52 protein-coding genes (2 of these 52 running past the window's edge) are annotated in these 57,671 nt (G+C 67.0%); 31 read left to right on the top strand and 21 right to left on the bottom strand.

Annotated elements, in window-relative coordinates; all coding sequences use genetic code 11:
* The 4 genes from tssM to J2W68_RS06630 form a co-directional block, all read right to left on the bottom strand.
* Window positions 1–721: the start of a type VI secretion system membrane subunit TssM gene (tssM, locus tag J2W68_RS06645; RefSeq protein WP_310233912.1), read on the bottom strand. 3,011 nt of this gene lie to the left of the window's left edge; 721 of the gene's 3,732 nt are visible here — the first part of the coding sequence; its start codon is at window positions 719–721; its stop codon lies beyond the left edge, outside the window.
* Window positions 722–740: 19 nt separating this feature from the next.
* The gene (locus tag J2W68_RS06640) at window positions 741–2,174 is read right to left on the bottom strand and encodes a hypothetical protein (RefSeq protein ID WP_310233822.1); all 1,434 of its coding nucleotides are present in this window, start codon (window positions 2,172–2,174) and stop codon (window positions 741–743) included.
* A gap of 21 nt (window positions 2,175–2,195) precedes the next feature.
* Window positions 2,196–2,489, bottom strand: coding sequence for a PAAR domain-containing protein (locus J2W68_RS06635; protein WP_310233820.1), 294 nt, complete (start codon window positions 2,487–2,489; stop codon window positions 2,196–2,198).
* Window positions 2,490–2,565: 76 nt separating this feature from the next.
* A complete protein-coding gene (locus J2W68_RS06630; RefSeq protein ID WP_310233818.1) occupies window positions 2,566–3,426 on the bottom strand; it encodes a M15 family metallopeptidase in 861 nt (286 codons plus the stop codon).
* 402 nt (window positions 3,427–3,828) lie between these two features.
* On the opposite strand from J2W68_RS06630, the gene J2W68_RS06625 reads away from it, so the two are divergent.
* Both J2W68_RS06625 and J2W68_RS06620 read left to right on the top strand, forming a co-directional pair.
* On the top strand, window positions 3,829–4,377 hold the full coding sequence (locus tag J2W68_RS06625) for a hypothetical protein (RefSeq protein WP_310233817.1): 549 nt from the start codon (window positions 3,829–3,831) through the stop codon (window positions 4,375–4,377).
* Window positions 4,378–4,907: 530 nt separating this feature from the next.
* Window positions 4,908–6,143: an MFS transporter gene (locus J2W68_RS06620; RefSeq protein ID WP_310233815.1), complete on the top strand. Its 1,236-nt coding sequence runs from the start codon at window positions 4,908–4,910 to the stop codon at window positions 6,141–6,143.
* Here the strand turns inward: J2W68_RS06620 and J2W68_RS06615 are convergent.
* The 5 genes from J2W68_RS06615 to lexA all read right to left on the bottom strand — a co-directional run bounded on the left by J2W68_RS06615 (window position 6,073) and on the right by lexA (window position 13,002).
* Window positions 6,073–7,026, bottom strand: coding sequence for a class I SAM-dependent methyltransferase (locus J2W68_RS06615; protein ID WP_310233813.1), 954 nt, complete (start codon window positions 7,024–7,026; stop codon window positions 6,073–6,075). The two genes, J2W68_RS06620 and J2W68_RS06615, sit on opposite strands and share 71 nt — an antisense overlap.
* Window positions 7,027–7,105: 79 nt before the next feature.
* Window positions 7,106–10,354 carry an error-prone DNA polymerase gene (locus J2W68_RS06610; RefSeq protein WP_310233812.1) on the bottom strand — a complete coding sequence of 1,083 codons (3,249 nt, stop codon included), beginning with the start codon at window positions 10,352–10,354 and terminating at the stop codon, window positions 7,106–7,108.
* Entirely contained in the window at window positions 10,351–11,772 is a 1,422-nt protein-coding gene (locus tag J2W68_RS06605; protein ID WP_310233811.1) for a Y-family DNA polymerase, read from the bottom strand. The genes J2W68_RS06610 and J2W68_RS06605 overlap by 4 nt, the downstream gene beginning before the upstream one ends.
* An 11-nt stretch (window positions 11,773–11,783) precedes the next feature.
* Complete coding sequence (gene imuA, locus J2W68_RS06600; RefSeq protein ID WP_310149601.1) at window positions 11,784–12,401, bottom strand: translesion DNA synthesis-associated protein ImuA; 618 nt, start codon at window positions 12,399–12,401, stop codon at window positions 11,784–11,786.
* A 1-nt stretch (window position 12,402) separates the two neighbouring features.
* Window positions 12,403–13,002: a transcriptional repressor LexA gene (gene lexA / locus J2W68_RS06595; RefSeq protein ID WP_310149599.1), complete on the bottom strand. Its 600-nt coding sequence runs from the start codon at window positions 13,000–13,002 to the stop codon at window positions 12,403–12,405.
* A gap of 247 nt (window positions 13,003–13,249) precedes the next feature.
* On the opposite strand from lexA, the gene J2W68_RS06590 reads away from it, so the two are divergent.
* Window positions 13,250–13,600 (top strand): hypothetical protein, encoded by a 351-nt coding sequence (locus J2W68_RS06590; protein ID WP_310149595.1) that lies wholly within the window; start codon window positions 13,250–13,252, stop codon window positions 13,598–13,600.
* 12 nt (window positions 13,601–13,612) lie between these two features.
* Here J2W68_RS06590 and J2W68_RS06585 read toward each other — a convergent pair whose 3' ends face one another.
* Both J2W68_RS06585 and J2W68_RS06580 read right to left on the bottom strand, forming a co-directional pair.
* Window positions 13,613–14,017: a hypothetical protein gene (locus J2W68_RS06585; protein WP_310233808.1), complete on the bottom strand. Its 405-nt coding sequence runs from the start codon at window positions 14,015–14,017 to the stop codon at window positions 13,613–13,615.
* A 124-nt stretch (window positions 14,018–14,141) separates the two neighbouring features.
* Window positions 14,142–15,449 carry a replication-associated recombination protein A gene (locus tag J2W68_RS06580; protein ID WP_430539680.1) on the bottom strand — a complete coding sequence of 436 codons (1,308 nt, stop codon included), beginning with the start codon at window positions 15,447–15,449 and terminating at the stop codon, window positions 14,142–14,144.
* A 103-nt stretch (window positions 15,450–15,552) separates the two neighbouring features.
* On the opposite strand from J2W68_RS06580, the gene J2W68_RS06575 reads away from it, so the two are divergent.
* On the top strand, window positions 15,553–16,413 hold the full coding sequence (locus J2W68_RS06575) for a calcium-binding protein (RefSeq protein ID WP_310233804.1): 861 nt from the start codon (window positions 15,553–15,555) through the stop codon (window positions 16,411–16,413).
* A 116-nt stretch (window positions 16,414–16,529) separates the two neighbouring features.
* Here J2W68_RS06575 and lolA read toward each other — a convergent pair whose 3' ends face one another.
* The 3 genes from lolA to J2W68_RS06560 all read right to left on the bottom strand — a co-directional run bounded on the left by lolA (window position 16,530) and on the right by J2W68_RS06560 (window position 20,807).
* Window positions 16,530–17,171, bottom strand: coding sequence for an outer membrane lipoprotein chaperone LolA (gene lolA, locus J2W68_RS06570; protein WP_430539677.1), 642 nt, complete (start codon window positions 17,169–17,171; stop codon window positions 16,530–16,532).
* 134 nt (window positions 17,172–17,305) lie between these two features.
* Window positions 17,306–19,693 (bottom strand): DNA translocase FtsK, encoded by a 2,388-nt coding sequence (locus J2W68_RS06565; protein ID WP_310233802.1) that lies wholly within the window; start codon window positions 19,691–19,693, stop codon window positions 17,306–17,308.
* Between the two features lie 46 nt (window positions 19,694–19,739).
* Complete coding sequence (locus tag J2W68_RS06560) at window positions 19,740–20,807, bottom strand: alanine dehydrogenase (RefSeq protein WP_310233799.1); 1,068 nt, start codon at window positions 20,805–20,807, stop codon at window positions 19,740–19,742.
* Between the two features lie 154 nt (window positions 20,808–20,961).
* Here J2W68_RS06560 and trxB point away from each other — a divergent pair, with 154 nt between their 5' ends.
* The 6 genes from trxB (at window position 20,962) to J2W68_RS06530 (ending at window position 27,136) form a co-directional block, all read left to right on the top strand.
* Window positions 20,962–21,927, top strand: coding sequence for a thioredoxin-disulfide reductase (gene trxB, locus J2W68_RS06555; protein WP_310233798.1), 966 nt, complete (start codon window positions 20,962–20,964; stop codon window positions 21,925–21,927).
* A 24-nt stretch (window positions 21,928–21,951) separates the two neighbouring features.
* Window positions 21,952–22,842: a metallophosphoesterase gene (locus tag J2W68_RS06550; protein ID WP_310233796.1), complete on the top strand. Its 891-nt coding sequence runs from the start codon at window positions 21,952–21,954 to the stop codon at window positions 22,840–22,842.
* A complete protein-coding gene (locus J2W68_RS06545) occupies window positions 22,842–23,978 on the top strand; it encodes a GNAT family N-acetyltransferase (protein WP_310233794.1) in 1,137 nt (378 codons plus the stop codon). The genes J2W68_RS06550 and J2W68_RS06545 overlap by 1 nt, the downstream gene beginning before the upstream one ends.
* Window positions 23,975–24,718, top strand: a complete 744-nt coding sequence (gene aat / locus J2W68_RS06540) for a leucyl/phenylalanyl-tRNA--protein transferase (protein ID WP_310233793.1) — start codon at window positions 23,975–23,977, stop codon at window positions 24,716–24,718. The genes J2W68_RS06545 and aat overlap by 4 nt, the downstream gene beginning before the upstream one ends.
* A 122-nt stretch (window positions 24,719–24,840) precedes the next feature.
* The gene (gene infA / locus J2W68_RS06535; RefSeq protein ID WP_055248081.1) at window positions 24,841–25,059 is read left to right on the top strand and encodes a translation initiation factor IF-1; all 219 of its coding nucleotides are present in this window, start codon (window positions 24,841–24,843) and stop codon (window positions 25,057–25,059) included.
* Window positions 25,060–25,273: 214 nt separating this feature from the next.
* Window positions 25,274–27,136, top strand: coding sequence for a DUF885 domain-containing protein (locus tag J2W68_RS06530; protein WP_310233792.1), 1,863 nt, complete (start codon window positions 25,274–25,276; stop codon window positions 27,134–27,136).
* 79 nt (window positions 27,137–27,215) lie between these two features.
* Here the strand turns inward: J2W68_RS06530 and clpA are convergent, their stop codons facing one another.
* Together clpA and clpS are read right to left on the bottom strand one after the other, a co-directional pair.
* On the bottom strand, window positions 27,216–29,501 hold the full coding sequence (gene clpA, locus J2W68_RS06525) for an ATP-dependent Clp protease ATP-binding subunit ClpA (protein ID WP_310233790.1): 2,286 nt from the start codon (window positions 29,499–29,501) through the stop codon (window positions 27,216–27,218).
* 81 nt (window positions 29,502–29,582) lie between these two features.
* Window positions 29,583–29,915: an ATP-dependent Clp protease adapter ClpS gene (clpS, locus tag J2W68_RS06520; RefSeq protein WP_310233788.1), complete on the bottom strand. Its 333-nt coding sequence runs from the start codon at window positions 29,913–29,915 to the stop codon at window positions 29,583–29,585.
* Window positions 29,916–30,000: 85 nt separating this feature from the next.
* On the opposite strand from clpS, the gene J2W68_RS06515 reads away from it, so the two are divergent.
* From J2W68_RS06515 to J2W68_RS06490, 6 genes are all read left to right on the top strand, one after another.
* Entirely contained in the window at window positions 30,001–30,540 is a 540-nt protein-coding gene (locus tag J2W68_RS06515; RefSeq protein ID WP_310233786.1) for a hypothetical protein, read from the top strand.
* A complete protein-coding gene (locus J2W68_RS06510) occupies window positions 30,540–31,022 on the top strand; it encodes an NUDIX hydrolase (protein ID WP_310233784.1) in 483 nt (160 codons plus the stop codon). The genes J2W68_RS06515 and J2W68_RS06510 overlap by 1 nt, the downstream gene beginning before the upstream one ends.
* Window positions 31,019–32,140, top strand: a complete 1,122-nt coding sequence (mnmA, locus tag J2W68_RS06505) for a tRNA 2-thiouridine(34) synthase MnmA (protein WP_310233782.1) — start codon at window positions 31,019–31,021, stop codon at window positions 32,138–32,140. Before J2W68_RS06510 ends, mnmA begins: the two co-directional genes overlap by 4 nt.
* A complete protein-coding gene (gene hflD / locus J2W68_RS06500; RefSeq protein WP_310233910.1) occupies window positions 32,140–32,724 on the top strand; it encodes a high frequency lysogenization protein HflD in 585 nt (194 codons plus the stop codon). Before mnmA ends, hflD begins: the two co-directional genes overlap by 1 nt.
* A gap of 298 nt (window positions 32,725–33,022) precedes the next feature.
* Window positions 33,023–34,216, top strand: coding sequence for a methyl-accepting chemotaxis protein (locus J2W68_RS06495; RefSeq protein ID WP_310233781.1), 1,194 nt, complete (start codon window positions 33,023–33,025; stop codon window positions 34,214–34,216).
* Window positions 34,217–34,288: 72 nt separating this feature from the next.
* Window positions 34,289–34,477, top strand: coding sequence for a hypothetical protein (locus J2W68_RS06490; RefSeq protein WP_310233780.1), 189 nt, complete (start codon window positions 34,289–34,291; stop codon window positions 34,475–34,477).
* A gap of 895 nt (window positions 34,478–35,372) precedes the next feature.
* Here J2W68_RS06490 and J2W68_RS06485 read toward each other — a convergent pair.
* Entirely contained in the window at window positions 35,373–38,132 is a 2,760-nt protein-coding gene (locus J2W68_RS06485; RefSeq protein WP_310233779.1) for an EAL domain-containing protein, read from the bottom strand.
* Window positions 38,133–38,283: 151 nt separating this feature from the next.
* Here J2W68_RS06485 and J2W68_RS06480 point away from each other — a divergent pair, with 151 nt between their 5' ends.
* Window positions 38,284–39,609, top strand: coding sequence for an ATP-binding protein (locus J2W68_RS06480; protein ID WP_310233778.1), 1,326 nt, complete (start codon window positions 38,284–38,286; stop codon window positions 39,607–39,609).
* Between the two features lie 24 nt (window positions 39,610–39,633).
* Window positions 39,634–41,355, top strand: a complete 1,722-nt coding sequence (locus J2W68_RS06475; protein WP_310233908.1) for an EAL domain-containing protein — start codon at window positions 39,634–39,636, stop codon at window positions 41,353–41,355.
* On the opposite strand, the gene J2W68_RS06470 is transcribed toward J2W68_RS06475, so the two are convergent.
* From J2W68_RS06470 to flgA, 4 genes are all read right to left on the bottom strand, one after another.
* Window positions 41,356–42,534, bottom strand: coding sequence for an ATP-binding protein (locus tag J2W68_RS06470; protein WP_310233776.1), 1,179 nt, complete (start codon window positions 42,532–42,534; stop codon window positions 41,356–41,358).
* A gap of 102 nt (window positions 42,535–42,636) precedes the next feature.
* Complete coding sequence (locus J2W68_RS06465; protein ID WP_310233774.1) at window positions 42,637–42,972, bottom strand: flagellar protein FlgN; 336 nt, start codon at window positions 42,970–42,972, stop codon at window positions 42,637–42,639.
* Window positions 42,972–43,286, bottom strand: a complete 315-nt coding sequence (flgM, locus tag J2W68_RS06460) for a flagellar biosynthesis anti-sigma factor FlgM (RefSeq protein ID WP_310233773.1) — start codon at window positions 43,284–43,286, stop codon at window positions 42,972–42,974. The genes J2W68_RS06465 and flgM overlap by 1 nt, the downstream gene beginning before the upstream one ends.
* A 93-nt stretch (window positions 43,287–43,379) precedes the next feature.
* Window positions 43,380–44,009 (bottom strand): flagellar basal body P-ring formation chaperone FlgA, encoded by a 630-nt coding sequence (flgA, locus tag J2W68_RS06455; RefSeq protein ID WP_310233907.1) that lies wholly within the window; start codon window positions 44,007–44,009, stop codon window positions 43,380–43,382.
* Window positions 44,010–44,199: 190 nt separating this feature from the next.
* On the opposite strand from flgA, the gene J2W68_RS06450 reads away from it, so the two are divergent.
* The 13 genes from J2W68_RS06450 to J2W68_RS06390 form a co-directional block, all read left to right on the top strand.
* A complete protein-coding gene (locus tag J2W68_RS06450; protein ID WP_310233772.1) occupies window positions 44,200–45,162 on the top strand; it encodes a chemotaxis protein in 963 nt (320 codons plus the stop codon).
* A gap of 344 nt (window positions 45,163–45,506) precedes the next feature.
* A complete protein-coding gene (flgB, locus tag J2W68_RS06445) occupies window positions 45,507–45,911 on the top strand; it encodes a flagellar basal body rod protein FlgB (protein WP_310233770.1) in 405 nt (134 codons plus the stop codon).
* 3 nt (window positions 45,912–45,914) lie between these two features.
* The gene (gene flgC, locus J2W68_RS06440) at window positions 45,915–46,322 is read left to right on the top strand and encodes a flagellar basal body rod protein FlgC (RefSeq protein ID WP_310233768.1); all 408 of its coding nucleotides are present in this window, start codon (window positions 45,915–45,917) and stop codon (window positions 46,320–46,322) included.
* A 35-nt stretch (window positions 46,323–46,357) separates the two neighbouring features.
* Window positions 46,358–47,026, top strand: coding sequence for a flagellar hook capping FlgD N-terminal domain-containing protein (locus J2W68_RS06435; RefSeq protein ID WP_310233767.1), 669 nt, complete (start codon window positions 46,358–46,360; stop codon window positions 47,024–47,026).
* Window positions 47,027–47,076: 50 nt separating this feature from the next.
* The gene (gene flgE, locus J2W68_RS06430) at window positions 47,077–48,300 is read left to right on the top strand and encodes a flagellar hook protein FlgE (RefSeq protein ID WP_310233765.1); all 1,224 of its coding nucleotides are present in this window, start codon (window positions 47,077–47,079) and stop codon (window positions 48,298–48,300) included.
* Between the two features lie 98 nt (window positions 48,301–48,398).
* Window positions 48,399–49,148: a flagellar basal body rod protein FlgF gene (locus J2W68_RS06425; protein WP_310233763.1), complete on the top strand. Its 750-nt coding sequence runs from the start codon at window positions 48,399–48,401 to the stop codon at window positions 49,146–49,148.
* 378 nt (window positions 49,149–49,526) lie between these two features.
* Window positions 49,527–50,312, top strand: coding sequence for a flagellar basal-body rod protein FlgG (gene flgG / locus J2W68_RS06420; protein ID WP_310233761.1), 786 nt, complete (start codon window positions 49,527–49,529; stop codon window positions 50,310–50,312).
* Window positions 50,313–50,320: 8 nt separating this feature from the next.
* A complete protein-coding gene (flgH, locus tag J2W68_RS06415; protein WP_310233759.1) occupies window positions 50,321–51,019 on the top strand; it encodes a flagellar basal body L-ring protein FlgH in 699 nt (232 codons plus the stop codon).
* A 20-nt stretch (window positions 51,020–51,039) separates the two neighbouring features.
* A complete protein-coding gene (locus tag J2W68_RS06410) occupies window positions 51,040–52,161 on the top strand; it encodes a flagellar basal body P-ring protein FlgI (RefSeq protein WP_310233756.1) in 1,122 nt (373 codons plus the stop codon).
* A gap of 1 nt (window position 52,162) precedes the next feature.
* The gene (gene flgJ, locus J2W68_RS06405) at window positions 52,163–53,353 is read left to right on the top strand and encodes a flagellar assembly peptidoglycan hydrolase FlgJ (RefSeq protein WP_310233755.1); all 1,191 of its coding nucleotides are present in this window, start codon (window positions 52,163–52,165) and stop codon (window positions 53,351–53,353) included.
* Window positions 53,354–53,361: 8 nt separating this feature from the next.
* Window positions 53,362–55,239 carry a flagellar hook-associated protein FlgK gene (gene flgK, locus J2W68_RS06400; protein WP_310233754.1) on the top strand — a complete coding sequence of 626 codons (1,878 nt, stop codon included), beginning with the start codon at window positions 53,362–53,364 and terminating at the stop codon, window positions 55,237–55,239.
* Window positions 55,236–56,435, top strand: a complete 1,200-nt coding sequence (flgL, locus tag J2W68_RS06395; protein WP_310233753.1) for a flagellar hook-associated protein FlgL — start codon at window positions 55,236–55,238, stop codon at window positions 56,433–56,435. The genes flgK and flgL overlap by 4 nt, the downstream gene beginning before the upstream one ends.
* Window positions 56,436–56,981: 546 nt before the next feature.
* Window positions 56,982–57,671 carry the 5' portion of a flagellin gene (locus J2W68_RS06390; RefSeq protein WP_310233906.1) on the top strand. 144 nt of this gene lie beyond the right edge of the window, so the window shows 690 of its 834 coding nt (coding positions 1–690); it begins with the start codon at window positions 56,982–56,984; its stop codon lies beyond the right edge, outside the window.

Genomic DNA, 57,671 nt, shown 5'->3' with positions numbered 1-57,671 from the left:
CGCGCTGCCGCAGGTTCTTGGCGAGTTCGATCGCAAATTCGGGTTTGCTGCCGGACAGTTCCGCGATGCTTGCGGCGATGAGTACGCCGTTGACCGGAGCGCGGGCACGATGTTTCTTGAGCAGGTCGAGGAAGGTGAGCCACTCGAGCCGGTCCTCGACGCTGACCGCGTAACGACCGGCGGTATCGAGCAGGATGCCCTCAGTCGTGAAGTACCAGTCGCAGTTGCGAGTCCCGCCGACCCCTTGGATGACATTCGCGCCGCTGTCCTCGAACGGGAACTGCAGGCCCGAGTTGAGGATTGCCGAACTCTTTCCTGCCGCCGGATTCCCGATGATCACGTACCACGGCAGTTCATACAGTGCAGCGGTGCCCTTCATCATCCCGATGCGCGACGACTTGATGGACTTCACTGCCGTCAGCATCCGGTCCCGCAGAATCTCGGTATCGGCGCGTACTGCAGGGCGCGCATCTCTGACGGCGCGATCCGCCTCTCCCTCGACCATCGCATCGAGTTTCCCCGCCTTCCTGCGGGCAGACAGCCGGCGGATCACCCAGACCACGCCCAACACCAGCAGCAGGACGACAGCGATCCCGAGCAGCCAAACGCCCGCCTGCCGGAGCCCTTCGGTACCGAAATACATGAAGAGGCCCGCGCCGATGACGCCAATGGCCAGAATGACCCGGTAATCGGAGAGGTAATAGCGGAGTCTACTGAGCATCGTTGCAATGACTTCCAGATCAGGTTGACGACGACATGGTGTCGGCGACAGAAACGGCGGAATGGGCAGGACTGAGAACGCAGGCGCGAAGACGTTCCCCGCCCATGGAAAAAGCAAGCAACGGTGCTTGTGCAGCCGCCACGGCGCCGGCGCCGACCGCAAGGAGCGCGAGCGGCATCACGATGCCGATCTCGCCTGACAACGCGGCGAGCGCCCGATAGCGCAGCCCTATATCAAGATCGGGACAGGCTTCCGACGTCGCAGCCACGACTTGTACCGAACGACGCCGGTGCTGGTCTGCGTCGCTGATGACCCACGCAACTGCATCGGGCGAGATGGCGGCGATGTCCAGCGCTTGCGACATCAGAGAGGCGCGGTCGCGGGTGGCCTCTCGCATCGACAGCTCGCCGCTGGCCTGGCCTCGGCAGATCCGGTGCAGCGCGACAGTGGGCACGCCGACGTCCTGACTCCCGGGTGCGATCCAGATACCGCATGCTCCCTCTCCAGGCACCATGCCTTCCGGGCGCTGGCTGCGCAGCAGTTCGCCTGACGCGTCGAGACGCGCAATACCACGTGCGTCCACAAGAGAGTCGCAGGCCAGAAGCAGGCGCCAGACCCGGTCACCTTCGCTGCCCTCACCGGCGCCGGCCAGAGCCTCTATGAAACGCCAACTGTCGTCGGCGACTCGGACCCCATGCACATCAATGCGCAACTGCCGCGCATCGATTCCCATTTCCTTCGCGCGTGCGAGCAACCAGTCTCCGGCCGATGCACGGAACGACTCGTGCCAGCTCGAAGGCAGCAGCAGCGATACCTGAAGAAGATCCGGAGCGGCCGACGTCACGCGACGCTGCAGGCCGGCATTGACCGTCCCGACGGCCTGGGGAATCGGCGGCATTGTGGCGACAATGTCGACCAGCAGTGCGTCTGCAACGGGCTCGAGCAGCGCGAGCGCGCGCAGGAAAGCGTCGTCGGATGCAAGGCGACGGCCCGCCCCGTCCTCCTGCTGCCCTAGAGCGTCCTCGATACTGCCGGTATCGAGGTCCTGCACGAATGCTGCGAACACGGGCAAGCCCTCGCGGTCGCGAAATCGGGGATGCAGGCCGGGTCGGGGAGCATTCTCGGCGAGCGCATCCATCGCATCGCTCGCCATCGGAAGTCGCAGCGCTGCACCCATAACGTGGACAACGCGGTCTTCTTTCGTCGCGTGATCCTCCGCAGCCGGCGCGGTCGATGCGACCTCTTGACGCGACGCGGTGTCCTGCTTGCGCTTCCTGCGCCGCCAGCGGGCCACCAGCAGAAGTCCTGCCAGCACTGCGGGCACAAATCCCAGCCAGAGCAGCATCGTGGCTCCTTCGGGCAGTACACCGCGAACGCGCCAGTACGCGATCACGGCGATCCACACCACTGCGAAAACCGCGAGTACCAGCAGAGGAATGCGTAATGCCTTCACTTCGCGCGCTCGGCTCGCAGGTCAGTCAACGGTGGAACTTTGGCTGGACAACAAGGTTGCTCCGCATGCCGTGCGATCGCCATGGCGGGCCACGGCCCTACCGTCGACCATGAGGGTGGGGTCACCGGTCGCGATCGTGGTCGCGCCGTGCTTGCTGCAGGTCACGGGATCCCCGACGCGCGCCACCGGCTTGCCGGCAACATCCGTAGTGGGCGTGCCTCCGACCACGGTGCCACCGTGATCAATCGAGTCGCCAAGCACAATCAACGGTCGAGACATCAGCTTCTGGTCCTTGAAGTGAATCAGTCCATCCATGGCCCCGGATCGATCCGTGATCGACACCCGATCCACTGTTGCAGTCGCAGAAGATAGCAGGACGCACCCTTTTTTTTCACCCCTCCCTGGCCAGACGCTCGCGGCGCGCCTGGCGGCAGGCGCCGGTGTTCTCGACATGGACGTAATCCTTGAGGCTGCGCCAGTTCCCACCCCACGTCAGGCCGGCCTGTTCGGCCAGATCGCCATAAAGAAAATATGCGCGGCGTGTCCAAGGGTCGTTCATGTCCCACTGGAGCTTTCCGTCCCGCATCGGGGCCGCGTCGATCGCCAGGCCGTACTGATGGCAACTCTGCCAGGCGCCCGCCCGTGTCGCGCGCCCCTCCCGCATCAGCTGAGCCTGACGCTCCGGACTCCGATACCCTTCGACGAGTACGAGCTGGATGTCGTACTCGCGTCGTAGGACCTCGAAAATCACCAGCACGCGCTGCTGGAGATCCGCATCGATCTGGTCCCATTTTCGATCGGCCTTGACGATCTCCGGCTTGAGCCGCCGGATCTCCTCGGTCAGAAACACCTCGGGTGGAGGTGCGGGAGGTGGCTGCAGCCGCTCGCCACGTAAAAGTTCCGCGACCAGGGTGCGCGATTCGACCTGATCGTGGCTCAGAAAGCTATCGAACGTCACGGTTTTCCGCATGGCAAGAATCGTGATCACCGGGAGCGTGATCAGAAGCACCGCACCTACGAGCGCGTAGCGGTGCCGATGAACACCTCCCAGGGTGCGAGCGCTGGCGTCGCGGGCGATCCGACCCGACGCATCCGCGTGCTGCGCCACAGCGCCGCCCGTGCGGAGGACCGAACGTTTCGCGGATCGCACCATGCTGCTGAGCAGTCCAGCCACCTGCCTACCGAGTGCCGGAAACAACAGCAGCCAGCCGATGGCGCAAAAGAGCAGGAACAGCAGCCAGATCAGCACCATGGACGTACCTGCATTCCGGAGATTGACCCGGATGAACTCGGAACTAGAATGCGGTAACGGACTGGATGCGGCCCGCGCCGCGCAAGAGCTGGAATGCACTTGAACAATGACGGTTTCAAACGCCCAAGCCTCATCTCGGCGACAACGCGTCCGCCAGCGCCTGCTGGCGGACGCATCCTGTCCGATGTCGAACAATCGCCAAAAACCAGGGCGGCGAAGCCGCGTGCCGCTCTGGCGAGCCCCTCACGCACACGCAGATTGTGGCGACTGTCCTGCGTCGGCGTCATCCTTGTCCTCCTCGCCTTGGGTGTCTGGCTCATTCTAAAGCCTGCCTCCCACGATTCTTTTCGGGAGGCGGGGACTCCTCTGGCCCCGGAACCTGCGTCCGCGCCCGCCGACACTATGATGGCGCCCGGCGGCGCGATGATCGTCATGGATACCGATGCATCCCCAGTGACGAACCCCTTGTCCCGAATCGGCGAATCCGCGCCGGGCGTGGCAAGCGACACGTCGGCTCCACTGCAGAATGCATTGCCGGCCGATGCCGGCACAGAATCGCAGAACGGGACTGCGTCCGTACGACGCCCTGCTTCGTCCGTCCCCGCGCGCCGCGCCGCCAGTTCTCGCGGCCGCGAAGATGATCTGATGGCAACACTGATGAAGATCATCGGCGACGGCGACGCCTCTCCGAAAAGCGCTAGCCCCGAATCGATGGACGCGCTGATCGGTGACATCCTCGCAAGCAGCGAACGTGCAGATCAGGACACCCGCGATGCCTTGGCTGCTATCGGCGGGGAACGGCCGGTCTCACGTCGCGAGGCCTCGCGTGCGAAGCAGGCGCAGCAGGAACTGGCCACATGTCCGGCGGTCAACACGATTGAGGGCCTTCGCTGCCGGGACCGGATCTGCTCTCGCTACGCTGGCGAGCATCCCTTCTGTCCCTCGCGCTGATCCAGACCGCCACGCGGCTAAGGAGGGGCTGAATAACTGCCGTCATCCCCGCGAAGGCGGGGATCCAGTGACTTCAAGCCTTTGAAAACCAAAGACGCTGGATTCCCGCCTTCGCGGGAATGACGGCAAAAAGCGGAATTGTTCAGACCTTCCCTAAGAAGCGGCGGCTGCCCACGCGGCCGACGTCAGTGCCTACCGATAACTGAAACGTCTCAGGAGGAAGGCGGGGCTGGCTTGGCCAGCAGCGCTTCCATGCCCCGGGGCAGAAGTCTACGCCGCGCTCCCCTGTTGTCGAACTGCGACACCGCAGCACAGGTCCCGGCGCAGGAAACCATGCCGCCCCGATCCCGCACTCGCTATATGACTGCGGAAAGATCAGTCCCAGCGGGGGCTATCGCGGCCTTCGAGGTGTACCGCCTAAGCTGCACGCCCCACTACCGCCTCCCCGATTCCTGACGCTGCCGACCGGCACGAACGTCCCACATCAGTTGGGCGACTCTCAGTGCGACTCAGGATCGCCTTTCTCCTCGATGCCGCAACCCGTCCCCACCTCTGATCACGCGTCGGCCGTCGTGCCGGTCGATATCTCCACCCCGCCCCAGGGCTTCGCGATCCGCGTCGTCGGCGCCGCGGCGTTTGCGCATCTGCTCAACGATCTGATCCAGGCGATGCTGCCGGCGATCTTCCCGATGCTCAAGGCCGACTTCGACCTGAGCTTCGGACAGATCGGTGTGATTGCGCTTGTCTACCAGATCACCGCGTCGCTGCTGCAGCCGTGGATCGGGCTCTATACCGACAAGCGTCCCCTGCCCTGGATGTTGCCGGCCGGCATGGCGGTGACGTTCATCGGCATTGGTGTGCTGGCGATGGCGCACAGCTACGCGATGCTGCTCGTCGCCGCGGCGATTGTCGGCGTGGGGTCGGCGACGTTCCATCCGGAAGCCTCGCGGGTGGCGCGGATGGGTTCGGGTGGGCGTTTCGGCACTGCGCAATCGACGTTCCAGGTCGGCGGCAATACCGGCTCGGCGATCGGGCCGTTGCTGGCCGCAGCGATCGTGATTCCGCACGGCCAGTCGGCCATCGCGTGGTTTCTGCTGGTCGCCGCGCTCGCCGTGTTCGTGCTGCTGCGGCTGACGAAATGGACGGTGCAGCATGGACAGGCGCGCCTGAGCCGGCTGGCGGTCACCCGCGGCACGGGCCTGTCCCGCGGCAAGATCGTGCAGGCGATGACCGTGGTGTCGGTCCTGATGTTCGCGAAGTTCGTCTATATCGCGTCGTTCACCAACTACTTCACCTTCTATCTGATCCAGCGCTTCGGCGTGAGCGTGCAGCAGAGCCAGGTGGTTCTGTTCCTGTTCCTGGGCGCGATCGCGCTCGGCACATTCGCCGGGGGCCCGATCGGCGATCGCATCGGCCGCAAGGCGGTGATCTGGATCTCCTTCCTCGGTGTCGCGCCGTTCGCGCTCGCCCTGCCCCACGTCGGTCTGGCGATGACTGCGATCCTCGCGGTGATCATCGGTCTGGTGATGTCGTCGGCATTCGCGGCGCTGGTGGTCTACGCGCAGGAAGCGGTGCCCGGACGCGTGGGCATGGTCTCGGGCGTGATGTTCGGCCTGATGTTCGGTATCGGCGGGATCGGCGCGGCAGCACTGGGCCAGCTGGCCGACGCGCGCGGCATCGTCTGGGTCTATCAGGTCACGGCATTCCTGCCGCTGCTGGGACTGGCGACCGCCCTGCTTCCCCAAACCACCCGCCGTGCTGCCTGAGCTGCCCGTCCGATGCGTCAGCTTTCGCATCGGGTAGCCGGCGTTCCGGCAACATCAAAAAGTTGCGGATAGCCTCCGTCCCCTCCACGCCGGTTGAAACGCAGGCCGAACCAGCGGACGTCAGACAAGGCTCTGCCGCGATCACGTAATCGTGGCCGGTCCGCAGACCGCCGTCCTCGGCGATGCGCAGATGCGCTTCCATGCGCAGCGTATCGACGTGTGTATGCAGCGCGGCAGCGAGCTGGCGATCCGCCACGCGTTCGAGCACGCGTATGCACATATCGAGCTGGCCATCGACGAAACGCGTGCCGAACCGGATCGGCACTTGCTCGGCATGCAGGACGCGGAAGCCCGCGCGCTCGATCTGGCGCAGCGTCCAGTCCAATGGAAATTCGCGATATGGCCGATCGCCGGCCAACAGCAGGCAGGCGTCGCGCAAGCGGCCGATGCGCGTGACCAGACTGCCGGCTGCGTCGAGCGTATCGGGAAGCTGCGGCACATAAGGCGCGAGGCCGACGACGTACAGCCGGCCGTCCGCCGCGACCAGTTCGCGCAGGCGCGCGAACAGCTGGTCCTGCCAGTAAGGTGCGAAGCCTTCGATCGCGCCGAGCAGATAGTCGGCAAGCACGGTGTCGTAGCGCTCGCCCAGAAGCAGCGCAGGGTCGAGCCAGTTGCCGACGACCAGACGGTCGGCTTGGCGGCTGCGCGTACCGATTTCGGTGTCCGTCCGGCGCGCCATTGACGCCGAGCCGGTGACCGCGGTCCAGCGTTCGGTGGGCAGTGACAGCAGCCAGCGCATCGAATTGCGGCCGGTCCCGGCGTCGAGCATGGCGCCCCAGGGACGATCGCCCTGGAGTTCGGCGATCCGGTGATACAGCGACATCGAGATCCTGATAGCTGACGCGAAAGACGGCCGCGAAAGTTACAACATAACAATTACGGAGCCAATCGCGGATGCGGCTTCAATGGAAATCCCGCGATGGCAACTGCATGCCACCGAGCATGCCGCTGAGATCCTCGAGATCACCGGCAATCAGGTGCGCGACGCCATCGACGCGTTCCCAGCGACCGCGCACCGCGAGAAGGCGTGACTCGAGCAACGCACGACGCCGCCGCAACGCGAGGTGCGGCCAGACGATCACGTTGATCATTCCCGTCTCGTCTTCCAGCGTGACGAAGATCGTGCCCTTGGCCGTCGCCGGGCGTTGCCGCTGGGTCACCAGGCCCGCGACATGCACGCCGCTGCCGTGCCGGCGCTGCTGCAGATCGCGCAGGCCGATGATCCGGCGCCCGGCCATCTGCGCGCGCAGCAAGGCCATGGGGTGCTGGCCGAGCGTCAGACCGGTGCTGCGGTAGTCCGACAGGATTTCCTCGCCCGCACGCGGCATCGGCAGTTCGACCACGTCTTCGTCAGGACTGCCCGGCAGCAGCGGCCGTTGCCGCTCGATGCCCGAGACCGCCCAACGCGCCGCGTTGCGATGCCCGGCCAGCGAGGCCAGCGCACCGGATTCGGCGAGCACGCTGCGCGCCTTCTCGTCGAGACCGGCGCGCAGGCACAGGTCCTGGACGCTGGCGAACGGGCGGCGCGCGCGTGCGGCGACGATCGCGTCGGCCATGGTGTCCGACAAGCCGGCGACCAGACGCAGGCCGAGCCGGATGTCCGGCTGCGTGCCGGGATCGGCGTCGCTGCGCCACGGACGTCCGCCCACCAGCGTGCAATCGCGATCGCTGACCATCACGTCGACCGGCAGCACCTCCACCGCCGCGCGATGCGGACTGCCGCGACGCGCGTCCTGCACGATCTGGCTCGGCGAATAGAAGCCCATCGGCTGCGCATTGAGCAGGCCGCAGGCGAAGGCAGCCGGCTCATGCCGCTTGAGCCAGCAGCTGGCGTAGACCAGCTTCGCGAAGGAGGCAGCGTGACTTTGCGGAAACCCGTAGGAACCGAATCCCTTGATCTGGTCGAAGATCTGGTCGATGAATTCCGACGCGTAGCCCTTGGCTTCCATGAGTCCGCGGATACGCAGCCGATGCGGCTCCATGTCGCCGCCGCGACGCCAGGCCGCCATCGAACGGCGCAGGCCATCGGCCTCGTCGGCGTCGTAGCCGGCGTGGATGACCAGCTCCATGACCTGCTCCTGGAACAGCGGAACGCCGAGCGTCGGCCCGAGGATTTCGCGCACGCCCTCGGACGGATACGTCACCAGCTCGTGCCCCTGCCGACGTCGCAGATACGGATGCACCATGTCGCCCTGGATCGGACCGGGTCGCACGATCGCGACTTCGACCACAAGGTCGTAGAACTCTTTCGGCTTGAGCCGCGGCAGCATCGCCATCTGCGCGCGGGATTCGATCTGGAACACGCCGACGGTGTCGGCGATCTGGATCATCTCGTAGGTCTGTGCATCCTCGCGCGGCAGGGTCGCGATCTCGAAATCACGTCCGCGCTGGCCGCGCACCAGATCCAGCGCCTTGCGGATGCAGGTCAGCATGCCGAGCGCAAGACAATCCACCTTCAACAGCTGCATGGTTTCCAGATCGTCCTTGTCCCACTGGATGATCGTGCGGTTGTCCATCGCCGCGTTCTCGACGGGCACCAGATGCGACAGCGGTTCGTTCGAGATCACGAAACCGCCCACGTGTTGCGACAGATGCCGCGGGTGATCGCGCAGCATTTCGGTGATGACGAGGATCTTGCCGATCAGCGGATTGTCGAGATCGAACCCGGCTTCGCTGATGCGCTGTTCCATCGGCGCCTCGCCGTTGCCCCAGCCGTAGCAATTGGCGAGCAATGCGATCTGGTCCGGCGGCAGACCGAAGGCCTTGGCGACATCGCGCACCGCGCTCTTGCCGCGATAGGCGATGACCGTCGCCGCCAGTGCGGCGCGTTCGCGGCCGTATTTGGCATAGACGTACTGGATGACTTCTTCGCGGCGTTCATGCTCGAAGTCGACGTCGATGTCGGGTGGCTCGTTGCGGTTCTCCGACAGGAAGCGCGCCATCAGCAGGCGCGTGTCGTCCGGATTCACCGCGGTGATGGCGAGCGCATAGCAGACCGCGGAATTCGCAGAGGAGCCGCGGCCCTGGCACAGGATGCCCTCGCCTCTGGCGAAGCGGACGATGTCGGCGACCGTCAGGAAAAAAGCTTCGTATTTCAGCTTAGCGATCAGTGCGAGCTCGAAATCGATCAGCTCGCGGACCTTGGGGGTCGGCCCGCCCGGCCAGCGCACGCGAATCCCCTCTTCCGTCAGATGACGCAACCACGTCGTCGGCGTGTGGCCCTCGGGCACCAGCTCGACCGGATAGTCGTAATGCAGTTCGCGCATGCCGAAGCTGCAGCGCGCCGCGAGATCGACGGCGGCCTGCATCAGGTCGGCGCCGTAGATGTTGCCGAGCGCGCGCCGCGAACGCAGATGCCGTTCGCCATTGCGGAACAGATGTGCGCCGCAATCGGCGATCGGTGTGGTGTGGCGGATCGCGGTCAGCGTGTCCTGCAGGATGCGTTCGCGCCGCGTCGCCATGTGCACGTCGCCACTGGCGACGGCAGGGATGCCGAGCGTGCGCGACAGCGCCAGCAACGTGGCCAGGCGCTCGGCATCGTCACATTCGCGATGCAGTTCCACGGCCAGATGCGTCCGTTCGGGAAACACGTCGCGCAGCCAGGCGCCCTGCCCCGTGTCGGGCGTCGCACCCGGCAGCCATACGGCGAACACGCCGGGTGTTGTCCCACGGAACTCGGCTTCGACATCCGCGCGCGAGAGCCGGTACTGGCCCTTGGTGCCGGCGCGACGGCCACGGGTGATCAGGGCACACAGCTGCGCGTAACCCGCGCGGGTTTCGACCAGCAGCACGAAACGCGTGTCGTCGAGCAGCCGGAACTCGCTGCCGACGATCAGCTTGAGTCCGGTTTCCTCCGACGCCTCGAGCCCGCGCACGATGCCGGCGAGCGAGCATTCGTCGGTGATCGCGAGCGCGCTGTAGCCGCAGTGCACGGCGCGCGCGAACAGCTGCTCCGCGCTGGATGCGCCGCGCAGGAACGAGAAATCCGACAGGCAGTGCAGTTCGGCATACGCGGGCAGATCGTCGCGGGTGTCATGGGCGACGTCGTCGTTCGCGGCCGCGCGCAGGCGCCCGGCGACGCGCAGCGCGCGCGGCACATGGCTGCCCGGCGTATCGCGGTCGACGCCGTCGATCGCATCGTCCCAGCTCATGCGAACCAGCCGTGCAGCATCCAGCCCTCGAAACGGCCCGGGGGCACGAAGGCCCAGCCGCGCTGGCCCTCGCGGGTTTCGACCACGTAGTAATCGCGGCGCGCATCGGCGTCGTCCCACCAGCCACTTTCGAGACGCTCCGGCCCGGACACGATGCGCAGGCCAGCGTCGTGCAGCGGTACCGGTTGCGGCAGCAGCCAGGCCGGACGCGGCGGGCGCGCAGGCGCATCCGTAATCGCGCCGCCACCATCGCCGATGCGGCGCGCCCATGCGCGCTCCGGACGTGGATCGCCGGCCGGTGTCACCCGATAGACCGCATCGTCGCCAAGCCGCGCCCGCAGGCGCTCCCGCAGATGCGGCCAGTCGAGCGCCTGCTGCGGCCGCGTATCGAACAGATCGCGCGCGGCCGGCACGAACGGCGGCAGTTCGCGTGCGAGCAGGCGCATCGCAACGACCGGCCTGGCGATTTCGGTGCGTTCGAGCCGGTTGCGCGCGAGTTCGAACAGCATCGTCGACGTGCGCTCGGGCGCGAGCAGGCCGACCTCGACATCGGTACTGCCTGCTTCGTGTTCCAGCCCGATCACGAAACGTTGCACACCGCCATCGCGGGCAGAGAGATACGTGCAGAGGTCGTTGATCAGCCGCCGCAACGGAAACAGCAGCGGCGGATGCGCTTCCACTTCGTAACCGAGCTCGACGCGCATGTCGAACCGGTCGGGCGGCGTGTAGCAGGCGATCGGATCGTCGCTTTCGCCATACAGCCTGCGCACGTGCGCCAGCACATCTGCGCCGAACCGGCGTTGCACACCCGCGCCCGGCAGTTCACGCAAGGCGCCGAGCGTGCGCACACCCATGCGGTAGAGGCGTTCGCCGGCATCTTCAGGCAATGCGGCGCGGCGCACCGGCGTGCGGTCCAACAGCGCCGACAGTTCCGCCGGGCCGGTCACCGCGAAGCCATCGCGCAAGCCGACCAGCACGCGCGCGGCGGTCGGCGACGGCGCCAGCGCGATGCGATGCGCGAATCCCAGCGCCGACAGTTCTTCGCGCAGCGTGCGTTCGAACTGCGACCACGGCCCGAACAGGCGGAAGCTCGCCTGCACTTCCAGCACGATCGCGCGCGACCACTGCTGGCTCACCAGCGAACTGTGCCGATACGCCCAGGCCGCGAGAAACCGGTGCGCGGTCGATTCCGCCAGTGGATCGTGCGGTTGCGTGCGCACGTCGGCCAAGAGCGCATGCGCGGCCGACAGACGCATGCCGGCCTTCAGTCCGTGTGCGCCTGCCGCGTCGTTGACGCTGTGCAGCTTGCGCAGCTGCGCGGGCCCTTCGACCAGCGCGAACGGTGCGTCGGGATCGGGCAGACGGCGGAGAACGGCGTCGAGCGCCAGTTGCGGCAGGAGAAGACAGGCCCAGAGCATCGCAGGATCATTCAGCTCGCCAATCGCAGCGGTTGCGACGGCACCTGCCCGCCACGGCATTTGCGCACCTGCCAGGCCTGCACCTCGGGCAGATATTCCAGCCGCAATGCCGCCGGCGAGGCATTCGCCGCGTGGCGCCGGTCGCGCAGCGCGAAGGCGTGGCAATCGCCGCTGTCTGCGGCGACCTGGAGACGCCGCATCAACCGCGCATCACCGGTGTCCGGCCAGCCCAGCACCGCGGCGCAGGCACCGCTGCGCAGGCATTGCTCGAACGCCCACAGTGCATCGCCGGGCGATGCCTCGACGACATCCAATGCATCCAGGCGCACGCCCGCCGCCTGCCACGCCGGTGCGTACGGAATGCAGGGCGGCGCAACCAGCACCACGCGGCCACCAGCGGCGGTGATGCGCGACAGCGCCGGAAACAGCAACGAGATTTCGCCGACGCCATCGGCCGGCAGCAGCAGTTCAGTCAATGCGCGCGGCGGCCAGCCGCCGCCCGGCAACGCGGCATCAAGCGCGGCATGCCCGGTCGGCTGGCCGATGTCGGCGCAGCGCGTGCCGCGTCCGGCCGACCACACCGTGCGCGCGGCGAGCAATGCATCCAGCGATTGCAGTGCAGGCGCCATCTCAGCCCTGTCGCACCAGGCCGCAGTACAGGCCTTCGATGGCGAAATCGGCATCGGCGGCGACCATGATCGGCGCATGCGCGGGATTGCGCGGCAACAGGCGCACGCCGCCTTCGCGGTGTTCGAACCGCTTGATGGTGATGGCATCGTCCAGCCGCGCGACGACGGTCTGACCGTCGCGCGCATCGCGGCTGCGGTGCACACCGACGAGATCGCCTTCGAGGATGCCGTCGTCGATCATCGAATCACCCTCGACCCGGAGCAGGTAATCCGGGCGCAGCGAGAACAGGCTGCGGTCCAGCCACAGCACGCGGTCGCTGCCGGTGTCAGGACCGATCGGCACACCCGCGGCCACGCGTCCGAGCACCGGCAATGCGGCCATGCGTTCGCCCTGCCCCGGCAGCCGCAACCCGCGCTTCTGACCGGCCTGCAGTTCCACCAGCCCGGCCGAGACCAGCGCCTGCACATGCTTCTGCGCGGCATTGCGCGACGCGAAGCCAAAGGCCGCAGCAATCTCGGCCAGGCTCGGCGGCGCACCTGCGGCGATGCGTTCGCGCAGGAAGTCGAGGACGGCGGCACGCTGGGGGGACAGATCGCTCATGGTGTACATTTGTACACCTTCGAAACGCGATATGCCATCGGTTCCAGGATCGGCCTTCCACGCCTCACTGCCGCCCTCGCGATGGTGGCGGTGTCGCGCCTGAGCGGTTCATGCAGGCGCCCTTTGCCACGCGATACGCGACCACCAATGGATGCACCGGAAAACGTTTACAGGGTTGTCCCTAGTGGTCCGCCCATCCTCCCGCGCCTAGCATCGAATCCAGTCTGTCCGGACTCTGGAGCGCATCGTGGATCGGCAACGCAACGTGTTCCTGTTCCCCGCCCGCTGGCGGCGTTCGACCTGGCAAGCGACGGCAATCGTGCTGCTGGCCCTGCTGGTCGCGTCCAATGCGGCCTGGCTGCACGCCAGCCGTAGCGACGACGATGCGACGGGGCTCTCGCGTCAGTTCGGCCACCTGCCCTCGCCCGAGCGCGTGATCTACGAATATCCGAAGCCGGCGGTCGTCGCGCCCGCTGCGCAAAAGCTCGTGGCGTATCGGTCGACGCCGCTCCAGGCCGGCGAGCGCTGCGCCGGCGGTCAGGTCATCCGTCGCCTGCCGAACGGTTGGGAAGGCACCAACCGTCCTTGTAATCCCTGATCGCCCGTCGCCTCAGCCGCGTCCGCGGTGATTGCACACCGCCGACACGCGTTCGTTGAGCCGGCGCAGATCGTCATAACGGCGCTGGGTGCCGAGCTTGCGCAGGGCGTTCTCGCGACTGGCGCGTGCGGCCAGACATCGCGCGTGCTGATCGTCGCGTCGAGGCCTTGTCGCACGTACCGGTGTCTGCCGCGTCGATGTGGCCGCACGACGTTGTGTCGGCGGTGTCGCCGGGCGCTGCGTTGCCGTCGTTACAGGCGCGTCCTGCACCTCGGCCGTCCACGTCCGCAGTGCTTCGCCATCGGTGCAGGGTTGCGATTGATAGCTGTGGCCGCCGCGACCGTCGGCGCATTTGTGCACCGACTGCGCGGCGACCGGCCACGCGACGAACAGCAGCAAAACTGCACAGATCCGCATCGGCATTCCCTCCGTGGAAGAACCGCTTACGACCCTGCGCGCTTGCCCTGGCTTGCACCATCGTGCGAACTCCCGCGCGCCTTCGGTCGCGGCCCACAAGGATCGTCAGGAAATCCGCAGATGATCAGTCGCCGCCAACCTCTCGGGCCTTGCGGATCGCCTCGGCGCGCGCGGCGCGCAAGGCGTCGAGCTTGTCCTTGAGCTTGATCTCCATGCCGCGGGCGACCGGCTGATAGTAGATCCGCTCGCCCATCGCATCCGGGAACGCGGTCTGGTCGAGCGCAATGCCGCCTTCGGCGTCGTGGTCGTACTGGTAGCCGGTGCCGTAGCCGAGTTCTTTCATCAGCTTGGTCGGCGCATTGCGGAAATGCATCGGCACGTCCTGCGTGCCGTACTCGCGCACGTCGCGCTTGGCCTGGTTGAAGGCCATGTAGCCGGCGTTGGATTTCGCGGTGCTGGCCAGATAGATCACCAGCTGCGCGAGCGCGAGTTCGCCCTCGGGACTGCCGAGACGGTCGAAGGTGTCCCAGGCATCGATCGACATCTGCAAGGCGCGCGGATCGGCCAGACCGACGTCTTCCACCGCCATGCGCGTCATGCGCCGGGCGAGGTAGCCGGGGTCGCAGCCGCCATCGAGCATGCGCGTCAGCCAGTACAGCGCGGCATCGGGATTCGAGCTGCGCACGCATTTGTGCAGCGCCGAGATCTGGTCGTAGAACTGCTCGCCGCCCTTGTCGAAGCGACGCGTGCGGTCGGCCAGCACCTGCTCGATCGTGCTGCCGGTGACTTCGCCGCCCTCCCCCGCCAGTTCGGCCGCGATCTCCAGCAGCGTCAGTGCGCGTCGCACGTCGCCGTCGGCGGCGACTGCGATCAGCCGCAGCAGATCGTCGGCGATCCGCAGACCGCGATCGCCGAGTCCGCGCTCGACATCGGCCAGCGCACGATGCAGCGATTCGAGGATGTCGTCCGGCGACACCGACTCCATCACGTGCACGCGGCAACGCGACAGCAACGCGGAGTTGAGTTCGAACGACGGGTTTTCGGTGGTCGCGCCGACGAAGACGATCGTGCCGCGCTCGATGTGCGGCAGGAACGCGTCCTGCTGGCTCTTGTTGAAGCGGTGCACCTCGTCGACGAACAGCACCGTGCGGCGCCCGCCATCGAAGCGGTGCGCGGCTTCGGCCAGCACCTGACGCACCTCCGGCAGGCCGGAGAGCACTGCCGAGATCGCCTTGAACTCCGCGTCTGCGTAATGCGCGAGCAGCAGCGCCAGCGTGGTCTTGCCGCAGCCTGGCGGCCCCCACAGCACCATCGAATGGATCTTGCCGGCCTCGACCGCCGTGCGCAGCGCGGTGCCTTCGGTCAGTAACCGGCGTTGCCCGACCATTTCGTCGAGCGTCGCCGGGCGCATACGTTCGGCCAGCGGACGCATGGCGCTGCGATCGACCTGCAGCAGGTCGCCGCCATCGGCGCGGGTTGGGCGGGAACGGGACACGCGATTAACCTGTCGGCCTGGGCTGCAACGGAGTGCCGGGATGACGATATTGCGACAAACAGACGTGATCACAACCGCAAGACACCGACTGACCCGGCTTGTCAGCGGTCTTCTGCTGCTCGCCGCTTCGACCACGGCCGCAGCCGACTGGCGCAGCGATGCGGTAAACACGCTCGTTCGCGAAAGCGGCGCGCATCGACTCGTGGTTTTGGGCGAAATGCACGGCACGCGCGAGATTCCGCTGCTGGCAGGCGATCTGGTGGAGCACTGGAGCGAGGCGGCGCCCGTGCTGCTCGCACTGGAAATTCCCACGCGGGAGCATTCGGCGCTGCGCGAAGCGGTCGCCGGTGGCGGCACCGATGCGCTGATCGACGCCTTGCGGCAACGGCCATGGTGGGCGTTGTCGCCCGAACAGAGCGATGGTCGACGCAGCGAAGACGTGCTGTCGCTGGTCCAGCGCATCGGTGCGCTGCGCAATGCCGGACACGATGTCGCGATCCTGCCGTTCGATCCGCGCAGCCAGCGCTGCTTCGAACTCGATACCTGTGAAGCGGCGATGGCCCATGTCATCCGGCGCGCATATGACGCTTTGCCCCGCGGGCGGCTCGTGGTCGTTACCGGCAATGTGCACGCCATGCGGCAACGTCCGCCCAGTGTCCCTGCCCTGTTTCCGCAGGTGCCGATGACCGCATATCTGCGTGATCTTGCGCCGGTCTCGATCGACATCTCCGCGGCGCGTGGCGCGTTCTGGGCTTGTATGGACGACGGTCCCTGCCGGGCGACGGCAGCGGACACCCTGCCACGCGAAGCAGGTCGGCAGCCGGACGATGCACCATTCGATTACCGGCTCGTGCTGCCGGCATTCACGCCGATCCGTCAGGTCGGCGAACCGGATCGCTGACCGCTCGCCACGCGCTTCCTGCATCGCGATGCGCTATCCCGCAAACGCAAACGGCCGCCCGAAGGCGGCCGCTGATGCGAGGTCTCACGCATCCCGCAGCGCGGGACGCGAAAGACTTATTCCTCGCCCACCACATCCACACCCGCCGGTGGGGTGTAGCGGAAGGTGTCGGCGGCGAACGTGGGATTGCGCTTCCAGCCGCTGAAACCGATCGTCGTGCGCTGGCCCAGGGTGTCGTGGATCTCCATGCGCGACAGGCTGCCATCGCTGCCGAAGCCCAGACGCGCGCGTTCGAACGCCGCGTTCTCGGCGCGCTTGGGGCGCAGCTCGAGCCAGTTCAGACCACCTGCGCTGCCGGCCTCGGCGACACTGAAGTCGCGGTCGAGCTTCGACGGGTCGATCAGCGCGGCCAGAGGACTGTCCTGTTCCTCGCTGCCCTGCGAGCGGCGCGTGACCTGCTCCAGGTCGGGATCAAAGACCCACACCGTGCGGCCATCGGCGACGATCAGCTGCGGGTACGGCTTGACGTATTCCCAGCGGAACAGACGCGGCGCCGACAGCGCCAGCGTGCCGCTCGAACTTTCCTTGACCCGGCCGTTGCCGTCGGCGACCTGCTGGGTGAACTGGGCCTCGAGGCCCTTGAGGCCACGCGTGAACTGCTCAAGTTGCGGGCGCGCATCGGCGGCTTGCGCGAGGCCGGCCACCATCAGCACGGCAGCGGCGGCGAACCAGCGGGAATGACGGATCATCGAGCGCATGTACGGAACCTCTGGAGGCGGTGTGACGTTGGATCGGAGTGTGCAAATTCCTGGCTGAATGCGGCGATGACGACGCGGCCATACGCTAGCGTCGTGCATCGGCGATTCATCGCGGAGCCGCGACTGCGGTTGGATCAGCGCGGCGGAGGCGGCGGCGCGAGCACGCTGCGGTCGCCATTGTGCTCGGGCGGGGTCACCACGCCCGCCGCTTCCATCGCCTCGACCAAACGCGCGGCGCGGTTGTAGCCGATCTTCAACCGGCGCTGCACACCGGAGATCGATGCGCGACGGGTTTCGGTGACGATCTTGACCGCTTCGTCGTACAGCGGATCGCTCTCGTCGCCGCCGCCACTGCTGCTCGATTCCGGCAGGCCGGTCGCGCCGACGACGGTGCCGTCGCCCATCGTCTGCACCTCGTCGAGCACGCCGGTGATGTAATCGGCCCGGCCGCTCTGCTTGAGATGTTCGACGACGCGATGCACTTCCTCGTCGGACACGAACGCGCCGTGCACGCGCTCGGGCATCGCCGTACCCGGCGGCAGATACAGCATGTCGCCATTGCCCAGCAGCGTTTCCGCGCCGGACTGGTCGAGGATGGTGCGCGAATCGATCTTGGAACTGACTTGGAACGCGATGCGGGTCGGGATGTTGGCCTTGATCAGACCGGTGATGACATCCACCGACGGCCGCTGCGTGGCGAGGATCAGATGGATGCCGGCCGCACGCGCCTTCTGCGCCAGACGCGCGATCAGCTCTTCGACCTTCTTGCCGACGATCATCATCATGTCGGCGAATTCGTCGATGAAGATGACGATGTAGGGCAGCGGCTCGAGCAGTTCGGCGACGTCGCTCGATTCGGGATTCGGCCGGAACAGCGGGTCCGACATCGGTTGCCCGGCGTCCTCCGCATCCTTGACCTTCTTGTTGAAGCCGGCGAGGTTGCGCACGCCGACCGCGCTCATCAGCTTGTAGCGGCGTTCCATCTCCGCCACGCACCAGCGCAGGCCGTTCGCGGCCTCCTTCATGTCGGTGACCACCGGCGCCAGCAGATGCGGGATGCCCTCATAGACGCTGAGTTCCAGCATCTTCGGGTCGATCATCAGCATGCGCAGCTCTTTCGGGCTGGCCTTGAACAGCAGGCTCAACACCATCGAGTTGACGGCGACCGATTTGCCCGAACCGGTGGTACCCGCGACCAGCAGATGCGGCATGCGCGCGAGATCGGCGACCACGGACTGGCCGCTGATGCCCTTGCCCAGCGCCAGCGTGAGTGGACTCGGGGACTTGTCGTATTCCTTGGAGCGCAGCAGCTCGGAGAGATAAATCATCTCCCGGCGCACGTTGGGAATTTCCAGGCCAATCACCGACTTGCCCGGAATGACATCGACCACGCGCACGGCCTTGACCGACAGGCCGCGCGCGATGTCCTTGTCCAGCGAACTGATCTGGCTGACCTTGACGCCCGGCGCGGGTTCCATCTCGAATCGCGTGATCACCGGCCCTGGTTGGGCCTCCTTGACCACCACGTCGATGCGGAAGTCCTTGAGCTTGAACTCGATCTGCCGTGACAGGGTTTCCAGCGTGTCCTCGTCGTAGCCCTGGGGCTGCGGCTTGGGATCGTCGAGCAGCGACAGCGGCGGCAGGTCCGAACCATTGGCGTTGACGCCGTGGAACATCGGAATCTGCTGTTCGCGCTTGGCGCGCTCGCTCTTCTCGACCGCCGGCGGCACCACCGGCGCTTCGATCTTCACCGGCGCACGCTTGGCCCGCAGTTCGGTGTCGACCTTACGCGCCTCGGTGCGCTCCTCGCGGTGCACGCGAGCTTCCTTCCAGTCGGTGGCCTGCTTGCTGCTGCGGCGGAACAGCACCGGCAACTGCATGACCCAGCCACCGATGCGGTCCATCAACGCGAACCACGACAGGCCCGTCGCCAGCGTCACCGACACCAGGAACAGCGCGAGCAGCAGCAGATTGCCGCCGAACGCGCCGAAGCCCGCCTTGAGCGTATTGCCCACCAGCCGGCCCAGGATGCCGCCGCCACCGCCCGGATAGTTCACCAGTTCCGGGAACCGCAATGCGAGCAACCCTGCGCCGGTGATCAGGAAGCCGACGATGCCCGCGAGGCGCAGCGCCGGCCCGAAATCGGCCCGGCCGTCACCGTCGCGGTCCATGCCGAACAGCGCGATCCACGCTATCGCGCCGAGGATCAACGGCAGCGGGTAGGCCATGAAGCCGAACAGCTGCAGCAGCACGTCGGAAATCCACGCGCCGACCGGCCCACCGATGTTGTGGATGTCGGCCGGCAGCACGCCGGTCTGCGACGACCAGCTCGGATCGGTGTGCGAATGCGTGACCAGACACGCCAAGAGATACAGCAGCAGCGGCGCGATCAGGATCAGCGCGATGTCGCGGACCAGCCGCTGGCGGCGCGGATTGGGCGCAGCTTTGGCGGACGCCGCGGGTGCGGCATCCTTGGCTGCGCTACGCGTGCGCTTGGTGCGGTCTGAAAGCGGTCGTGCCACCGTGCGTCTTTACCTGAGAAAGTCGGTACAGGCCTTTGATCTTACGTCAAAGTTTCATGCCCTGCAGCGCAGGATGCACGAGCTTGCCGCCTTCGACGTTGATGCCGCGGACCAGCGCCTGGTTGTCGCGCCACTGACCGGACGCCAGCTTGTTGACCCACGGCAGGATCGCCGCGCAGATCGCCTGCGACGAGGTCTGCGGCACGGCGCCGGGCATGTTGGTCACGCAGAAGTGGGTCACGCCCTCTTCGACGTAGATCGGTTCTTTCCAGGTGGTGCCACGCGAGGTCTCGAAGCAGCCGCCCTGATCGATCGAGATATCGACGAGCACGCTGCCGTCCTCCATCGACTTGATCATCTCGCGCGTGACCACGTGCGGCGCCACGGCGCCGGTCACCAGCACCGCGCCGATCACCAGGTCGGCCGAAGCGACCTCGCGAGCGACCACGTCGTCGTAGGGATACAGCGCGGTGACGTTGTGGCCCAGGCGCATCATTTGGTCCATGCGGTCGGCGCGCTTCTCGAACACCACGACGTTGGAACCGCCGGCTGCGGCCAGCGCCGCCGAAGCACCACCGGCCACGCCGGCGCCGAACACCACGACCTTGCCGCGCTCGGTCGAGGGCAGGCCGCCGAGCAGCTTGCCCTTGCCGCCCAGCGGCTGGTGCAGGTAATGCGTGCCGACCTGCACTGCGATCTTGCCGGCGATCACCGACATCGGTGCCAGCAGCGGCAGCTCGCCGTTGTCGAGCTCGACGGTCTCGAACGCGACGCCGGTCAGGCCGATGTCGAGCAGACGCTTCGTCAGCTCCGGTAGCGGCGCCAGATGCAGATAGCAGAACAGCAGATGGTCCTTGCGCAGCAGCGCGAGGTCGCCCTCGATCGGCTCCTTGACCTTGACGATCAATTCGCCCTTCTCGTACAGCGCGGCCGCATCCGGCGCGATCTTCACGCCCAGCCGGGTGTAGGCCTCGTCGCTGAAGCCCGACTTCAGGCCCGCGCCCTGCTGCACCCACACTTCGTGACCACGGTTGACCAGATCGCCTGCCGCTTCCGGCACCAGGGCCACGCGGCCTTCGAGGGTCTTGGTCTCACTGGGAATACCGATACGCATGTCGCCGACTCCTGCACAAAAAAACGCCGCTTTCGGCGGCGTGTCGCGGATGGATTGTTCCGGTCGGCTGACGTTGCCGAACCTTGTTTTGCGGGGGGCGCACCGCCAAGCTATGGACCACGTCAGGCCGCAGTGCCGAAGCCCGCGAGTATACATGAGCGCTCCGAATACCAGCCCCCGCCACCTCCGTCTGCTGATCCTCGGATCCGGCCCCGCCGGCTGGACCGCGGCCGTCTACGCCGCCCGCGCCAACCTCAAGCCGGTGGTCATCACCGGCATGCAGATGGGCGGCCAGCTGATGACCACCACCGAGGTCGACAACTGGCCGGGTGACGCGCATGGGCTGATGGGCCCGGACCTGATGGCGCGCATGCAGGCGCATGCCGAGCGCTTCGACACCGAGACCATCTTCGACCACATCCACACCGCGGATCTGTCGCAGCGACCGTTCCGCCTCAAGGGCGACAGCGGCGAGTACACGGCCGACGCGATCATCATCGCCACCGGCGCGACCGCGAAGTACCTCGGCCTGCCCTCGGAAGAGGCGTTCAAGGGCCGCGGCGTGTCGGCCTGCGCGACCTGCGACGGTTTCTTCTACAAAGACCAGGACGTGGCCGTGGTCGGCGGCGGCAATACCGCGGTCGAGGAAGCGCTGTACCTGTCGAACATCGCCAAGACCGTCTATCTGGTCCATCGCCGCGACACGCTGCGCGCCGAGAAGATCATGCAGGACAAGCTCAACGCGAAGATCCAGGCCGGCAAGATCGTGCCGGTGTGGCATCACACCGTCGACGAGGTGCTCGGCAACGACGCCGGCGTGACCGGTCTGCGCCTGCGCTCGGTGCAGGACGACAGCACCCGCGAGATCGCGGTGCACGGCTTCTTCGTCGCGATCGGCCACACGCCGAACACCACGTTGTTCGAAGGCCAGTTGGCGATGAACAACGGCTACCTCGAGATCCGCTCGGGCATCGACGGCAATGCGACCTCGACCAATGTGCCGGGCGTATTCGCCGCCGGCGACGTGACCGACCAGCATTACCGCCAGGCGATCACCTCGGCCGGCTTCGGCTGCATGGCCGCGCTCGACGCCGAACGCTTCCTCGACCAGCAGGGCTGAGTCCGCCGCGTCGACGGTCGGCGCATGGACAAGATCCTGCTCAAGCAGTGCCTGTTCTACGCAAGTTGGCTCGCGCTGCCGTTCATCGCGTGGCTGCTCTGGCAGCTGCGTGAGCGGCGTCGACGCTGGCTGGCGCTTCTGCTGCTGGTTCCGAGCCTGACGTTTGCCTGGGCGCGCTTCATCGAGCCGCAGATGATCCGCGTGCAGGAAACGCGCATTGCGGGAACCCGCATTGAGGCGCGCATTGCGCTGATCAGCGACCTCCATCTCGGGGTATACAAGGACCGGACGTTTCTCGATCGGGTGGTAGACCGGCTGTCCGCCTTGCAGGTCGATGCTGTCGCGATCGCCGGCGACTTTACCTACGAGCCACAGGCGCATGCGCTTGAAATGTTGTTTGCGCCGCTCGCGCGGCTGGAGATGCCGGTCTACGCAGTTCTGGGCAACCACGATCAGCAGGCGCCGGGGCCCGATATCGACGTTGCCCTGCGCGCAGCCTTGCAGACGCACGGCGTGCGCGTGATCGAAGGCGACATCGTCGAGACCGATGGCTATCGCTGGGCCGGACTCGGTGATCGCTGGGCCCGCCGGGACGATCCCGGCTTTCTGGAGCAGGCGCCGTCGGATCTGCCGACGCTCGTGCTCACGCACAATCCGGACAGCGCATCTCGGTTGTCGAAGTCCGGGGCAACGCTGGTGCTGGCCGGCCACACCCACGGCGGTCAGATCCGGATCCCGGGGCTGTATCGCCGCGCCATTCCCAGCACACTCGGATTCGATCGGGGCGAAGGCTCGACCCCGGGTCGCGATGGCAGACCGGTGCGCGTGTTCACCACGGCGGGCATGGGCGAGGTGGGTCTGCCGCTGCGTCTGTTCGATCCGCCGGTCATCGATGTGCTGGAGCTGCAACCCTGATGTCTGTCGCGCTCGAAATCCGCATTCTCGACTCGCTCGCCTCGGTGCGCGCCGCCGACTGGGATGCCCTGCATGACGGCAATCCATTCGTCAGCCATGCCTTTCTCGCAGGCCTCGAGCAGCACGGCTGTCTGCGCGCCGAATGGGGCTGGACGCCGCAGCATCTGAGCCTGTGGGACGGCGAAACACTGGTCGCGGCGGCACCGGCCTACCGCAAGACCAACTCGCACGGCGAGTTCGTATTCGACCACGCCTGGGCCCACGCCTACGCGCGCTACGGCCGGGACTACTTCCCGAAGCTGCTGGTCGCCGCGCCCTATTCGCCGGTCACCGGCCCCCGGCTGCTGGCGCGGGACGCGGCTTCGCGCAATGCGCTGCGTGTCGTCATCGAACGCACGACCGCCGATGCGGGCTGGTCGTCAGCCCACGTCAATTTCCACACCGAAGCCGAAGCGGATGCATTCGACGCCGACTGGCTGCCGCGCATCGACGTGCAGTACCACTGGCGCAATCCCGGCGACTGGTCGACGTTCGATGATTACCTCGGCGCGATGGATCACAAGCACCGCAAGAACATTCGCCAGGAGCGCGCCAAGGTCGCGCGTGCCGGCGTGAGCTTCCGCGTGCTGCACGGCGACGAGGCCAGCGACGACGACCTCGCGACGATGTACCGCTTCTATCTGCAGACCTTCGCCGAGTACGGCAACTCGCCCGCGTTGACCCTCGATTTCCTGCGCCATCTCGCCGCGACGATGCCACGCCAGCTGGTGCTGGTGCTGGCCGACCTCGGCGGCGTGCCGGTCGCCGGCGCCCTGTGCCTGCGTAGCGGCGACACGCTCTACGGCCGCTACTGGGGCGCGATCGCCACCCTGCCCGGCCTGCATTTCGAGACCTGCTACTACCAGGGCATCGACTACTGCCTGCGCGAGGGTCTACGCCACTTCGAGCCCGGCGCGCAGGGCGAGCACAAGCTCGCGCGTGGTTTCCTGCCGACGCTGGTGCACAGCCGTCACTGGATCGCCGATCCCGAGTTCCGGCGTGCGTTGCACGAGTGGTGCGCGCAGGAGGCGCAGTCGATCCGCGGTTACGCCGCGACGCTCGCCGCCAGCAGCCCGTTCCGGAACGCAGCGCCGTGAGCCTGCACCTGCCGCGCCTCGGCGTGGCGCCGGATGCGCCGTTTCCGCCAGTCGACAGCGCGCTGCGCCGCCCCGACGGCCTGCTCGCATTCGGCGGCGATCTGTCGGTGACGCGCCTGCGCAATGCCTATCGTCATGGCGTGTTTCCGTGGTTTTCCGACGGCCAGCCGCTCCTGTGGTGGTCGCCGGATCCGCGCACGGTGTTCGAGACCGCAGACCTGCGCCCCAACCGGCGCTTCGCCCGCACCTTGCGCGGCAGTCGCTGGATCCTGCGCGCCGACACCGCGTTCGCCGACGTCGTGACCGCCTGCGCGCAGGCACCGCGGCCCGGTCAGGACGGCACCTGGATCACGGAGGCCATGCGCGATGCCTACATCGCGCTGCACGCTGCGGGATTCGCCCACAGCGTGGAAGTGTTCGACGACACGGATCTGGTCGGCGGCATCTACGGCGTCTCGATCGGCCGGATGTTCTTCGGCGAAAGCATGTTCAGCGCCCGCAGCGGCGCATCGAAGGCGGCACTGTCCGGTCTCGCGCGGCAGATGCGCCACTGGGACATGCCGCTGATCGATGCCCAGGTCGGCAATCCGCATCTGGCGTCGCTGGGTGCCGCCAGCTGGCCGCGTGAACGGTTTATCGAATCGGTCGATACGCTGGCCCAGGCGACGGCCCCGGTGGCCGGCCCGTGGACCTCCGCGTTCGGTGAGATCCCTGCCACCGCGCTCGACGCCCGGGACTGAATTCCACCGCGGGTGGTTTTGCATCGCATGCAGCCGCGTGCGACAATACCCCGCTTTGTTGGCGCGAGCTCGAAATCATTCGGGTCGCGCGCCGCATCCCTAACGACGGATATTCCAGACGAATGGCGAAAGACGACGTCATCGAGTTCGAAGGCGCGGTCTCCGAGACCCTCCCGAACACCATGTTCCGGGTGAAGCTCGAGAACGGCCACGAAATCATTGCGCACATCTCCGGACGGATGCGCAAGAACTACATCCGCATCCTGACCGGTGACCGGGTCAAGGTGGAAATGACGCCCTACGATCTGACCAAGGGCCGCATCACCTACCGCATGAAGTAATCCGCGCGCACGTTGCGACGATTGCAATTGGAAGGCAGCGCAGGCTGCCTTCTTGCGTTTGGGCGCGTCCATACCGGAGAGGCACAAACCGCGACGCCGGGTCGCTGCGCTGCCCGTGATTTCCGGCGCCCGTCGGGGTCTCTCACGATTCCGCCTCTGCCGTAGGCGAATCGATCGCGTAGGCTCGGTCCCCACGACCGACCGGATGCTTCCGATGCCCAGACTGCCCGCCATCACCGCGCTCGCCCTTGCGCTCGCGTTCGCCCTGCCCGCCCACGCGCAGCCGGCGCCTGCCGCCCCCGCGCCCACGGCGATGACCCAGGCGCCGCCGGTCGCCGAGACCGTGCGCCTCAATGCCTGGCTCGACCAGCAGTACGAGACCTCGCTGCGCTTCAGCCCGATCGGGCTGACCTTCCTCGGCCGCAAGGACCTCTACGACCAGCTCGACGATGTTTCCGACGCTGCGATGGAACGGCAGCTTGCCTGGCAGCGCGCGAGCGTCGCCGAAATGGAGCGCAGCTTCGATGCCGACGCGCTCGATCTCGAGGGCAAGCTGTCCTATGAGCTCTGGGCACAGCAGGCACGCGAGGCCGTCGAGCAGTTCGAGTACCGCCGCAACGGCTACGCCTTCACCCAGATGATGGGGCCGCAGGCGATGCTGCCGACGCTGCTGATCAACTTCCACAAGGTCGACAGCGAGGCCGATTATCTCGCCTATGTCGCCCGTCTGCGTGCGTTGCCAACGATGTTCGACACCCTGCTCGAACACACGCAGGCCAGCGCGGACGCCGGCATCCGCGCACCGAAATTCGCCTACACCGGCGTCATCACCCAATCGCGCAACGTGATCACCGGTGCACCGTTCGCCGAGGGCGACGACACCGCGCTGTGGGCCGACCTGGTCAAGAAGGCCGACGCTTTGCGCGAGGCAGGCACGATCGATGCGGCGAAGGCCGACACGCTCAAAGCGCAGGCACGCGCGGCGCTGCTCGAATCCGTCGGCCCGGCCTACCAGCGGGTGATCGCTTGGCACGAAGGCGACCTGGCCAATGCGCTGGAGAATCCTGCAGGCGTCGGCACCACGCAGTCCAACGGCAAGGCGTATTACGCCTCGCAGCTGCGCCGCAATACCAGCACCGAGCTGACGCCTGAGCAGGTGCACGACATCGGCCTGCAGGATGTCGCACGCATCCACAGGGATCTGGAAGCGATCAAGGACGAGGTCGAATTCGACGGCGATCTCCAGGCCTTTTTCCGCTTCATCGCCACCGATCCGCAGTTCAAGTTCCCGAACACGGATGCCGGCCGCCAGGCCTACCTCGACGAATCCACGCGCCTGCTCGACAACATCAAGCAGCAGCTGCCGCAGTTCTACGGGCTGCTGCCGAAAGCCGATCTGGTCGTGCGCCGCGTCGAATCGTTCCGCGAAGAGCCGGGCGCCGCGCAGCACTATTTTCCGAGCAGCCCCGACGGCACCCGGCCCGGCATCTACTACGCGCACCTGTCCGACATGAACGCGATGCCGAAGCCGGAACTGGAAGTCATCGCGTATCACGAAGGCCTGCCCGGCCATCACATGCAGATCGCGATTGCCCAGGAACTCACCGGCCTGCCGCAATTCCGGACCCAGTACCGGACCACGGCGTATTCGGAAGGCTGGGGCCTGTATTCCGAGTGGCAGGCCAAGGAGATCCTGGGCACCTATGCCGATCCCTATTCGCGCTATGGCCAGCTGAGTTCCGAGCTGTGGCGGGCGATTCGGCTGGTCGTCGACACCGGCATGCATGCCAAGGGCTGGACCGAGCAGCAGGCTGTGGACTACTTCAACGACAACAGCGGGTTTCCGGAAGCGACGATCCGCTCCGAAGTGCAGCGCTACCTGTCATGGCCGGGCCAGGCTACGGCCTACAAGATCGGCATGATCCGCATCCAGGAACTGCGCAGCAAAGCCGAAGCACGTCTCGGTGACCGCTTCGATGTCCGCGGCTTCCACGATGCGGTGCTCGGCGGCGGTGCGCTGCCGCTGGATCTGCTCGAACGCCGTGTCGATGCGTGGGTGGAGGCGTCGACGCGCTGATCGCGTTCCAGGCCGGAGAACGAAGAAGGCGCCCTGGGGCACCTTCTTCTTGCTGTAGGAGCGCGCTCCTACACGGTGCTCAGTCGACCGTGGCAGTGAGCAGCCGCTCCGGCTCCGCCCAGGTTTCGACGGTGAGTTCACCGTCCTGCACGTCGATCGACACCCGTCCGCCATTGGCCAGCTTGCCGAACAGCAGTTCGTCCGCCAGGCGACGCTTGACCTTGTCCTGGATGACGCGCGACATCGGACGCGCGCCCATCTGCGGATCGAACCCGTGCTGGGCCAGCCAGTCGCGCGCAGCCGGCGTCGCCGACAACGACACGTTCTTCTCGTGCAGCAGGGCCTCCAGTTCGATCATGAACTTGTCGACCACGCGCAGGATGTGCTCGAAGCCCAGCGACTGGAACTGCACCACCGCATCCAGGCGATTGCGGAATTCAGGCGTGAAGCTCTTGCGGATCACTTCCATCGCGTCACTGCTGTGGTCCTGGCGCATGAAGCCGATCGAACGGCGCGCGGCCTGGGTGGCACCGGCATTCGTCGTCATCACCAGGATCACGTTGCGGAAGTTCGCTTCGCGACCGTTGGTGTCGGTCAGCACGCCACGGTCCATCACCTGCAACAGGATGTTGAAGATGTCCGGGTGCGCCTTTTCCACTTCGTCGAGCAGCAGCACGCAGTGCGGCGTCTTGACGATCTTCTCGGTCAGCAGACCGCCCTGATCAAAACCGACATAGCCCGGCGGCGCGCCGATCAGGCGGCTCACCGAATGCGACTCCATGTACTCGGACATGTCGAAGCGCACGAGTTCGATGCCGAGCTGCAGCGCCAGCTGGCGCGTGACCTCGGTCTTGCCGACACCGGTCGGACCAGCGAACAGGAAATTGCCGATCGGCTTGTCGGGACTGCCGAGCCCCGAACGCGCGAGCTTGATCGCCGAGGTCAGCATCTCGATCGCCGGGTCCTGGCCGAAGATGACCATTTTGAGATTGCGTTCCAGATGCTCGAGCACGTCCTTGTCGGTCGCGCTGACCTGCTTGGCCGGAATGCGCGCCATCTTGGCGACGATGGTTTCGACTTCCTCGACATCGATCAGTGCCTTGCGCACGCCCTCTGGCAGCAGGCGCTGGCGCGCGCCGGCCTCGTCGATGACGTCGATGGCCTTGTCGGGCAGCAGGCGGTCGGCGATGTGCTTCACCGACAGGTCCACCGCAGCCTGCAGCGCGTCGTCGGCGTAGGTGACATCGTGGTGCGCTTCGTAGCGGGGCTTGAGACCCTGCAGGATCTGGTAGGTCTCGCTGACCGTCGGCTCGACGATGTCGATCTTCTGGAAACGACGCGCCAACGCGCGGTCCTTTTCGAAGATGCCACGGTATTCCTGGAACGTGGTCGAACCGATGCAGCGCAGTTCGCCCGACGACAGCGCCGGCTTGATCAGGTTCGAGGCATCCATCGTGCCACCCGATGCCGAACCGGCGCCGATGATGGTGTGGATCTCGTCGATGAACAGAATCGCGCCAGGATGCTTCTTGATCGCTGCCAGCACCGCTTTGAGGCGCTTTTCAAAATCGCCGCGATACTTGGTGCCGGCAACCAGCGCGCCCAGATCGAGCGAAAAGATCGTCGCATCGGCCAGCACCTCGGGCACTTCGCCGTCGACGATGCGCTTGGCCAGACCCTCCGCAATGGCGGTCTTGCCCACGCCGGCTTCGCCGACGTAGAGCGGATTGTTCTTGCGGCGGCGGCACAGGACCTGGATCGTGCGCTCGACTTCCTCGGCGCGTCCGACCAACGGGTCGATCCGGCCTTCCTGCGCGGCCACATTGAGATCGCTGGCGAACTCGGCCAGCGCGTCGCCCTTGCCCTCGCCTTCCGCGCTTTCGGTGCGGCCCAGGGCGGGATCCTCCTGCACGCCTTCGCCTTCTTCACCACCACTCTTGGCGATGCCGTGGGAGAGGTAGTTGACGACGTCCAGCCGACTCACATCCTGCTGGTTGAGGTAATAGACCGCATGCGAATCCTTCTCGCCGAAGATCGCGACCAGCACGTTGGCGCCGGTGACTTCCTTCTTGCCTGAGGACTGCACGTGGTAGACCGCGCGTTGCAGCACACGCTGGAACCCGAGCGTGGGCTGGGTATCGCGGGTGTCGTCTTCCGCCAGTTTGGTGACCGAGGTCAGGATGGCCTGTTCGAGATCTCCGCGCAGACGCTCGAATTCCGCGCCGGTGGCCTTGAGCACGGCTTCGGCAGACGGGTTTTCGAGCAGCGACAACAGCAGGTGTTCGACCGTCATGTACTCGTCGCGGGCCTCGCGGGCGCGCTTGTAGCACTGGCCGATCGTGAACTCGAGATCTTTGCTGAACATGGGGCGGACGCCTCCGGCTTCACTGACACCCTAGATGGGGCCCGATTCCGGCAAACAAACCCTGCCCCCGTTGGCCCCTACTTAGGCCTTTTCCATCGTGCAGAGCAAGGGGTGCAGATTGAGCCGTGCGTATTCGTTCACCTGTGCGACCTTCGACTCCGCGACTTCCCGGCTGTAGACCCCGCATACGCCCCTGCCCCGGGTATGCACATGCAGCATGACCTGGGTGGCGCGTTCGAGGTCCAGCGCGAAGAACCGCACCAGGATCTCGACCACGAAGTCCATCGGTGTGTAGTCGTCGTTGAGCAACAGCACCGAATACAGCGGCGGCGGCGCGACTTCAGGGCGACCGGGGGCCACTGCGGTGCCGTGGTCGCGGTCCTGGTGGTATTCGTGTTCGTGTCTGCGACTCATGCGCCGATTATACCGCCGCGCTGCAGATGGACGCCCCGGATCCCGGTCGTCAGAATGACCGGCATTCCTCCGAACCGGTGCCTCGATGCATCACTGCCGCCGCTTTTCCCGGGCATCACGCCTGTGGCCACTTGTCTGTCTGCTCACCCTGTCGCCGTTCGCGATGGCCAAGGACGTGAAGGCCGATCGGCAGGCCCCCGTTGCCGGTCTTGCCTCTCCCGAGGAAGACACGCTCGCGCAGCGGCTCGACGCCCAGGGCGTGCGCTACGAGCGCGATGAAGACGGCGATTACCGCGTCGTCTTCGCCTGGCAACAGGAAAACCGCAGCCAGTTGGCGTTCGTCGCCGCCGGCGCACATGTGCTGGGCGACAGCGCGGTGCGCGAAGTGTTCTCGCCGGCCGCGCCGGTGCCTGCAGGCGGTTTCAGCGCCGAGCAGGCCGACATGCTGCTGCGTGACAGCCAGCGCAATGTCCTGGGTGGATGGGAGATCGCCGGCGACACACTGTTCTACGTGATCAAGCTGCACGACGATGCCGATGGCGCCCGGTTCGAGCAGGCGCTCGAAATCGCCGCGGAACTCGCCGACGACATGGAACTGCAACTCACCGGTGAGGATGCGATGTGATGGCCGTGTCCGCCGATCCACGCTTCTGGCAGCCTGATGTCACGGTTGCGACCGTCGTCATGGACGGCGGCCGTGTGCTCTGTATCGAAGAGCACATCGACGGCCGCCTGGTGATCAACCAGCCGGCCGGCCATCTGGAGCCCGACGAGTCGCTGCTGCAAGCAGCGGTGCGCGAAACGCTCGAGGAGTCGGGCTGGACGGTCGAACTGACGGGTTTCATCGGCAGTTATCTGTGGAAGTCGGTGCCGCGTGCGGGTGAGGCCGATGGCCGGCATTTCCTGCGCTTCGCCTTCGCCGCGCGCCCGCTGGCGCACGACCCGGCGCGCCCCCTCGACGACGGCATCGAGAAGGCCACGTGGTTCACGCCCGCGGAACTGCAGGCCGAGACGGGGCGGCATCGCAGCCCGCTGGTTTGGCAGGTCGTCGCCGATTACCTAGCAGGCCAGCGCTTTCCACTGTCGGCCGTGCGTCAGATCCCGTGAGCACGCCTGAGGTCATCGTCGGCATGTCCGGTGGCGTGGATTCCTCGGTTGCCGCGCTGCTGCTCCGCGACGCGGGCACGCCGCTGGCCGGGCTGTTCATGCAGAACTGGGCCGAGGACGGCAGCGGCGACTGCCGGGCGGAGGATGATCGCCGCGATGCGGTCGCCGTCTCGGGCAGGTTGGGGCTGCCGATCCATTTTCGTGATTTCTCCGGCGAGTACTGGGCCGGCGTGTTCGAACACTTCATTGCCGAATACGCCGCGGGACGCACGCCCAATCCCGACGTGCTGTGCAACCGCGAGATCAAGTTCAAGCACTTCCTTGATGCAGCGCAGGACCTGGGCGCGGCAAAGATCGCGACCGGGCATTACGCGCGCGTGGACGCCGAGGGCGGCCGCTGGCGCCTGCTGCGCGCACTCGATCGCACCAAGGATCAGAGCTACTTCCTGCATCAACTCGGCCAGAGGCAACTCGCCGCGACGCTGTTTCCGCTCGGCGAACTGCCCAAGACCGATGTCCGCGCCCTCGCCCGCGCCGCCGGCCTGCCGACCGCGGAGAAGAAGGATTCGACCGGCATCTGCTTCATCGGCGAACGCGACTTCCGCACGTTCCTGGGTCAGTACCTGCCCGCGCGCGCGGGCGAGATGCGCACGCCCGACGGGCATCTCGTCGGCACGCATCCGGGCGTCTTCTATTTCACCCTCGGTCAGCGCGAAGGCCTGCAGATTGGCGGCGTGCGCGGTTTCGACGCCGCCCCCTGGTATGTGGTGGGCAAGGATGTGGGCGACAATGTGCTCTTCGTCGCCCAGGGCGCCGACACGCCGTACCTGCTGTCGTCGCATCTGACGAGCGAACCTGCACACTGGATCGCTGGCGACCCGCCGGCGCAGCGCTTCCGCTGCACCGCCCAGACCCGTTACCGGCAACACGAGGAATCCTGCGAAGTGACCATCGACGCGAACACCGGCCAGCTCGACGTGCGGTTCGACCGCCCCCAGCGTGCGGTCACGCCCGGCCAGTCCGTGGTGCTCTACGACGGCGATATCTGTCTCGGCGGCGCGGTCATCGCGCGCACCGACGCGCCGCTGGAACTGCGCGCACGCGGAGTAGCGGCATGATGGAGGAACGCGTGCTCGCTCTGGCCGGCATGGCGCAGGCGCTCAAGCAGGTCCGCCGTGTCGCAGAAACCGGCCAGGCCGACGCCGCGGTACTGGCGACCGCGCTCGACAGCGTGTTCCGTATTGATGCCACCTCGCCTGCCGATGTCTACGGCGGCCGCGACGCGGTCGTGCCCGGCCTGATGCTGCTGCGCGACTATTTCGGCAACCAGGGCAGCGACCCGCTGCTGCCCAAGCTGGGCCTGTCGGTCGTGCAGCTCGAGCGCCGCTTCATCCAGGACAGCGCGGTCAGCGGCGAGGTCCACCACGGCATTCTCGAGATCAAGCCCAAGGCCGACGAGCTGGGGCACACGCATCCTGAAGTGCTCGCCGCCCTCGGCGCGTTGTATGCCGACACCGTCAGCCACCTGCGGCCGAAGGTGATGGTCCAGGGCAACCCGCATTACCTCGGTCAGGCGAATGTCGTCGCCGAGATCCGCGCGGTGCTGCTGGCGTCACTGCGCTCGGCGGTGTTGTGGCGGCAGATGGGCGGCAGCCTGTGGGATTTCCTGCTGCGCCGACAGCAGATGCTCAAGGCGATCTGACGCGTCTTCGGTTATGCGGTCGGAGTCGATTCCGGCCGGATACGGTGCGTCCGCGATCGACGCGTGGCCCCTGCCATCCCGGAAGACCGGGGACAGTGCAAGAGAGAAGTGCACCCAGGTACGTTCAGGAATCCGTGCGCTTTCTTCGTGCGCGCAGCCAGGAGCCCGGTTCCAGAATCCAGCACGGCACATGCGCGCAATTGCGCCTGTGCCGTCATCAAATGAACGCGGGCGGCGGGCTAAAGCCGGGGGCCGGGGTGCCGATACCGGAAACGTGAGTAATCCCCTGAGAGCGCCCATGTACGCACGCCTTTTGATCCGCCTCGCCGCGCCGCTAGCGCTGACCCTGCTGCTGCCGATGGCGTTTGTCCTCGACTGGCCCGCTCCGGCGCGCTGGGCGATCCTGATCACCCTGACCGCAAGCTGGTTGGTCACCGCCTTCCTACTGGTCCGGCGCGATGGTCGGCCCGGTCCCGAGCACGCCCGTGCGATGAAGGAACAAGACGAACTGCTGAGCGACCTGCGCCAGTTTGTCGGCACCGAGATCGAAGGCTCGCGCGTCGAGGTCGAGCGGGCCCGTGAGCTGATCCGCCAGGCGGTCAGTGGTCTGGGTAGCAGCTTCGACGCAATGAACCGCAAGTCCCGTCAGCAGGCCCAGGCGATGAGCCGCCTGCTCGACCGCACCGGCGACCAGGACGGCATGGGCGGCGCGGACGTCGCCCGCTTCGCCCAGCACGCCAGCCAGCGGATGGAGCAGCTGGTGGAAGCGCTGGAACAGGTCAGCGGCCAGAGTGGCGTCACCGTCACCCATATCGACGAAATGGCCGGACACCTGGACGGCATCTTCGCCCTGCTCGAAGACGTCAAGTCGATTGCCGACCAGACCAATCTGCTGGCCCTCAACGCCGCGATCGAAGCCGCCCGTGCGGGTGAAGCCGGACGCGGGTTCGCGGTGGTGGCCGACGAGGTGCGCAACCTCTCGGAGCGCTCGACCGCGTTCAACGAGCAGATCCGCAAGCTGGCGCATTCCTCGAAGGAATCCATCGCCAAGGTGCGTGACACCGTCTCGGGCATGGCGTCCCGCGACCTGGATCGGTCGCGTGAGGCACGCTCCGAAGCGGCCGGCATGCTGGAACAGGTGGCCTCGATCAACCGCACGATGGGTGACGGTATGCGCGAGATCTCCGAGTGCGGCAAGGCGATCGATGCCAGCGTCACCGATGCGGTGCGCGCCCTGCAGTTCGAGGACATCGCGACCCAGGCACTGGGCGGCGTGCACACGCATCTTGAGCGCTTGAACGCGATCAATCGCGAGGCGATCGACCTCCAGGACCTGCTGCGCCGCAACGGTGGCGTGTTCAACGAGGAACTGATGCAGGCGCTGCAGCGGATCGGCCAACGTCTACGCGAACTGCGCAACACCTGGGAGCGTCCGCCCCACAAGCCCGTGACCCAGGATTCGATGGGCGCAGGCACCGTCGAACTCTTCTGACCGGCCGCCAACTTGGACCGAGGCTCCAATCGCGACACCCCGCACGCCCCGGCCCCGCCCGGGGCCTCTGCGTTGGCGATGTCCGACCCGCCGTCCGTGCGCCGGATCGGTGGCGACCTGCTCGCCCGTCTCGAAGCCGCGGCTTGTCAGGAACTGACGACACTGCTCGCGGCGGCCGCGGCGCCGACCGCGCCCGGGCACGCCGCTCCGCTCGATGCGGTCGAATCCGTCATTGCCTGGGATCTGGCGGCGGGCTTCTGAGACGACCCTGCGGTTCTGGGGCGGCTGCGCGCAGTCACGCCGGTGGACGCCGGTAGTTCCATTCGGCCTTCGTTTGCAGGGCCGCCCGTCAACGCAACACGGTGACGAGCGGTCGATTGCGAATGACGGGGCGGACCGCTCTCGTCGCTGCGCCTGCGTCCGCCCAAACCTGAAACCACCAAGGCAGCAGCGCTAGACCCGCGACTGCGACTGTGCCCCTGCAGCTCGGGAAGCATCATCGCCGGGTCGCTGAGGCCTCCCCTGCTCCGGCTGTTGCAGCTCAGAACTGACCGGGGGCAGCGGAAGAATCCAGCAAACGTACCGTGCGCCCGTCATCTGCTCGGTCGTCGGGGATTCGATACGCGAATGTCAGTTGGCAATCCGCCCGCACGCGCGCGTTTCCGATGTGCTGCCGATCAGGCGCCTGCAGTTGCCACCAAGCGGCAGACCGCAGGGACAGTGCAGTCGCCGTGCGCGGCGTCCTTCACGGAACCCTTAAACGCACGGGGCGCTCGACAGATCACCGTTTCCGCAGCGTGTGCGCAGGGCATCGACGATACGCGTCCCTGGCGGACGATATTCCTACTCTGAGCGTCGCGTTCGGCACTACGTGACATTGAAACGGCTGCACGCTTTGGGCTGCGCAACGTAATGACGGGTTCGTGTCTGGAATACGGGCCTGCCCCTGCAGTCACGAGATGTCTGTGACTAGTACGCAGTGCAAGCAGACGCGAGTGTGCGATTGCCCGCATCGATTGGCCCCCTCGAGGCTCCAGGTGGGGACCGGTGATCTGCATCTGCCGTAGCGCACGCCATGCCGCGAGCACGCGAGCAGCGGGGACGACACACCTGCGCAATCCGGAAAGCCGGGCCGCTTCGGCCCGACCGGTGTGGGTCAGGCAAGGGCCAGGCGATGCTCGGCCAGGCCCTTGGCCTGGTCCTGCAGCCAGCGCGCCATCTCGCGCGGCGGCAACGGGCGGGAGTAGAGATAGCCCTGGACTTCGTCGCAGCCGTACTCGCGCAGGAGCTGCTCGTCCGCGCTCGATTCCACGCCTTCGGCCAGCACCTGCATGCGCAGCGCCTTGCCGAGCTGGATGATCGCGCGGGTTACCGCGACCGCGCGGCCGGTACCACCCGCGCCGGCCAGTTCGGAGATGAAGCTGCGATCGATCTTCAGACGTCCCACCGGAAACCGGCTGAGATAGCTCAGGCTGGAGAAACCGGTGCCGAAGTCGTCGATCGACAAGCCGATGCCGGCGCCCTGCAGCACATCGAAGCAGGCCCACAGCGCGTCGGTGTCGAGCAGCAGGGCCGACTCGGTGATTTCCAGCTCCAGCCGCGTCGCCGGCCAACCGGTGTCAACGCAGGCCTCCAGCACGCGCTGGGCGAAGCCCGGATCGCGCAGTTGCACCGCCGAGACATTGACCGACATGCGTCCGAATTCGAGCCCGGCCGCATCCCAGGCGGCCGCCTGGCGGCAGGCCTCGCGCACCACCCACTCGCCGATACCGACGATGTCGCCGGTGGCCTCGGCAATTTCGATGAACTCATCGGGCGCACAGCTGCCCAGTTCGGGGTGATGCCAGCGCAGCAGGGCTTCGATGCCGCAGACCGCATGTCGCGATAGATCGATCAGCGGCTGGTAGGCCAGCGAGAATTCCTCATGTTCCAGCGCGCCGCGCAGGGCGTGCTCGATGTCCAGCCGCCGGCGCGCCCGGCGCCAGGCATCGGGACTGTAGAACTCGATGTGGTTGCGGCCCCGCTGGCGTGCGCCGTGCAGGGCCACGCCCGCGGCGCGCAGCAATTCATCGAAACCGACGCCCGGCGGGCGCACCGCGATACCGGCGCTGACCCCGAAGCGCAGGATCTCCCCTGCGGCGGGCACCGGATCGGACAGCCCGGTGACGATCCGCTGCGCGGTGGCAGCGACGTCATCCCGGCCGGTACCCTGCTGCAGCAGCACCACGAACTCGTCCGCGCCCACACGGCCGAACAGGTCGCCCGCGTCCACCAGCATGTGCAGGCGGGCGGCGACGGCCTTGAGGACGATGTCGCCGGCGGCATGGCCATGGGCTTCGTTGATGCCGCCGAATCCGGAAATGTCGAGCAGCAGCAGCGCCTGGTAGAGGGTGCCGCTGGCGGTCAATGCGGTGTCCACGTCCTGGCGCAGCCGGCCGCGGTTCGGCAGGCCGGTCAGCGCGTCGAAGTGCGCCAGGCGTTCGATACGCTCGCTGGCGGCGCGTTCGCCCGAGATGTCGCGGAACAGCACGAGGTAGCGCGGCGGCAGTCCGCCGTCGTGGGAAAAGTCGACGACGGCCTGGGTCCAGATCTGCTCGCCATCAGGGCGGTAGAAGCACAGCTCCAGCGTCTCGGGCGGCGCGCCGGCAGCCACCCGGCTCATCGCGGCTTCCAGTGCTTCACGCGATTCGGTGGTGTAGTGGCGCAGCAGATCCTGCAACGGCAGCGATTCGCCTTCGCGCCCGTGCAGGCCGGCGCACTCGCCCGTCCAGTGCAGCGTACGGGTATCGGCGTCGATCTCGCAGCCACCGATGCGCCCGAGCTCGGCCACGCGGCGCAGCAGTGCGCTGCTGCGATGGATTTCCGCGTCGAGGCGACGCTGCCGGCTCACGTCCTGCACCTGGGCCACGATGCGCCCAGGGCCTCCGTCGGCGTATTCCTGCAAAGAAGCCCACACCTGCAGATGGACCGGGCCGTCGATGCCATCTGCGACAAGGTCAAAGTGGCGCTGCGCACCGCGGTCGCGCAGCTCGCGCCAGGCGCGGCGCACGACCGGACCATTGCCCCCACGCCCGCAACGCCTCAGCCATCCGCGGATATCGACGCCGTCGGCCAGCCCCAGGCGCTCGCGCAGGGCAGCGGCGCACCAGACCTGTCCGGTGCCCAGATCCCAGCACCAGCTGGCCATACCCGCTAGGCGCTGGGTGTCCTCGACGAGACCGCGCTGTTCGCGCAGGGACTGTTCGAGCTGTTTCTGGTTGTCGATGCAGGTCAGGGTGCCGGCGACTTTCGACGGGCGACCCTGGGCATCGCGCGCGGTCACGCGCCCGCTGTCGCGGACCCAGCGCCATGCGCCGTCGGCACGCGCGCAGCGGTATTCGCACAGGTATTGCGTCCCCTCCCCTTCGAGATAGCTGTGGAGGGCGGCGCGCATCGCGGCGCGGTCATCGGGATGGATACGCTGTTCGATCGCCTGGAACGGCAGGGGCGCATCACGGCCCGGTGTGCCCACCCAGTCGATCCAGGCGCCGGATCCGCGCATCTGGTCGTGGCGCAGGTCCCAGACCCACAGGGCGTGCCCGCCGGACTCGGCTGCCTCGAGCCAGTCATCCAGATCTTCCGACAGCCGGATGCTCAGCGAGAACGCGATGGGCGCGCCGCCATCGATCTTCACCGTGCGCAGCAGGCCTCGCAGCGGCATGCCGGTGTCCGGCAGCTCGCAGGGTAGTTCGGGCTCGCCGTCGAGCAGGCGCGCGTACAGACCTGCGAGTGAAGCGGCGTGGCGTTCGACCAGTCGATCAAGGCCGCGCCGTCGTGCGGCCGGATTGGCCACCAGACAGCGGCCGCCCCGATCGAGCAACAGCACGCCATCCGATACCGGATGGTCGATAAGACTGGAGATGAGGCCGGATTCCATCGCGCTGTGTGTGCTCCGTGATCTGCATGCCCCGCCGTCGGAATCGACGCAGGGCATCCCACGTGTTAGCGGCCCCTGGGACCTGAAGTTGAGCCGCGCCGGAGCGTGCGGGGTAGACTGCCTTCACTCGCATCGAAGGAGAGCCGCCGGTATGTCGACCGGACAGCCCAACGTCGAGGTGTCGCCGCGAAACCGCACCGCGCCTGACCGATGGCCTTCTGCATTGCGATGGCAGGTGCCTCTGGCGCATCTGGCGCTCCTGCTGGCGTCGCTCGTGATCGCGGCAATGGCCTGGGGTCGTGCCGCCCCGGCGGACGCGATCTGGGCATGGGGGGCGATCCTCGCCTTGGCGCTGCTGGGCGCGATTGCGCTCTTCGCCTGGATGCGCGCGGTCACGATACGCGCGATGCCGGTCGCTCGATGCGACGCCCCCTCCGCGCGTGCACGCGAACTGCGTGAACTGATGCGCCTGCTGCCCGACGGGGTGCTGCTGGTGGTGGATGATCGAGTCGCCTACGCCAATCCGGCCTGCGAGTTGATGTTCGGTCACGCGCCGGATGCGCTGGTGGGTCTGCCGGCGACGGATCTGGTCAGCGCCGATGCGCGCGCGGCATTCCGGACGTGGCTGGAGGCGCCGGACGCGACATCCAACAGCCTCCCACCGTCGCCCCGCATGTGCCGCCGCGACGGCTCCGGTTTCCACGGTGCGCTGACGGCCGCACACACGCGCCATGACGACCGCCCCTGCACCCTGCTGATCGTGCGTGACCTGACCGAAGCCGAGCGCATGCGTGACGAACTCGCGGCCGGCAACCGCGAACTGCAGGCCCTCGCCGCGCGTGTGTTCACGCTGCAGGAGGACGAACGCCGCGCGATCTCGCGCGAATTGCACGACGACATCGGACAGTCCGTCACCGCGATGAAGATGGCTGCCAGCTCGGCGCTCGACGAGGCCGATCCCCAGCGCCGCCGCGACGACCTCGAAGACATCCTGGTACTGGCCGACGCAACGCTGGAGCGGCTGCGCGACATCTCGATCCTGCTGCGGCCACCGCAGCTCGACGCCCTGGGACTGGAAGCGGCACTGCGCTGGCATGCCGAGCGTCTGTTGCGCAATGCCGGCATCACCGCGGATCTGCAGATCGACGCCCTGCCCCGACGTCCCGACCCGGGCGTCGAGCAGGCCTGCTTCCGTATCGCCCAGGAAGCGCTGACCAATGTCGTGCGGCACGCCCGTGCGCAGCGCGTAGCCCTGCGCCTGCGCGACGACGACACCGGCCTGCACCTGTGCGTGCACGACGACGGCGCTGGCTTCGCCCCGGAAGGCGCGCGCGGCCTGGGCCTGGTGATCATGCGCGAACGCGCCCAGGGCGCCGGCGGCCGCCTGGAGGTGACATCGACGCCCGGCGCAGGCACGCGCATCGAGGCCTGGCTGCCGTACGCCCCGGAGCCGCCTTGCCACGGTCATGCAGGGTGAAGCCGCTAGACTCTGTCGATGCACATGTCCGTTCCTGATTCGCCTCCCTCGCTACCCCGTCTGGGCGCCGCCAACCCCGAGCTGGTGGACATGGTCAGGGAGGCTGCCGGCAACGGCGTGCCGCTGGTGCTGTTGCATATCGACATCGACCACTTCGCGTCGGTCAACCAGAACATGGGTATGGAGGTGGGCGACGCGGCACTGGATGCGGTCGGACTGCGGCTCAACGAACGGTTGCAGGGGCATGGGCGAGTCTGGCGCCATGGCAGCGACGAGTTCGTGGCGGCGGTGCCGCTGCACGAAGGCGGTGATGCCCAGGCCGCCCAGGCTGTTGCCGAAACGCTGATTGCCGAGATCGAGCGCCCGCTCGAAGTGTTGCCCTACACGCTGTTCCTCGAAGCCAAGATCGGGGTGAGCCTGTGTCCACAGCACGGTGACGATCCCAGCGAATTGCTGCACCTGGCGGAAACCGCTGTGCGGCGCGCGTCGCATGCCGTGGATGAACCGGTCCAGCTGCATGCCACCGATGTCCAGGATCGGGCCCACAGCGAAAGTGCGATCGCCCGTCAGATCGTCGACGCCCTGCTCAACGGCGAATTCCGCCTGCGCTACCAGCCCAAGATCAGCGCGCGCGACGGGCGTGTGATCGGGATGGAAGCGCTCGTGCGCTGGCAGTCGCCGGTGCTGGGCCTGCTGCTGCCCGAGCGCTTCCTGCCCACCGCCGAGCGCATCGGCGTGATCCTGCAGATCGGCGACTGGATGCTCGATCGCGTCGTCGCCCAGGTTCGCGCCTGGCGCGAACAGGGCTTCGACGATTTCTTCGTCGGCATCAACGTGACCACGCAGCAACTGCTGCAGGCCGACTTCGTGGACCGTTTGCTCGGACGGATGCAGCAGGCCGGCCTGCCGATGTCGTCCATCGTGCTCGAGCTCAACGAGCGCGTGCTCACCCACAACAGCACCGATGTGGTCTACCGCACGGTGTCGGCGCTGCGCCATGAGGGCATCTGCGTCACGCTCGACAACTTCGGCACCGGCGATGCCAGTCTGAGTGCGCTGGTGCGCTATCCGGCCGACATCCTCAAGATCGATCGCAGTTTCATCAGCGCCGCGCCGGCCGGCAGTCGCGAGACCGCGATTGTCCGCGCCCTGATCGCGATGGGCCACCAGCTGGGCATGAAGGTGATCGCCAATGGTGTGGAGACCGAAGCCCAGCTGGGCTTCCTGCGCCGCGCCGACTGCGATTACTTCCAGGGGTATCTGTTCGGCGAACCCACCAGCGCCGAACTCGCCGGCCAGGCCCTGCGAAGGCGCTACCTGCGCCCGGAACTGTTCACCGCCACCCAGTCCGACCGCACCCTGCTGCTGGTCGACGACGAGCAGAACGTGCTGCGCTCGCTGGTGCGCCTGTTCCGTCGTGATGGCTATCGCATCCTCGCCGCCGGCAATGTACGCGACGCGTTCGGCTTGCTGGCGACCAACGATGTGCAGGTGATCTTGTCGGATCAGCGCATGTCGGAGATGGACGGCACCGAGTTTCTCGGCCGGGTGAAGATGCTCTACCCGGACACGATCCGCCTGGTGCTGTCGGGTTATACCGATCTGGCGACCGTCACCGATGCGATCAACCGCGGCGCGATCTACCGGTTTTTGACCAAGCCCTGGGACGACAACAAGCTGCGCGAGCACATCCGCCAGGCGTTCCGCACCTACGACAGCCAGCGGGGGCGCGAAACCTCGCCCTGATCAGGGCGCCACGACCACGTGCGGCTGGCGCACCGGCAGCACCACACGGAACCGGCTGCCTGTCTGCGGCGTGCTCTCAACTTCGATCCGTCCATGGTGCTTGGCGACGATGCCGTAGGAAATCGACAGCCCCAGGCCGGTGCCCTTGCCGACCGGCTTGGTGGTGAAGAAGGGATCGAAGATCCGCTGCAGCATCTCGGGTGCGATGCCGCTGCCGGTGTCGCCAATCTCTACCCACACCTGGCCGGCCTCATGCCCGGTGCGCACGCTGATCACGCCTTCGCCGTCGATCGCCTGGCCGGCATTCATCAGCAGGTTCATGAAGACCTGATTCAACTCCGATTGCAGGCATTCGACCATCGGCAAGGTGCCGTAGTCCTTCTCCAACGTGGCCTTGTAGCGCAGTTCGTTCCAGACGATGTTGATCGTCGAATCCAGCCCCGCATGGAGATCGGCCAGCCGCCAGGCGTGCTCGCGGTCGGAGCGGGAGAAATCGCGGAGATCGCGGACGATCGCGGTCACCCGTTCGATGCCCTGCCGTGACTCGGTCAGCAACTGCGGCAGATCGCGGCTGATGAAGTCGACATCAAGACGCTCGCGCGTGTCGTCGATCTCCGAGCGCATCGCGTGTGGATCGTGCGCGCGCATCGCGCGCTCGTACACATCGATCAATGCGAACAGGTTGCCGACGTACTCCTGCAGGCTGCCCAGATTGGAGTGGACATAGCCGATCGGGTTGTTGATCTCGTGCGCGACGCCGGCGGCGAGCTGGCCGATCGACGCGAGTTTCTCCGATTGCAGCAGTTGCTCCTGGGCGGCGTTGAAGCGGACATTGAGCTCCTCGTGGCGCAACTGCAGCGCCTGCTCGTCGTCGCTGCGCAAGCGCACGCCATCCTTGAGCAGCAGCAGGAATCGGCCGGCATCGGGGCCCAGCCAGTACAGGCGCGCGTCCAGCATTCGGCCGGGCAGGAACGGGACGATGCCGTGCCAATCGGGGTGCGCGCGCGCGTCCGCGATCGCCTGCACCGGAATCATCTGATCGAGCTGCCCGCGCATCTCCGTCCAGACCGGATGCAGGCGAATCAGGGCATCGGCAGCGGGATTGGCGTAGATCAGCCGGCCGTCGGCCTCGTGCAGGAGCACGCCTTCTTCGAGGCGGGTCAGAACCTTGTCGGCCAAGGGCGCGGACAGCGGTGAGAGCGGTTGCACGGCGGGCAGGATCCGGAGACATGGAACCTGGAGTCTAAGCCCGGCACCGCCGCGCGTGTCCGCCGAGCGCGCTCAGGCGACGGCCAGCTCGCGCGGCCGGCGCGTGGATTCACTGCGACCACTCGAGTCGTAGGCGGGCGCGCTTTCCACGCGACCGAGATGACGCAGGGCCCAGTTGACCTCGCGCCGACGCCGGGCCAACAGCGCGCCGTTGGCGCGGTTGAGCTCGGCCAGTTCGGCCAGCGGACCGGACAGTTCGCCGCTGGGGACGGCCTCGAGCTCACGTAGCGCGACGATCTTGTCGCGCGTGGAGCGCATCAGCGCCTCCACGTCGTGACCGATCAGGGCCTCACGCTCGTCGGAAAGCGCGAGCGCCAGGCGCTCCAGACTGGCCTGCGGGTCGGACATCAGCCGGCCAGCCGGGCGTCCAGATCGAGCATGCGCGAGGCGATGGCCTCGGCGTCGACCTTGTAGCTGCCTGACGCGATCGACTCGCGCAGGGCTTGCACGCGCGCTTCGTCGAACGCGGGTTTGGTTGCGAGGTCACGCTGCAGGGCCTGCAGCCCCGTGGCTTCGCCCGTCAGACGCAGGCTGTCGGCCGGGGTGGCAGCCTCGACCGGCTTGTCGCGCGATTCGCCAGCGCGGCTCACCGCGCCAGTGCCCACCGCACCGACAGCACGGTTGCTGACGGGGGCGGCAGTTCCTTCGATCCTGTTGCTCATGTCGGAGCTCCTGACACGCGGGTCTTGTTGGGGGACATGACCGGTATCGGCCAGGTCCCGGAAAGCTTGAGAAAGATCTTCATCGTTTGCGGTTCACAGCCCGACCTGCACATCGCCGGCCGCATTCACTGTGCCCTGCACCACCCGGCGCGAGCTCAGGTTCTCGACGCTGACACGCTCGCGGACGCCTGCGTCAGCAAGCGCGCGGCCCGCCATGCGGACCTCGATCCCGCCCTGGTTCGACACCAGCGCAATCGTATCGCCTCTGCGGACAAGGCGCGGCGTCACCAGGTCACCGGCGGTCAAGACCGTGCCGGCCACCAGGGTCCGCCGGGCGCTGCGGCCGACGGCCTCGGCCGGATCGGCAATCGCAGCACCTGCGATCCGGGTGGCATCGCGTTGTTGCGCAGTGAAGGTATCGGCCGTGATCGCCTCGCCTGCAGCCACGCTGCGCGACAGCACCAGAACTGTCTGGTGGCGGCGTACGCGCAAGGGCACGAACAGCCGCCAGCCATCCGGACACGCAACCTCCACCGTGGCCGCGCCGGAGCGGCGCGCCTGCAAATCCTGCGCGCAGCGCGGCATGCGCAGCGCGGGGTCCAGACTGACATCGGCCTCTTCGCCGGCCTCGGTCGTCGACAGTGCGGCTGCGCGGATGGACTCCACGGGATGGAAGCCATTGGCGGACGCGGTGATGGCAGCGACCGCGAGCAAGGCACCCATGACGGCGCGCCTGACGAGGTGCCAATGCAGATGAGTGCGCAGCGACAAAAGCATGGGAAGGATCCGGCAGCGGGATGCCGTCTGCGATGCAAGTCCCGTGCCGCCGACGCCACATGCAAGGGGACGCGCGATCGGCACAGCCGTACCGCCAGGCGCTCAAGTGATCGCACCGGATGCCGATACCGGGACCATGTCGCACGATCTGCTCGACCGCATCGACCAACGCACCCGCCTCGCCGGCCACAACCGGCTGGCGCTGCTCCTGTTCCGTCTGGGCGGACGCCAGGTTTTTGGCGTCAACGTATTCAAGGTGCAGGAGGTTCTGCGCCGGCCCAAACTCTTCCAGGTACCGGGACTGCCGGCGCAGTTCGCCGGCGTCGCCGACGTGCGCGGGCGCAGTGTGCCGGTGCTCGACCTCGGACTGGCCATCGGCCACCCCGAGCGTGGCAGCGACGACATGCCCGGCTATCTGGTGGTCACGGAGTTCAACCGATCGGTGCAGGGCTTCCTGGTCAGCGAGGTCGAACGCATCGTCAACATCGCGGTGGAGGACATCCTGCCGCCGCCCGATCTCGGTGCCGACGGCGGTTATCTGACGGCGGTCACCCGCTATCAGGGTGAATTGATCCAGGTGATCGATGTGGAAAGCGTGCTGGCGGACATCTCCCAGGCCCGCATGGACGCCGACCTCTCACCCGAATACGCCCTGCCCGAAGGTGCACCGCCGATGCAGGTGCTGGTGGTCGACGACTCGCGCGTGGCCCGCCAGCAGATCCGCAGCGTGCTCGATCAGCTGGGCGTCGGCGTGACCCTGCTGTCGGACGGGCGCCAGGCGCTCGATCACCTGCTGCAGTTGCATGCGGCCGGCGAGCCGCCTTCGCAGCGCTACGCCATGGTGGTGTCGGATATCGAGATGCCGGCGATGGACGGTTACACCCTGACGACGGAAATCCGTCGTCATCCCGGCCTGGCCGATCTGTTCGTGCTGCTGCACACCTCGCTGTCGGGCGTGTTCAACACCTCGATGGTGCAGAGCGTGGGCGCCGATGCCTTCGTCGCCAAGTACAGCCCCCATGATCTGGCCGACGAGGTGCTCAAGCGCCTGAACGAGGTGGCAGAAGCCGCCGGCGGGCGCTTGGTGGCCAACGCCTGAGCAGGTCGCCGGTCCCTCACAGGGCCGGAAATCACCAGTTCTGTTCCGCATCATGCGCCGCGCGCGGCTAGGTCAATCTTGGCCGCGTTGCCCAGGCCCCCCGGCACGACCTGATCGGCCCGCCGCACAGCGTTGCCCCGATTTCCCTCGCGCGAACGTTGGGGGGATCCGGTCCCTTCGGCCAGATACCGCGCCCGAGAGCCCACCCCCGGCGCCGCGCCAGGATCGTCGGCACCCGGTTTGCACACAGACGAGCCAGAGCCGCTTCAGCACCGCGAGCCGCGCCACACAGCCTCTGGCACGCCGCTTGCAGAGTTCCCGGCACAGGTTTGCCGGAGGCGCCGATGTCCAATCCGATCTCGTCCTATCTCGGGCTGCAGGCCGACGCACTGCCGTTGCGCGAGCAGCGCATGAAGCTGATCGCCAGCAATCTGGCGAATGCGGACACGCCCGGTTACCAGGCCCGTGACCTCGACTTCAATGCCGCCCTGGCCAACGCCGCCCGTGTACGCGAGGCCGTCGCCGCGGCGCCGCGCGAGCAGGGCAACCAGATACCGCTGACAGGCTTCGACACGCTGCAACCCTTCGAAGTCTCCCGCGTCGCCACCCAGGCCAGCCTGGACGGCAACACCGTCGATCCCGACGCCGAACGGGCCGCCTATGGCCGCGCCGCGCTCGAGTACCGCGCGTCCCTGAGCTTCCTCGAGTCGCGGGTCCGCACTCTCCTGACCGCCATCACGGGACAGTAAGTCATGAGCAATCTGCCGATTTTCGACGTCGCCGGCTCCGCGCTGCAGGCCCAGTCCATCCGTCTGAGCACGCTGGCCAGCAACCTGGCCAACGCCGACTCCGTCGCCGGTTCACCCGACCAGGTGTACCGCCCGCTGGAGCCCGTGTTCCGGGCCACCGCCCATGCCAGCGATCCGGCGCTGACCAACGTGGAGGTGGCGGGCATCGTCGAGCGCGACACCCCGCCGATCCAGCGCTACGAACCCGGCCATCCGCTGGCCGATGAGCAGGGCTACGTCTACGCGCCCGATGTCGACCCGGTCTCGCAGATGGTCAACATGATCTCCGCCTCGCGCAGCTACCAGGCCGGCGTCGAGATGCTCAACACCGCCAAGGAACTGGCGGTGGCCACCCTCAGCATGGGCCGCTGAGCCCACCGCCTCCGCCTGCATCCGAGTATCCGCCGATGAGCACCATCGCCAACGACATCTACAGCAGCCTCGGCATTGCCGGCGCGCCGAAAGCCGCCGACAAGAAAGCCGAATCACTCGGCCAGGCCGATTTCCTGCGGCTGATGACCGAGCAGCTCAAGCACCAGGACCCGCTCAAGCCGATGGAGAACAGCGCGTTTCTCGGTCAGCTGGCGCAGTTCTCCACCGTCCAGGGCATCCAGGGCCTCAATGAAACCGTCAACGGCTTTGCCGGTTCGATGGCAACGGACCAGTTGCTGCGCGGCGCCACGATGGTCGGACGCGAGGTTCTGCTGCCGTCGTCCAAGCTCGCGCTGCCCGCCGACGGCGAGGCCAGCGGCATCGTCGCTGCGCCCTCCTCCGGCATGGTGACCTTCGAGGTGACCGATGCCAACGGCCTGCCGGTTCGGCAGTTCACGGTGCCCGCGAAGGCGGCCGGTGAAGTGGCGTTCGCCTGGGACGGCACCAACGCGGCCGGGGAAAAACTGCCCCCCGGCCCCTACGGCATCACCGCCAAACACGTCACCGAAACCGGCGCGACCAGCAACCTCGGCACCTACGTGCGCGGCAAGGTGGAAAGCGTGTCGGTGGGCTCCGATGGTCTCTACCTCGATCTCGAGGGTCTCGGCACCGCACCGCTCGCCCACGTTCTGCGGGTCGGCTGACCGGCCCCGTCCTCTCCCATTTCCCCGCGCACGACCTCACGGAGTCCGCCATGAGCTTCAATACCTCGCTGTCCGGCATCAACGCGGCCAACGCCAATCTCAACGTCACCGCCAACAACATCGCGAACGTAAACACGACCGGCTTCAAGGAGTCGCGTGCGGAGTTCGCAGATCTGTTCTCCAACAGTTCGTACGGCCTGGCGCGCAACGCCATCGGTTCGGGCGTCAAACTCAGCAACGTCGCCCAGCAGTTCTCGCAGGGCAACATCGATCCCACCGGGCGCAGCCTGGACATGGCCGTCGATGGCGAAGGCTTCTTCACGCTCAACAAGAACGGCGCCACCGTGTACAGCCGCGCCGGCAACTTCCAGACCGACGCCCAAGGCTTCGTCGGCACCCCGGAAGGCGCCCGCCTGCAGGTCTATCCGCCGCGCACCAATGCCGACGGCTTCGACGTCGGCCGGGTCGGCGATCTGCAGTTGTTGACCACCGACAGCCCGCCGCGTCCCACCAGCCGGGTCAACCTGATGTTCACCCTCCCTGGCAATGCGCAGCCGCCGACGATGGCGACTTTCGACCCGACCGAACCCAACAGCTACAACGCCTCGACCGGTGGCATCACCGTGTTCGATTCGCTGGGCGTCGGCCATGTGCAGACCTCGTACCTGGTCAAGACCGCCAACCCGAACGAGTGGCAGGTGCACAACTATGTCGACGGCGAAAGCGTCGGCGCGCCGACCACCCTGCAGTTCTCCGACAGCGGCGCCCTGCTCGCACCTACCGATGGCCGCATCGCCCTCGATCCGTTCACCCCGGCCAATGGCGCGGGCGTGCTCCAGCTCGACCTGGACCTCGCCGGCTCCACCCAGTATGGCGAGCGCTTCCAGCTGCGTGACACCCGCCAGGACGGCTACGCGGCCGGCAAACTCAACGAGATCAGCATCTCGGCAGAAGGCGTGGTGTTCGCGCGCTACTCCAACGGCGCCGATACCGCGCTGGGCCAGATCGCGTTGACCACGTTCGTCAATCCGCAGGGCCTGCAGCCGCAGGGCAACAATGTGTGGGCCGAAACGTACAGCTCGGGCGCCGGTCGCACCGGTGCACCCGACAGCTCGGATTTCGGCCAGATCCAGGCCGGCGCGCTGGAATCGTCGACGGTCGACCTGACCGAGCAGCTGGTCAACATGATCGTCGCGCAGCGCAACTTCCAGGCCAACGCGCAGATGATCTCGACCCAGGATCAGGTCACGCAGACGGTCATCAACATTCGTTGATGACCGTGGGATTCGGGAACGGGGATTCGGGATGCGAGAACGCCTCCCGGCTCCGCCCTTACCAATCCCAAATCCCGAATCCCTAATTCCGGACCCCCATGGACAAAGCCCTCTACGTCGCGATGACCGGCGCCCGCGCCACGCTTCAGGCGCAGGGCACGGTGTCGCACAACCTCGCCAACGCCGACACCGCCGGCTTCAAGGCCGCGCTGGCGAACACCGAGGCCTATCGGGTCCCCGGTGGCCAGCATGCCTCGCGCATCGATGCGGTCCACGTCGACCAGGGCTTCAACAGCCGCATCGGCGCGCAGCGCGTGACCGGCAACCCGCTGGATGTCTCCATGCGCCCGGACCGCTGGCTGGCTGTGCAGTCCCCGGATGGCGGCGAGGCCTATACCCGCGCCGGAAATCTGTCACTGACACCCAACGGCCAGCTGGTCACGGGCGGCGGCCATCCACTGGTCGACGAGAACGGCCAGCCGTTCGCCTTGCCGCCCCATCAGGCGCTCGACATCGGCCACGACGGCACGGTTTCGATCATCCCGCAGGGTGAAGGCCCCCAGACGATGGCGGTCATTGGCCGCCTGCGGACCGTCGAGGCCGCGCCCGATCGGCTCACGCGCGGGCTCGATGGCCTGATGCGCAATACGGATCCGCAACAGCCTTTCGCCCAGGCCCCCGGCGAGGTCATGACCACCGGCACGCTGGAAGCCAGCAACGTCGACGCGGCCGGCGCGCTGGTACAGATGATCCAGCTGCAGCGCCAGTTCGAGATGCAGGTCAAGCTGATCAGCCGCGGCGACGAGAACGCCCAGTCGGCCAACAGCCTGCTGCGCCTGGGCGGCTGATCGCCTCCAGTTCGCCGGTTGCGCCTGCCCCGTTCGCGGCTTCGTCGGCGGATCGACGTTCGTAGCCGCCGCGCCGTCGGCACGGTGCTCGTCTGGCGTCCATGTCTCTATTCCAATGCCCCGCAACGGGGCGAACGCCCGTTGCGCTTGGGGCGCGGCACGCGGCTTGGACCTGCGCGCCCGCCTGACCCGGTCCAGGGCCGCGACGCGCGTCGCGATCCATCACTCGTCAGCTTGTGCACGGGCCTGGGCGACGATCCTTTGGCGCTGACGCCTGGCCGCCCCGCCTCCCACCGACACGCAGCCAGACGACTTCTGGCACGCCGATTGCATCTGTATCCACGAAGGCGCACTCGCGTCCGCACCGAGGAACGACCGATGAACCAGGCGCTGTGGGTAGCGAAGACCGGACTGGATGCGCAGCAGACGCGCATGTCGGTGGTCTCCAACAATCTCGCCAACACCAATACCACCGGCTTCAAGCGCGACCGCGCCAACTTCGAGGACCTGCTGTACCAGCAGGTACGTCAGCCTGGCGGCGCCAGTTCAGCGCAGACGCAGCTGCCGACCGGCCTGCAACTGGGCACCGGCGTGCGCGTGGTGTCCACGTCCAAGGATTTCCAGCAGGGCAATCCGCAGCAGACCGGCCGGGCGCTTGACGTCATGGTCAATGGTCGCGGTTTCTTCGAAGTGCTGATGCCCGACGGCACGCCGGCCTACACCCGCGACGGCAGCTTCCAGATCAACGCCCAGGGCGAACTGGTGACCAGCAGCGGATTTCCGGTGCAGCCCGGCATCCAGGTGCCCGAGGGTGCGCAGGCGGTCACCATCGGCAAGGACGGCACGGTCAGCGTGCAGATCGCCGGCGAGGCGCAGGGGCTGGAGATCGGCGCCTTGACGGTCACCGACTTCATCAATCCGGCCGGCCTGCAGGCGCGTGGCGAGAACCTCTACCTCGAAACCACCGCTTCGGGTCCCGCGCAGAACGGCACGCCCGGCCTCAACGGGCTCGGCATGCTCGAGCAGGGCGCGCTGGAAGGCAGCAACGTCAACGTGGTCGAAGAGCTGGTCAGCATGATCGAAACCCAGCGGGCCTACGAAATGAACGCCAAGGCGATTTCGACGACCGATTCGATGCTCGGCTACCTCAACAACAACGTCTGAGCACTGCAATGACCCGCACCTTCCACTCTGTCCGTGTTGCTGCCCTCGCAGCGGTCCCCACCCTGCTCGCGGGCTGCGTCGCCGCGGGCGATGTGCGCCCGTATCCGGCCATGGCGCCGATCCAACCGGTCGTCGCCCTGCCCGCGCAGGCCTCGCCCGGCGCCATCTACCAAGCCGGAGGCTACAGCGGCATGTCGCTGTACGCCGACCGCCGCGCACGCGATGTCGGCGATCTGCTGACGATCCAGCTGGTCGAGAACACCACCGCGCAGACCAATGCCAGCACCCAAATGGGCAAGGAAAGCAGCCTCGACATCGGCGTGCCCAGCGTGTTCGGCGCGCCGGTCACGATCGGTGGCCGCGACGTGCTCAGCGCCTCGGCCAGCGGCAGCCGTGATTTCGATGCCAGTGGCCGCAGCGCGCAGAGCAACCGCCTGCAGGGCAACGTCACGGTCACCGTGGTCCAGCGTCTGCCCAACGGCAACCTGGTGGTGGAAGGCAGCAAGCAGATCCGCCTCAACCAGGGCAACGAACTGGTCCAGGTGCAGGGCATTGTGCGCCCGGCCGACATCGGCCCCGACAACACCGTCGCGTCCAGCCGCGTGGGCGATGCGCGCATCGTCTACGGCGGTCGCGGCGCGATCGCGCAAACCAACGCGATGGGCTGGCTCGGCCGGTTCTTCCATTCGCGCCTGTATCCCTACTGAGTTTCGACCGGACCACCACCATGCCGCGTACCTCCTTGCTCCGCCTGATGCCGCTCGCGCTGCTGGCTTTCGCCACGCTGGCGATGCCCGCCCACGCGCAGGAGCGCATCAAGGATCTTGCCTCCGTCGGCGGCGTACGCGGCAACGCGCTTGTCGGTTACGGTCTTGTGGTTGGTCTCGACGGCAGCGGTGACCGCACCAGCCAGGCCCCCTTCACCGTGCAGAGCCTGCGCAACATGCTCAACGAGCTGGGCGTCACGGTGCCGGCGAACATCAATCCGCAGGTCAAGAATGTGGCGGCGGTGGCCATCCACGCCGAGTTGCCGCCGTTCGCCAAGCCCGGGCAGACCATCGACATCACGGTCTCGTCGATCGCCAATGCGGTCTCGCTGCGTGGCGGCACCTTGCTGATGGCGCCGCTCAAGGGCGCCGATGGGCAGGTGTACGCCGTCGCACAGGGCAGTCTGGTGGTTGGTGGCTTCGGCGCCCAGGGCCGCGACGGCTCGCGGGTATCGGTCAATGTGCCCAGCGTGGGCAGGATTCCCAACGGGGCGATGGTCGAACGCGAGGTCGCCGGCGGTTTCGGCGACAGCGGCGAACTCACGCTCAATCTCAACCGCGCCGATTTCAGCACGATCTCCAGCATGGTCAGCGCGCTCGATGCGCGGTTCGGTCCGGGCACGGCGCGGGCGGTCGACGGCGTGACCGTCGCGGTGCGCGCACCGTACGACCCGGGCGCACGCATCGGGTTCCTCGCCCAGGTGGAAAACGTCCAGATCTCGCCCGGCACCGCGCCGGCCAAGGTGATCGTCAATGCACGCACCGGCACCGTGGTCATGGGCGCGCAGGTACGGGTGTTGCCGGCAGCGATCGCGCACGGCTCGCTGAGCGTGACCATCACCGAAAACCTCGATGTGAGCCAGCCGGATGCCTTCGGCCGCGGCACCAGCGTGGTGACCCCGCGTTCGGAAATCTCGGTCGAAGAGGGCGGCAGCCGGATGTTCAAGTTCGCCGGCGGCACGTCGCTGGACGAGATCGTGCGCGCGGTCAACGCCGTGGGCGCTGCGCCGGGCGATCTGATCGCGATTCTCGAAGCCCTCAAGCAGGCTGGTGCGCTGCGCGCGGAGCTCGAGGTCATCTGACATGCGCATCGCCGCCGCCCCCATCGAGCTCAATCCCGTCCAGCGACCCGATGCCGCGCGTATCGACAAGGCCGCGCGCGAGTTCGAAGGCGTGTTCGCGCAGATGCTGATCAAGAGCATGCGCGACGCCAGCTTCGGCGATGCGCTGTTCCCGGGCGAGAACCAGCTCTACCGTGACCTGTACGACCAGCGGCTGGCCAAATCAATGACCGACGGCGAGGGCCTTGGCCTGGCCAAGGTCATCGCCCGCCAGCTGGGCGGAGACGCCTCGGGGCCTGCACTCGACCCCCGCCTCGCCCCCCCTGCAGCGCCGCTATCCGGATTAGACGGGACCGGCGGCGCAGGCATGAGCGCCCTGCCCGAGGCGCTTGGCGCGCAGACGCTGGACCTGATTGCGGGCCGCGCGATGACGCAAGCCCCCAGCGACGCATCCGACGCGCGTTCGCCGATGGACGGCTTCATCGAAAGCCTGATGGCCCGCGCGCGCCCGCTGGCCGATGCCGCCACCGGTGTCGCTCGCACTGCGGTGGCCGCTGCGACGCAGGCACCGGCGGCACTCGAACAGGCTGCGCGCGCCGCGGCCGACACCTTCGCGCCGCGCTCGCCGGAACGCTTCGTCGCGTCGATCTGGTCGCATGCGCAGGCCGCGGCGCGCGAACTCGGCGTCGATGCCAAGGCGCTGGTCGCCCAGGCCGCGCTCGAAACCGGCTGGGGCCGGCGCACCATCTCGCGCAGCGACGGCAGCACTGCGAACAACCTGTTCGGCATCAAGGCCACCGGCTGGAAAGGTGACCGCGCCACCGTCAACACCCACGAATACACCAACGGCGTGCGCCATACCGAGCGTGCCGATTTCCGTGCCTACGCGTCGCCCTCAGAGAGCTTCTCCGACTACGTGCGTCTGCTGAAGCAGAACCCGCGTTACCGCCAGGCGCTGGAATCGGGCGGCGACGTACGCCGCTTCGCCAGCGCGCTGCAGCAGGCCGGGTACGCGACCGACCCGCGATATGCCGACAAGCTCAGCGCGATCGCCAACGGGCCGACGATGGACCGGGCGCTGGCCTCGATCTCGCAGTTCGCGCGTGCCGGCACCGGCGCGGCGCAACCGCTGGCGGCGCCCGCTGCGGTCAATACCGTCAATACCGTCGCCGAGGCCGCCGAACGCGCGGCGCAAGCCCTCCTTCGTCGCTGAGTCCGTCCATGGCCAACATCCTTTCCACCGGCACCAGCGCGCTGCTCGCATTCCAGCGGGCGCTGTCGACGGTCAGCCACAACGTCGCGAACATCAACACGCCCGGCTACAGCCGGCAGCAGGTCGACTTCGAGGCACGCTCGCCGCAGTTCATCGGCGCGGGCTATGTGGGACGGGGCACGCAGATCGTCGACGTACGCCGTGTGTCTGACGACCTCGCCAATGCGCGTCTGATCGACAGTGGTGGCGAGCTGGCGCGGCTGGAGCGTATGGCCTCGCTGTCGGCCCGGGTGGACACGCTGATGTCAGACAACGCGACCGGCATCTCCGGCATCTGGTCAAGCTTCTTCGATTCCGTCAGCGCGTTATCGTCCAACGCCTCGGCCCCGGCAGAACGCCAGGACATGTTGGGTCAGGCGAACGCACTGAGCACGCGGTTCCAGCAGCTGCAGGGCCAGTTCGACCGCTTGTCGAGCGAAGTGGACAGCGGGCTTGCCGCCAGCGCAGGTGAGGTCAACCGTCTTGCCAGTGAGATCGCCCGCCTCAACGGCAGCATCGGCAGTGCCCCGACCGCGTCGCCGGACATGCTCGACCGCCGCGACCAGATGATCCGTGATCTCGTCTCGCTGACCGGCGGCACCGCCGTGCAGCAGGACGGGGGCGCGATGAACGTGTTTTCCTCCGGCGGGCAGGCGCTCGTGGTCGGCGTGCAGGCATCGCAGCTCACGATGGTGGCGGACCCGTACCGCCCCGAACGCCAGCAGCTTGCGCTGCAGACCCAGGGACAGACGATTCGCCTCGATGAGCGCGTCATGGGCGGTGGAATCGGCGGAATGCTCGAGTTCCGCAGCCAGGTGCTGGACCAGACGCAGTCCGAACTGGGCCGGATCGCGCTTGCGCTGGGCACGACCTTCAACGCCGGCCACGCCTCCGGCGTCGACCAGTACGGCGAGATGGGCGGTGCATTCTTCAATATCCCGGCGCCTGCGGTCAGCGGGCATGCCGGGAACGCGGGCACGGCGCACTTGTCGGCCAGCATCGACGATCTCGGTGCGGTCAGCGGCCGCAACCTCGTGCTGCAGTTCCAGGCAGGCGCGTGGTCGGCGACCGACGCAATGACCGGCGTTGCGGCCGCGGTGACCGGGACCGGCACGGCCGGGGATCCGCTACGTGTCGGAGGCATGGCGCTGGCACTCGAGGGCGCCGCCCAGGAAGGCGACCGTTTTCTGTTGCAACCCACCGCGCATGCAGCACGTGGCCTGACGGTGGCAATCAGCGATCCGGCCCGGATTGCGGCCGCTGCGCCGGTGCAGGTGCAGGCCGCATTGGGGAATCTCGGCAGCGCCCTGCCCAAGGCGGTGCGTGTCGTCGATGCAGCCGATCCCACGCTGCGCACGCCTTCGACCATCGAATTTCTCGACGCCAACCAATACATGCTCGACGGTGACGGTCCGTTCGACTTCGCGCCGGGCGACACCATCAGCGCCAATGGCTGGTCGTTCGTGCTCGACGGCATTCCGGCGGCCGGCGACAGCTTCATCATGGCGCCGACGGCGCCGGGCTCAAGCAACAACGGCAATGCGGCGCTGCTGGCAGGGATCGAGAGCGGCGCCGCACTCAACGGCGGTTCGCTGACGCTCAACGGTGCAATCTCCGGCCTGACCACGGCGGTGGGCTCGGCCGCACGTCAAGCCGGCTATGCCGCCGAAGCGCAGGCCTCACTGCACGAGCAGGCCTATGCGGCGCGCGAAAGCGTCTCCGGCGTCAATCTCGATGAAGAGGCGGCCAACATGCTCCGGCTGCAGCAGGCTTATCAGGCCGCCGCGCAGCTCATCTCGACCGCCGACAATCTGTTCCAGTCCCTGCTCGGAGCCGTCCGCCGATGACCCGCATTTCCACTGGCATGCGTTACCAGCAGTCGCTGACGAGCATGCAATCCAGGCAGGCCTCACTCGCGAAGCTGCAGCAGCAGCTCGCCACCGCCATGAAGCTCAACACCGGCAAGGACGATCCGGTCGGCGCGGGTACCGCCGTCGGGCTGGACCGCGCGGTGGCCGAACTCGAGCGCTTTGGAAAGAACAGCGATGTAGTCCGTCATCGCCTCAGCATGCAGGAGAGCGTGCTCTCCCAGGCGGGCGACATCCTGGGCCGCATCAATGTGCTGACCATCCAGGCCAGTACGGGCACGATGTCAGACAGTGACCGCAAAACGATTGCGACCGAGATTCGAAGCCTGCGGGACGGCCTGCTCGATCTCAGCAACACCGCCGATGGCATGGGGCGATTCCTGTTCGGCGGCGCCCAGGACGGCGATCCGCCCTTCGCGCCCAGCGGCGCTGGCGTCGCGTATGGCGGGGACCAGACGCAGCGCCAGGTGGAGATCGCGCCGCAGATGTTCGCTTCCGATGCGAAGCCCGGCAGCGAAATATTCCTGCGCGTGCGCACCGGCAATGGACGGCTTGATGCTGCCGCGACAGTCGCCAACAACGGTACCGGACAGATCGGTGGTTTTATGCTCACTGACGCGGCTGCATGGAATGCCGGACGCTACCAGGTCGAGTTCGGCGCCGGTGGCGACTACACCGTCCGTGATGCGGGCGGCGGCGCAGTTGGCACGGGGACATACAAGGCGGGCGAGGCCATTGCCTTCGCTGGCCTGCAACTGACGATCACCGGCAGTCCCGCTGCCGGCGATACCTTCCAGATCGGGCCCTCCGAAACGCGTGATGTCTTCGCCACGCTCGATGGATTGCTGCAGACGCTGACTTCGACACCCACAACCACTGCCGAACGCGCCGCGCAGCAGAACGCGCTGAGCAGTGCTCTGCGCGACATCACCATGGCCGAGAACCACTTCATCGACACACGCGCCAGCGGTGGCGCGCAGCTCGCTGCGCTGGACCAAGCTGAGGAACTCCGCGGCGCGCTCGACGTAACACTACAGACCACGCTCTCGGGCATACGCGATCTCGACTACGTCGACGCCATCGGCCGTTTCAATCTGGAGAAGATTGCGCTCGAGGCGGCCCAGCTGAGCTTCACGCAGATGCAGCGCCTGTCACTGTTCGACCTGATGCGTTGATCGACCGTCATCGAAAGACGGTCCGCCTTGGCACACATGCGCTTGTAGGAGCGCGCTCGCGCGCGAAGAAGCTTCGCCGGCCAAGCCATATCGCGCGCGAGCGCGCTCCTACAGGGAATGGCCCATGTTCCGCTGAGTTTCGCGCTGATCCTGCGCTGTTGCTGCCTGATCTGCCGCGCTGATCGACCGTCATCGAAAGACGGTCCGCTCCCGACGCACATGTGCTTGTAGGAGCGCGCTTGCGCGCGAAGACGCTTTACCGGCCAGGTGCATCGCGTGCAAGCGCGCTCCTACGGGACGCCGCCGCCCTTGCGGCCCATTGCGCGCCGCCGCCGTCACACCGTTGCTAAACCCGCGCGACGTCCTGCCGTTAATGCAAGCAGTCCGGAAGCGGGCTGCGGATCGCCGGCAAAACAGCATTAAAGCTTGACGACGAGACGCCGTTATTGGTTACAGCAGAGGACAGGGCCCACAACGCCAACCCCCTGCGGAAGCCACCGGCCAGGCCCTGTTCCCGTGCCGGATTCCCCAAACCAGGAGACCTGCATCATGTCCGTCATCAACACCAACACCATCGCCCTGAACGCGCAGCGCAACCTGTCGACCAACAGCGCCAGCCTGTCGACCACGATCCAGCGCTTGTCCTCGGGCCTGCGCATCAACAGCGCCAAGGACGACGCCGCCGGCCTCGCCATTTCGCAGCGCATGACCGCCCAGGTCCGCGGCATGGACCAGGCAGCCCGCAATGCAAACGACGGCATCTCGCTGGCGCAGACCGCTGAAGGCGCGCTGGGCGAAATCGGCAACAACCTGCAGCGCATCCGCGAACTGACCGTGCAGGCCGCCAACGGCACAAACAGCGAAGACGACAAGGCCGCGCTGCAGAAGGAAGTCACCCAGCTGCAGTCCGAAATCCTGCGCGTGGTCGACAACACCAAGTTCAACGGCACCGAACTGTTGAGCAGCGGCACCACCATTTCGATCCAGGTCGGCGCCAACGCCACTGACAACGACAAGATCGACATCACCCTGACCGACATCAAGAGCGCGCTGAGCGGCGTGACCGACAGCTCTTTCTCCATCTCGGGCATGGCGGCCGGTTCCGGCGCGACGCAGCTCGACACCCTCGATTCTGCGCTGAAGTCGGTCAATGAAGCCCGCGCTGACCTCGGTGCGATCCAGAACCGCTTCAGCTCGGCGGTCTCGAACCTGCAGACCAGCTCCGAGAACCTCTCG

It is taken from the genome of Luteimonas terrae (genome assembly GCF_031457535.1).
In the GTDB taxonomy this organism is placed as follows: Bacteria; Pseudomonadota; Gammaproteobacteria; order Xanthomonadales; family Xanthomonadaceae; genus Luteimonas; species Luteimonas terrae_A.
Note: the sequence above shows the minus strand (reverse complement) of the source record. Positions and strands in the feature narration are given on the sequence as shown.

Coding starts and splice junctions, on each gene's coding strand:
- J2W68_RS06465 (WP_310233774.1), bottom strand. CDS start 42,972: ATGTCCGACCCGCAGGCCAGTCTGGAGCGCCTGGCGCTCGCGCTTTCC.
- J2W68_RS06635 (WP_310233820.1), bottom strand. CDS start 2,489: ATGGATGGACTGATTCACTTCAAGGACCAGAAGCTGATGTCTCGACCG.
- J2W68_RS06605 (WP_310233811.1), bottom strand. CDS start 11,772: ATGCTCTGGGCCTGTCTTCTCCTGCCGCAACTGGCGCTCGACGCCGTT.
- J2W68_RS06585 (WP_310233808.1), bottom strand. CDS start 14,017: ATGCGGATCTGTGCAGTTTTGCTGCTGTTCGTCGCGTGGCCGGTCGCC.
- J2W68_RS06410 (WP_310233756.1), top strand. CDS start 51,040: ATGCCGCGTACCTCCTTGCTCCGCCTGATGCCGCTCGCGCTGCTGGCT.
- J2W68_RS06615 (WP_310233813.1), bottom strand. CDS start 7,026: ATGTCGCTGTATCACCGGATCGCCGAACTCCAGGGCGATCGTCCCTGG.
- flgB (WP_310233770.1), top strand. CDS start 45,507: ATGTCCAATCCGATCTCGTCCTATCTCGGGCTGCAGGCCGACGCACTG.
- flgK (WP_310233754.1), top strand. CDS start 53,362: ATGGCCAACATCCTTTCCACCGGCACCAGCGCGCTGCTCGCATTCCAG.
- J2W68_RS06530 (WP_310233792.1), top strand. CDS start 25,274: ATGCCCAGACTGCCCGCCATCACCGCGCTCGCCCTTGCGCTCGCGTTC.
- flgM (WP_310233773.1), bottom strand. CDS start 43,286: ATGAGCAACAGGATCGAAGGAACTGCCGCCCCCGTCAGCAACCGTGCT.
- flgJ (WP_310233755.1), top strand. CDS start 52,163: ATGCGCATCGCCGCCGCCCCCATCGAGCTCAATCCCGTCCAGCGACCC.
- J2W68_RS06560 (WP_310233799.1), bottom strand. CDS start 20,807: ATGCGTATCGGTATTCCCAGTGAGACCAAGACCCTCGAAGGCCGCGTG.
- flgG (WP_310233761.1), top strand. CDS start 49,527: ATGAACCAGGCGCTGTGGGTAGCGAAGACCGGACTGGATGCGCAGCAG.
- imuA (WP_310149601.1), bottom strand. CDS start 12,401: ATGGCGCCTGCACTGCAATCGCTGGATGCATTGCTCGCCGCGCGCACG.
- trxB (WP_310233798.1), top strand. CDS start 20,962: ATGAGCGCTCCGAATACCAGCCCCCGCCACCTCCGTCTGCTGATCCTC.
- flgE (WP_310233765.1), top strand. CDS start 47,077: ATGAGCTTCAATACCTCGCTGTCCGGCATCAACGCGGCCAACGCCAAT.
- flgH (WP_310233759.1), top strand. CDS start 50,321: ATGACCCGCACCTTCCACTCTGTCCGTGTTGCTGCCCTCGCAGCGGTC.
- J2W68_RS06495 (WP_310233781.1), top strand. CDS start 33,023: ATGTACGCACGCCTTTTGATCCGCCTCGCCGCGCCGCTAGCGCTGACC.
- J2W68_RS06625 (WP_310233817.1), top strand. CDS start 3,829: ATGATGGCGCCCGGCGGCGCGATGATCGTCATGGATACCGATGCATCC.
- J2W68_RS06630 (WP_310233818.1), bottom strand. CDS start 3,426: ATGGTGCTGATCTGGCTGCTGTTCCTGCTCTTTTGCGCCATCGGCTGG.
- lolA (WP_430539677.1), bottom strand. CDS start 17,171: ATGCGCTCGATGATCCGTCATTCCCGCTGGTTCGCCGCCGCTGCCGTG.
- J2W68_RS06545 (WP_310233794.1), top strand. CDS start 22,842: ATGTCTGTCGCGCTCGAAATCCGCATTCTCGACTCGCTCGCCTCGGTG.
- flgC (WP_310233768.1), top strand. CDS start 45,915: ATGAGCAATCTGCCGATTTTCGACGTCGCCGGCTCCGCGCTGCAGGCC.
- clpS (WP_310233788.1), bottom strand. CDS start 29,915: ATGAGTCGCAGACACGAACACGAATACCACCAGGACCGCGACCACGGC.
- flgL (WP_310233753.1), top strand. CDS start 55,236: ATGACCCGCATTTCCACTGGCATGCGTTACCAGCAGTCGCTGACGAGC.
- J2W68_RS06480 (WP_310233778.1), top strand. CDS start 38,284: ATGTCGACCGGACAGCCCAACGTCGAGGTGTCGCCGCGAAACCGCACC.
- J2W68_RS06475 (WP_310233908.1), top strand. CDS start 39,634: ATGTCCGTTCCTGATTCGCCTCCCTCGCTACCCCGTCTGGGCGCCGCC.
- J2W68_RS06620 (WP_310233815.1), top strand. CDS start 4,908: ATGCCGCAACCCGTCCCCACCTCTGATCACGCGTCGGCCGTCGTGCCG.
- infA (WP_055248081.1), top strand. CDS start 24,841: ATGGCGAAAGACGACGTCATCGAGTTCGAAGGCGCGGTCTCCGAGACC.
- J2W68_RS06515 (WP_310233786.1), top strand. CDS start 30,001: ATGCATCACTGCCGCCGCTTTTCCCGGGCATCACGCCTGTGGCCACTT.
- hflD (WP_310233910.1), top strand. CDS start 32,140: ATGGAGGAACGCGTGCTCGCTCTGGCCGGCATGGCGCAGGCGCTCAAG.
- clpA (WP_310233790.1), bottom strand. CDS start 29,501: ATGTTCAGCAAAGATCTCGAGTTCACGATCGGCCAGTGCTACAAGCGC.
- J2W68_RS06575 (WP_310233804.1), top strand. CDS start 15,553: ATGACGATATTGCGACAAACAGACGTGATCACAACCGCAAGACACCGA.
- J2W68_RS06485 (WP_310233779.1), bottom strand. CDS start 38,132: ATGGAATCCGGCCTCATCTCCAGTCTTATCGACCATCCGGTATCGGAT.
- J2W68_RS06580 (WP_430539680.1), bottom strand. CDS start 15,449: ATGCGTCCGCTGGCCGAACGTATGCGCCCGGCGACGCTCGACGAAATG.
- flgA (WP_310233907.1), bottom strand. CDS start 44,009: ATGGGTGCCTTGCTCGCGGTCGCTGCCATCACCGCGTCCGCCAATGGC.
- J2W68_RS06610 (WP_310233812.1), bottom strand. CDS start 10,354: ATGAGCTGGGACGATGCGATCGACGGCGTCGACCGCGATACGCCGGGC.
- lexA (WP_310149599.1), bottom strand. CDS start 13,002: ATGAGCGATCTGTCCCCCCAGCGTGCCGCCGTCCTCGACTTCCTGCGC.
- J2W68_RS06510 (WP_310233784.1), top strand. CDS start 30,540: ATGGCCGTGTCCGCCGATCCACGCTTCTGGCAGCCTGATGTCACGGTT.
- J2W68_RS06450 (WP_310233772.1), top strand. CDS start 44,200: ATGTCGCACGATCTGCTCGACCGCATCGACCAACGCACCCGCCTCGCC.
- J2W68_RS06550 (WP_310233796.1), top strand. CDS start 21,952: ATGGACAAGATCCTGCTCAAGCAGTGCCTGTTCTACGCAAGTTGGCTC.
- J2W68_RS06425 (WP_310233763.1), top strand. CDS start 48,399: ATGGACAAAGCCCTCTACGTCGCGATGACCGGCGCCCGCGCCACGCTT.
- J2W68_RS06435 (WP_310233767.1), top strand. CDS start 46,358: ATGAGCACCATCGCCAACGACATCTACAGCAGCCTCGGCATTGCCGGC.